Origin of the sequence: Roseibium aestuarii (assembly GCF_008477545.1) — a bacterium.
GTDB lineage: Bacteria > Pseudomonadota > Alphaproteobacteria > Rhizobiales > Stappiaceae > Roseibium > Roseibium aestuarii.
Genome location: NZ_VORA01000001.1, coordinates 742,709 through 800,379, shown reverse-complemented (window position 1 = coordinate 800,379; position 57,671 = coordinate 742,709). Strand labels below are relative to the sequence as shown.

The following is a 57,671-nucleotide window of genomic DNA, read 5'->3' as shown; positions in this document are numbered from 1 at the left end:
TCTGGGAAGCGGCAGCCACGATGCGCTCGGAGAGTTCGCCCAGCGCCGCGTAAGGGGTGCCGTCCGGCTGATGGTGGACATAGTGAAACTCGACGTTGGTGGCGTAGCCCGCCTCCAGCATCTCCATCTGCACGAAGGCGGCAATTGCCTCGATGTCGTCCGGGCTCAGGATGTCGAGAAAGCGGTACATGATCTGGCGCCAGGTCCAGAACGTGTCGAGGGCCTCCGCCCCGCGGCGCTCGCTCATGCCGGCCATGGCGCGCTGGAAGGCGTGGGAGTGCAGATTGGCGGGCGCGGGCAGCAGAATGCCGAGCCGCTCTGCCCCCCGGGCAGCAGGATCCTCAGCGCCGACACCCGCGCGCAGCTCTGCGATCCGGCCATCGCGGAGGGTGACCAGAACATCTTCCTGCCAGCCGTCGGGCGTCAGGGCCTGGGCGGCGAGAAGGCGATGGTCGGAGAGATGAGCCACGGTCGGAATCCTCGTTGACACGTTTTTATGTGCATGCATATTCTCATCTAACGCAATTTAATCAAGTCTGGAAATGGACGCCGTGACCTGCCGGATCTTCCGCAATGCCACCCTCGCCACGCTCGAGACCACCGGGGACGCCGCAGCCCAGGCCTATGGCCTGATCCCGCAGGCGGCCCTTGTCATCGAGGACGGCAGGATTGCCTGGCGCGGGCCGGAAGACCAGCTGCCCGCCCCCTATGCGACGCTGCCCTCAGAGGATCTGAACGGGGCGCTCGTCACCCCCGCCCCCATCGACTGCCACACCCATGTGGTCTTTGGCGGCGACCGGGCGATGGAATTCGAAATGCGCCTCAACGGCGCCTCCTATGAAGAGGTGGCGCGGGCCGGCGGCGGCATCGTCTCCACCGTGCGCGCGACACGGGCGGCGAGCGAAGAGACGCTTCTCACCCAGGCGCTGAAGCGGGTCGATGCGCTGATCGCCGAAGGGGTCACCACCCTGGAGATCAAGTCCGGCTACGGCCTCGATGTGGAGACCGAGCTCAGGATGCTCCGGGTGGCGCGCAAGATCGGCGAGCGACGCCCGATCCGCGTGCGCACCACCTTTCTCGGCGCCCATGCGGTTCCGGCCGAGTTCAAGGGCGAGGATGACCGCTATCTGGACGAGATCTGCCTGCCGACCCTGGAGCTGGCCCATGACGAAGGCCTCGTCGACGCAGTGGACGGGTTCTGCGAGGGCATCGCCTTTTCGCCCGCGCAGATGGCTCGGGTCTTCGACAAGGCTGCCGCCCTCGGCCTGCCGGTGAAGCTCCATGCGGAGCAGCTGTCCAATCTCGGCGGCGCGGCGCTGGCCGCCTCCTACAAGGCGCTGTCCGCCGATCATCTGGAATATCTCGACGAGGCTGGCGTGACGGCCATGGCAGAGGCCGGCACCGTCGCCGTGCTGCTGCCCGGGGCCTTTTACACCCTTCGGGAAACCGTCCTGCCGCCGATGGACCTGCTGCGCCGGCACGGGGTGGCCATTGCTCTCGCCACGGACTGCAATCCGGGCACGTCGCCCCTCACCAGCCTGCTGCTCACCATGAACATGGCCTGCACCCTCTTCCGCATGACGCCGGAAGAAGCGCTGGCCGGCGTGACTCGCGAGGCGGCACGGGCTCTCGGCCTCGACGATTGCGGCACGCTCTGCCTCGGTGCGCGCGCCGACCTGGCCATCTGGGACGTCGCCCATCCGGCGGAACTTTCCTATCGCATCGGCTTCAATCCCCTGACATCCCGCATCTTCGGAGGCTCCTGATGAGCGCCCTCGTCCTTCATCCCGGCCATGTGACCTTGAGCGACCTGGAGCGGATCTACCGCGAGGGTCTGGCGGTCACCGTCGACCGGGCGGCCCGTCCGGCCATCGATGCGGCGGCCGAGCGGGTGCGCATCGCCGCCATGGGCAACGAGGCGGTCTATGGGGTCAACACGGGCTTCGGCAAGCTCGCCAGCGTGAAGATAGCGCCGGGCGACACCGCCACCCTTCAGCGCAATCTCATCCTCTCCCATTGCTGCGGCGTGGGTGAGGATCTCGATCCCGCGGCCGTGCGGCTGATGATGGCGCTCAAGCTCATGTCGCTGGCGCGCGGCGCCTCCGGTGTGCGCTTCGAGGTGCTGGAACTGATCGAGGGCATGCTGGCCCGGGGCGTGACGCCCGTCATCCCGGCGCAAGGATCCGTCGGCGCCTCGGGCGATCTGGCACCCCTTGCCCACATGACCGCCGTGATGATCGGCGCGGGAGAGGCCGATCTCAACGGCGAACGGCTTCCCGGAGCCGAGGCTCTGGCCCGCGCCGGCCTGACGCCGGTCGTGCTCGGCCCCAAGGAAGGCCTGGGTCTCATCAACGGCACCCAGTTTTCGACGGCGCTGGCGCTCGTCGGCCTGTTCGAGGCCTGGCGCATGGCCGAGGCCTGTCTCGTGACCGCAAGCCTTTCCACCGATGCGATCATGGGCTCCACCGCGCCGCTACTTCCGGAAATCCACGCCCTGCGCGGCCATCGCGGCCAGATCGAGGTGGCGGCTGCCATGCGCGGCCTGATGGACGGTTCCGAGATCCGCGAGAGCCACCGGGACGGCGACAGCCGGGTGCAGGACCCCTATTGCATCCGCTGCCAGCCGCAAGTGGTGGGCGCCTGTGTCGACCTTTTGCGCATGGCGGCCCATACCCTTGAAATCGAGGCCAATGCGGCGACCGACAATCCGCTGGTGCTGACGGAAGCCGGGCGCATCGTCTCGGGCGGCAATTTCCATGCGGAGCCCGTGGCCTTCGCCGCCGACCAGATCGCACTGGCCGTGGCTGAAATCGGCTCCATCGCCCAGCGCCGGGTGGCCCTTATGGTCGACCCGACCCTCTCCTTCGATCTGCCGCCGTTCCTCGCCAAGGATCCGGGCCTGAACTCCGGCCTGATGATCGCCGAGGTGACGACCGCCGCCCTGATGAGCGAGAACAAGCATCTGGCCCATCCCTGCTCGACCGACAGCACGCCGACCTCCGCCAATCAGGAAGACCACGTTTCCATGGCCGCCCATGGGGCGCGCCGCCTCACGCGGATGACCGCCAATCTGGCGAATATCCTCGGGGTCGAGCTGCTCTGCGGCGCGCTTGGCGTCGAGTGCCGCGCGCCCTTGCAGACCAGCCCTGCCCTGCAGATCGCGCTGAGCGAGCTGCGCAAGGTGGTGCCGACCCTGAACGAGGACCGCTACATGGCCCCAGACCTGAAGATCGCCGCCGAGCTGATCGCCAGCCGAACCGTCGTGGCCGCCGTCTCCGCCAGCCCGCTCATCTCCCTGGAGGGTTCCCCTCCGCAACGGTGAGGCAAGGCGCATCGCGCCGCCTGCCCCGTTTCCCTGACCGAATACGAACCCAAGATCCAAGTGAACAGGAAGTCTCCCATGGTCGACCGCCGTCACAATGCCCGCGACGTCTTCCCGCCCACCGGCACCGAACTCAACGCCAAGTCCTGGCTGACCGAAGCGCCCTTGCGCATGCTGATGAACAACCTTCATCCGGATGTGGCCGAAAACCCGCATGAACTGGTCGTCTATGGCGGCATCGGCCGCGCGGCCCGCACCTGGGAAGACTTCGACCGCATCGTCGCCGCCCTCAAGGATCTCGACGAGACCGAGACGCTGCTGGTCCAGTCGGGCAAGCCGGTCGGCGTCTTCCGCACCCACAAGGACGCCCCGCGCGTCCTGATCGCCAATTCCAACCTGGTGCCGAACTGGGCCACCTGGGACCATTTCAACGAACTCGACAAGAAGGGTCTGGCCATGTACGGCCAGATGACCGCGGGCTCGTGGATCTACATCGGCACGCAAGGGATCGTGCAGGGCACCTACGAGACCTTCGCCGAGGCCGGACGCCAGCATTATGGCGGCGATCTGACGGGCAAGTGGATCCTGACCGGCGGTCTCGGCGGCATGGGCGGCGCCCAGCCTCTCGCCGCCGTCATGGCCGGTGCCTGCTGTCTGGCCGTGGAATGCGACGAGACCCGCATCGATTTCCGCCTGCGCACCCGCTACGTGGATGAAAAGGCAACCTCGCTGGACGAGGCGCTGGAACTGATCGACCGCTGGACGAAGGCGGGAGAGGCCAAGTCCGTGGGTCTGCTCGGCAATGCGGCCGACATCTTCCCCGAGCTGGTCCGCCGCATGAAGGCTGGCGGCCCCCGCCCGGACATCGTCACCGACCAGACCTCGGCCCACGATCCGATCAACGGTTACCTGCCCAAGGGCTGGTCTGTCGCCGAGTGGCGCGAGAAGCGCGAGAGCGACCCCAAGGCGGTGGAAAAGGCGGCGCGTGCCTCCATGCGCGAGCATGTGGAAGCCATGGTCGCCTTCTGGGACGCCGCCGTTCCGACCCTCGACTATGGCAACAACATCCGTCAGGTGGCCAAGGATGAGGGGCTGGAAAACGCCTTCGCCTTCCCGGGCTTCGTGCCGGCCTATATCCGCCCGCTCTTCTGCAAGGGCATCGGCCCGTTCCGCTGGTGCGCGCTCTCCGGCGACCCGGAGGACATCTACAAGACCGACCAGAAGGTGAAGGAGCTGATCCCGGACGATCCGCATCTGCACAACTGGCTGGACATGGCCCGTGACCGCATCGCCTTCCAGGGCCTGCCGGCGCGCATCTGCTGGGTGGGTCTCGGCCAGCGCCATCGCCTCGGCCTCGCCTTCAACGAGATGGTGCGCAACGGGGAACTCAAGGCACCGATCGTCATCGGCCGTGATCACCTGGATTCCGGCTCGGTCGCCTCGCCAAACCGGGAAACCGAGGCCATGATGGACGGCTCGGACGCCGTCTCGGACTGGCCGCTGCTCAACGCCCTGCTCAACACCGCTTCGGGCGCCACCTGGGTGTCGCTCCACCACGGCGGCGGGGTCGGCATGGGCTACTCGCAACATTCGGGCATGGTGATCTGTTGCGATGGAACAGAGGCAGCGGACGAACGTCTCGCCCGGGTCTTGTGGAACGACCCTGCAACAGGCGTGATGCGCCATGCAGATGCGGGCTATGAGATCGCGATCACTTGCGCTAAAGAGCAGGGACTGAACCTGCCAGCTATCCTGAAAAAATAAATTATAACAATAACTAATACTCCCTTCCGAACAGTTGGTACCAACAGGAGAAGATACATGAAGAAGCAAATCCTCGGCGTCGCCGCCGCACTCGGCGTCAGCTTCGGTCTCGCCGGCTTCGCGCAGGCCGACATGCTTTCCGACATCAAGGCCAAGGGCAAGATCGTCGCCGCAACCGAGATGCATTACGCACCGTTCGACATCCTGAAGGACGGCGAATACCAGGGCATCTGCCACGATCTCTTTGTGGAAGTGGCCAAGGAACTGGGCGTGGAAGCCGAATTCCTCGACCTGCCCTGGCAGTCCATCCTGCCGGGCCTGGAAGCCGGCAAGTTCGACTTCGTCAACGCCCCGGTGACCATCACCGCCGAGCGCATGAGCCGCTACAACTTCACCCTGCCGATCGGCAACGCCACCGTTGCACTGGCCAAGAAGGCCGGCGACGACAGCATCGCCAAGCCGGAAGACATCGCAGGCAAGGCCGTGGGCTCCCAGAAGGGCTCTGCCCAGCTCGAACAGCTGAAGGCCTTCTCCGCATCGCTCGCCACCCCGGCGGACGTGCGTGAATACGTCAACATCGACGAAGCCCTGGCCGATCTCGCAGCCGGCCGCATCCAGGCCGTTGCCAACTCCGCTCCGCTGATGGGCTATGCCGCCGTGCAGCGTCCGGGCCTTTTCGAAATGGTCATGCCGCCCTTCGGCGAGCCGAAGTACTTCGGTTGGGTTGCTCCGGGTGGCGAAGACGCCAAGACCCTGATTGCCGCCATCAACGATGCTCTGATCAAGATGCACGAAGACGGCCGTCTGCAGGCAATCAACGAAAAGTGGCTCGGTTCCAACCCAGACCTGCCGACCACGATGCCGGACGTGAAGTAAGCTGATATCCTCGCACCCGGTCGCATGCGGTCGGGTGCGGGCCTTACCTTCAACCCGGGAAGACAGGACGCTCCGGTTTGAACTTCTCCTTCGATGTCATCTGGCACAATCTGCCCTACATGCTGGCGGCTGCCCGCTGGACCCTGCTGATCTCGGTCGGCGGCATGGCGATCAGTCTGGTCTGGGGCGTGTTTCTGTGCGCCGCCCGCATCTCGCGCGGGCCGTTCCTCTCCCGGATCGCGGCGCTCTACATCTCCTTCTTCCGGGGCGTGCCGCTGCTGGTGCAGCTGCTGATCTTCTACTACATGCTGCCGCATGTGGGTCTTGACCTGCCGGCCGTTGCCGCGGCGATCCTGGCGGTCGGCATGTGTTCGGCTGCCTATACTGCGGAGATCCTGCGCGGCGCGCTGCAGACGATCCCCCGGGGCCAGACGGAAGCCGCCCTTGCGCTCGGCATCCCGACCCTGTCGCTGTGGCGGCGCATTCTGGTGCCCCAGGCCATCCGCATCGGCCTGCCCTCCCTCACCAACGAGCTGATCCTGCTGGTGAAGGTGTCGTCGCTCGCCTCCGTCGTCGGCATCGGCGAGCTGACCCGCATCTCCCAGAACATCACCGGCGAGACCTATCGGCCGCTGGAGATCTATGTGGCGGCCGCCGCGATCTATTTCCTCATCAACGTGATCCTCTCGGCCCTTGGCCGACTGGCCGAGAACCGGTTACTGGTGGGCTGAGACCATGGAACTTGACCTCTTCGTCCGCTATGGCCCCGCCCTGCTGTCCGGTTTCGGCGTCACCATCCTGTGCTGGATCGTCGGGTCGCTGGGCGGGCTCGTCCTCGGCTTTGCCCTGGCCTGCCTCTATCGCTTCGGCCCCCGGCCCCTGCGCTGGCTCATCCAGGCCTATGTGGAGGTGATCCGCGGCACGCCTTTCATGATCCAGCTCTTCATCCTCTATTTCGGCGGCCCGCATTTCGGGCTTCTGCTGACGCCGGTGCAGGCGGGGATCGCCAGCTTCATCATCTATGGCAGCCCCTATTTCGCGGAGATCTTCCGCTCCGGCTTCAACGCCATTCCGAAGGGGCAGATCGAGGCCGCGCGCTGCGTGGGCCTGAGCGAGGGGCGGATCCTGTTCCGCATCATCCTGCCGCAGATGCTGGTGCCGACGACAGCGCCGCTGACCAACTTCTTCATCATCCTCACCAAGGAAACGGCGATCCTGTCGGTGGTGACCGTGCCCGAGCTGCTCTACGAAACGCAGACCATGGCCTCGGAAACCTTCACCTTCGTCGAACCCTTCCTGGTGCTTTCCCTCTTCTACTGGCTGATGGTGATCGGCACGAGCTGGCTCGGCGACAAGGTGGAGCGGCGGGTGACCCGCCATCTGCGCCGCGCCTGAGCCCCTGCCTTCCCTGCCCTTCCGAGACCGGACCCACGACGAGCGAGACCTGACCCATGGGTGACATCACGACCGAGCAGCCGATCATCGAGATCCGGAACCTGAGCAAGCATTTCGACGACTTCGAGGCCCTGCGCGACATCACCCTCGACGTGCATCGCTCCGAGGTGCTGTGCCTCATCGGCCCGTCGGGCTCGGGCAAGAGCACGTTGCTTCGCTGCATCAACTTCCTGGAAGCGTATGACGGTGGCGAGGTGCGGCTGGAGGGCGAGCTGATCGGCTGGAAGTCCGCCGGTGCCCCGCCACGCAAGCCCCTGTCGGGCGAGGCCCTGCGCCGCCAGCGCCAGCACATCGGCATGGTGTTCCAGCAGTTCAACCTGTGGCCACACCTGACCGCGCTGGAAAATGTCGCCGAGGCGCTGATCCACGTGAAGGGCCTGCCCAAAGCGGAAGCGATGACCAAGGCGCGGGCGGCCCTTGCCAAGGTCAACCTCTCCGACAAGGAGGCGAACTTCCCGGCCAATCTCTCCGGCGGCCAGCAGCAGCGCGTGGCAATCGCCCGGGCCATTGCCATGGAGCCGAGCGTCATGCTCTTCGACGAGCCCACCTCCGCCCTCGACCCGGAGCTGGTCGGCGAGGTTCTGGGCGTCATGAAGCAGATGGCGGCCGAAGGCATGACCATGGTGGTGGTGACCCACGAGATGGGCTTTGCCGCCCATGTGGCGGACCGGGTCGCCTTCCTGGAAGGCGGTCGACTGGTGACCTGCGCACCGCCCGCCGACATCTTCGGCCGCGAGCCGGATGACCCCCGCGTGAATGCCTTCCTGAAGACCTACCGCGAGCGCAACGTGGTGTAAGCCCATCGGGCTTCAGGCTGAACGGGTGGACAAGACCACGTCGGCGGCCCATCTAAGGGGCTCGTCACGCTCTGCCTTCCCCTGCCTTGCCTAAAGGTCCCATGCGCCTTCACGCCATCAGCGATCTGCATCTGTCCGCCGAGGAGAACCGGGCTGCCCTTCTCCGGCTTCCCGATCACGGCGCGGACTGGCTGATCGTCGCGGGTGATCTGGCCGAGCGCTTCGATCACATGCGCTTCGGCTTCGAGGAACTGGCGAAGCGCTTTGACCGGGTGATCTGGGTGCCGGGCAATCACGAGCTCTGGTCGATCCGCCGCAAGGAGGAGCCCGATCCCCTGCGCGGGGTCGCCCGCTATGATGCGCTGGTTGAACTGGCGCGGGAGTTCCAGGTGGTGACACCGGAAGACTCGTTCCCGCTCTGGCCTGGAGCCACTCACGGCAATGACGGGGCCGCACCGCTGCTCATCGCCCCGCTCTTCCTGCTCTATGACTTCAGCTTCCGCCCGGAGTATCTGGCGCGCCGCGATGTCTCCCGCTGGGCGCGCGAACATCGCACGGCCTGCGGCGACGACTTCTACCTCAAGGCCGATCCGCATCCGGACCGGGAAAGCTGGTGCGCGCACAGGCTTGAGATGACCCGCGAGCGTCTGGCGCGGCGGCTGGAGGGCCTGCCCGAGACGACGCGCACGGTGCTGGTGAACCATTATCCCCTGCGGCAGGATCTCATCCGCCTGCCCCGGGCACCGCGTCTTGCCCCCTGGTGCGGCACGCGGGAGACGCGGGACTGGCACCGGATCTTCCGCGCCGACGTGGTCGTCTCCGGTCATCTGCACACGCGGCGCACGGATCATCGCCATGGCACCCGCTTCGAGGAGGTCTCCCTCGGCTATCCCGCCCAATGGGACCAGGAGCGGGGCATGGCGGCCTATCTGCGCCTGATCCGCTAGCGGGCGGCTTGCTCTCAGAGCCCCAGCGTGACCTCGGAGAGCGTCACGGGTGCGGCCGGATCGACCGTCTCCCGCGCCAGGGCCAGGACGTGACCCGGACCGGGGAGGACCTGGCGGAACTGCCACTCCGGCGCCGGATCCGTCGCGCCGTCGAGCCGCATGCGCGGCGGCAGGCTGCGGTCTCCGAGATCGAAGGAAATCCGCTTCAGCGGCTGGGCGAGCCCCTTGCCGATGGCCTTCACATAGGCTTCCTTCAGGGTCCAGAAGCGCAGGAAGCGCGGCAGATGTCCGCTTTCCGCACCGGCGAAGATCACCGCGCATTCATCCTCCGCAAAGACCCTGCGCGCGACCAGACCAATATCGGACGAGCGGTCGAAATGCTCCACGTCGATGCCGATGTCGGCGGTCTTGGTCAGGGCGGCGGCGACCATGCCGTGGGTGTGGGAGAGATTGAGCCGCAGGCGCGGGCCGCCATCGGGGGAGATCACCTCCGGCTTGCCATGGGCCTCGACCGTGAAGCGCCAGTGGTCCGTGGGCAGGCCCGTCGCCTGGCTCAGCATCAGGCGGCCAAGGGCATGGGCCGCGACATAGGTCATCCGGTCGCGGGCAAAGCGGAAGCGCCAGGCGCGCTCCAGTTCGTCTTCGCTCACCAGTGCCTCCAGACGGGACCAGACCGGATGATCGGGGAGCCCGCCTTCCGTGTCACTTGGACCTGTCTCTTCAGGGGGCGGCACCGGCATCCACCAGACTCGCGCCTCTGCAGGCCTCAGCGGCCGGAGCGCCGGCGCGGCCCCGCGCAGCAGGTCGGCGCGAAGATCAAGGAGAGGCATCGGGGACGGACAGGCATCGCTCATGGCTTCTGCCTATAGCAGGTCGCCGGCAGAAAGGGCCAGCCCTGCCCACGCCCTCCCCCATAGCGCTGCGAGCATCACAGCGCGGCGCTCAGATCTTCCGCCTCTCCGTTTCCGGGCAAGGTGCCCACGACCTGAAGTTCGCCGAAGACTTCGCCGACGCCGATGAGAACCGGGTCGCCGGTTTCCTCAAGTCCGAGGCTCGCGACACCGGCAGCGAGCGCCGACAGGGGGCCGGTCCAGCGCCGCTCGCTCGCCCGGCCGACACCGGACATGATCGCGACCGGCGTGGTGGCTGCCCGCCCCTGCTCCTGAAGCCTTGCCGAAATGCGCCCGGCCATGCGGCCGCCCATATAGAAGATCACGGTCGTTGCCGGATCGGCGAGGCCGTTCCAGTCAACGCTCTCCGGCAGGTCGCCATGGCGGGAATGGGCGGTGACCAGCCGCAGGGACTGGGCGTGGTCGCGATGGGTGAGCGAGACCCCGAAGCGCTCTGCCATGGCGGCGGCGGAGGTGACGCCGCTGACGACGGACACCGGAATGCCCTCCGCCTTGAGGCGCGCAAGCTCCTCGCCGGCCCGGCCGAAGATCATCGGATCCCCCGACTTGAGCCGCACCACCGACTTGCCCTGTTTCGCCAGCCTGACCATCAGGTCGTTGATGTCCTCCTGACGGCAGCTGTCCCGGCCGCCGCGCTTGCCGACCATCATGCGGCGGGCCTCGCGGCGGGCGAGTTCCAGCACCTCGTCGGCGACCAGGTCGTCGAAGAGGATCACATCGGCCCCCTGGAGCGCCCGGACGGCCTTGAGGGTGAGATAATCCGCGCTGCCCGGGCCTGCGCCCACCAGCGTCACCTTGCCCTGATCGGCCCTGAGCCCCAGCCCCGTCCGCTCGATCAGCGCGGTAGCGCCAGAGCGGTCCTCGGGTGCGTCCTCGCCCGAGAAGGCCCAGTCAGTGAAGCGTTCCCAGAACGCTCGGCGCTGGGGGCCTGCCGCGAGACGGGCCAGCACCTGCTCGCGCAGGCGTCCGGCAAGGGCTGCCCATCCGGCCAGTGCCGGCGGGATCAGGGTCTCGATGCGGCGGCGGATGGCCTGGCCGAGGATCGGTGCGACACCATTGGTCGAGATGCCGATGACCACCGGCGAGCGGTTGACGATGGATCCGAACTGAAAATCGCAGAAGGACGGGTTGTCGATCACATTGACCGGAACCCCTGCCGCCCGCGCCGCGCAGGCGAAGGCCCGCGCCTCGCCGTCCGTTTCGGCGTCACAGATCGCAAGGGCCTTGCCGATGAGACACGCGGGATCCCAGGGGCGGGCGCGATGAACGAACCGTCCTGAGGGGCTGCCGCCGTCCAGAAGCCCCTTCATGACGGCGCCCGGATCCGGGGCATAGACGTGCACCTCCGCTCCGCTGGCGGCGAGAAGCTCTGCCTTCCAGGCCGCGGCATCGCTGTCTCCTGCGAGAGCGACCTGCTTGCCCTGAAGCGAGAAGAACACGGGCAGGACCGCGAGCGGGCCCATGCGGTCGGCCCGACGACGTGCCACGGTGCCCGTCTGTTCGCCTGAAAACACCTCAACCGGCTTGCGCGATGTCATGACGATCTCCCTGTTGATCCTGAAGGGCATTGAGCAGGCTGCTGATTTCCGAGCGGCACGAGCCGCAATTGGTGCCGGCGCGAAGGGTCTGGCCGATGGCCTCCAGCGTGACGTGCCCCTGTGTGGCGGCGCGGGCGATATCTTTCGCGCCGATCTGGAAGCAGGAGCAGACGATGGGGCCGGGATCGGGCCGGCCGGCTGCGGAACGGCCCGCGAGCAGCCCGAGACGATCGGTCAGGGACTGCGCCGGCTGAGCCAGAAGCCCGCAGGCCCATTGGCGCGAGACGGCGACGGGCTCGCGGCTCACGAAGACCGCACCGTCCAGCCGGTCCCCGGTCCAGCTGGCGTAGCGCCCGGACCCGGCGTGACGGTCCTCCACCGAGATCAGGTCCTCGCCTCCGCTGTCCTGGCCCAGCAGGCGCAGGGCCAGATCGCGCAGGGCCGGATCACACGGGGTTGATGCGCCGTCGCATGCAAATTCCAGCCGCCAGCCCTCGCGGATCGGGGCGAGCGCCCAATAGGTCAGGTCGAGATCGACCGGCTTTTCGCGCAGCACCGCGAAGCCGTAGTGCTGCATCTCGGCCCGCGTGACGGCCACGGGGGTGAACTTCAACCCGGGCTGACCGGAGACCGGATCCGTGTCGGGGGCGACCACCGCATCCACACGGGCCTTCGAGGACACCTGATCGGTCCAGTGCATGGGTACGAAGATGTTGCCCTGCGCGGCCCGCTCGGTGACAAGGGCCCGCACCAGCACCTTGCCGTGTGGGCTTTCGACGGTCACGAGATCGGCGGCTGCGATCCCAAGCAGCCCTGCGTCGTCCGGATGAAGCTCCGCATAGGGCTCGGCGATATGGGCGCTCAACCGCTCGGATTTTCCGGTGCGCGTCATGGTGTGCCACTGGTCGCGGATACGGCCCGTGTTGAGCACGAAGGGATAGCGGCGTTCCAGCTTGCGCGGGGCAGACTGGCGAACCGACACCAGGCGAGCGCGGCGATCGGGGGTGAAGAACCCGCCGTCCGCGAAGAACCGGCTCTCTCCCGCCGGCGTTCCGGCCGGCCAGGGCCACTGGAAGGGCGCCAGACCATCGAAGGCCTCGGGCGTGATCTGCGCAAGCGCGCCGATGTCGAAGTCCCGGCTGCCCTGGTTTCTTTCCATGGACAGCCGCGCGAACTCGGCGATGATGTCGGACGACCCCTGCCAGGCAAAAGCCTCACCGAATCCGAGGCGGGTCGCGACCTGAGCAAGCGCCCACCAATCGGCACGGGCCTCGCCGGGCAAGGGCAGGAAGCCTTTCTGACGGGACATGCGGCGCTCGGAGTTGGTCACCATCCCGTCCTTCTCGCCCCAGGCGGCGGCAGGCAGACGCACATGGGCGAAGGCCAGCGTATCGACGGCGGTCGACACATCGGAGACCACCACCAGCGGACAGGCGCGCAGGGCCTCGGCGACACCGTCGGCGTCGGGCAGACTGTCGACCGGGTTGGTGCCCATGATCCAGATGGCCTTGATGCGCCCGTCCCGCACGGCCCTGAACATGTCGACGGCCTTGAGGCCCGGCCGCTCCGCCATGCGCGGGCTCTGCCAGAAGCTCTGGACGAGGGCGCGGTGATCCGGGTTTTCCAGGTCCATGTGGGCCGCCAGCATGTTGGCCAAACCGCCGACCTCGCGCCCGCCCATGGCATTGGGCTGACCGGTCACGGAGAAGGGACCGCTGCCCGGCCGACCGATGCGGCCTGTCGCCAGATGGGTGTTGAGGATGGCATTGACCTTGTCCGTGCCGCAGACGGACTGGTTGACGCCCTGGCTGTAGACGGTGACGGTCTTCGGCGTGCGCGCGACCATGGAATAGAAGGTCGCCACATCCTGAGGGGCCAGACCCGTAGCCTCCGCAATCGCGCGGATGTCGCAAGAGCCAGCCGCTTCAAGGGCCTGGGCCAAACCGCTGGTGTGAAGGTTGACGTAGCGGTCGTTGAGACCGCCGCTTTCGTGCAGGAAGGCAAGCAACCCGTTGAAGAGCGCCACATCCGTATCGGGCTTGAGCTTGAGATGGAGATCCGCCAGCTCGCAGGTCGCGGTGCGGCGGGGATCGACCACCACGAGGCGCAGGTTGGGCCGGGTGCGGCGGGCGGCCTCGATGCGCTGGAAGAGCACCGGATGACACCAGGCCAGGTTGGACCCGACAAGCACGATCAGATCGGCAAGCTCCAGATCCTCGTAGGTGCCGGGAACCGTGTCGGAGCCAAAGGCACGGCGATGGCCGGCAACAGAAGACGCCATGCAGAGGCGGGAGTTGGTGTCGATGTTGGCGCTGCCGATGAAGCCCTTCATCAGCTTGTTGGCGACGTAATAGTCCTCGGTGAGAATCTGGCCGGAGACATAGAGCGCCACGCTGTCGGGCCCATGGTCGGCAATGGTGCGGGCGAAGCCTTCAGAAACTGCGTGAAGCGCTTCATCCCAGCTGGCACGCTTGCCGCCAACGCTCGGGAAAAGCAGGCGATCCTCCAGGGAGAGAGTTTCAGCCAGGGCCGATCCCTTGGAGCAGAGACGGCCAAGGTTTGCCGGATGATCCGGGTCGCCCTTCACCGTAACGGTCCCGTCCTCGAAGCGGGAGGCAAGGACACCGCAGCCGACCCCGCAATAGGGACAGGTGGTTCGCGTCGTGACACAGGATCCGGCCATGCTTGTTTTCCTTGTTTGGACGTCCTGAAGACCCTCGGGAGGCCTTCGCTGAGCTTCCATCGTTCGGGTGGACCGGCTGCCGCCGGTCCAGATCTCGTGTGCAGACAAGGCGCCTGCCAGCCAGGGTGAAATCACCAGGCGTTGTAGGACAGGAATTTTCCGCTCATGCGGATCTCGATCCGGTCGCCCTTCTCATAGGGCACCTTGTCGACGGACATGTCGAAATCGATGGCGCTCATGATGCCGTCACCGCCCTTTTCCTGGATCAGTTCCTTCAGCGTCTGGCCGTAAACGCCCATGATTTCGTAGAAACGGTAGATGCAGGGATCGGTCGGAACGGTCTGGGAGAAGATCTTGTCCGGGTATTCGGCAAGCACGATGGCGGCTTCCTGGGGCAGACCGAGATTGCGGCTCAGTGCCTCCGCCTTGTCCTTCGGCAGGGAGTTCATGCCAAGGCAGGCCGAGGTGACGAAGACCTCGCTCATGCCAATGTCCTCGGCAATGCTGGCCCAGCTGAGGCCTGCCGTGCGCTTCTTCTCGTAGATCATCTGCGTAACGTCACTCTTGCTCAGCATTTCCCTTGTCTCCCCTTCAGGTTCGAAACGGTCTCAAGTCCAATCATGCGATGCTCAGGAGGTAGATCAGCCAGACGACACACACCGCCAGACACAGGCTCACCCCTTGCCAGAACCGAACCGGGTCACGGGCAAAGACGGCCTGATGCAGGACGCCGGGCAATAGCGGGTTTGGGCGGGTGAGATCTGCCAGAAGCTCCGCCGGCTCCAGATGCCGGCGGCTCGGGTCGACGTGCACCGCCTTGCGCAGGGCCGCATCGACCCAGACCGGCACCCGGCTTTCCGGTCCGGCAGCAGGCCGATAGGCCACCCGGCTCTGGGCAGCGGGGGTCGCGGCACGCGCCATGTCCCCGCCATAGGGCAGCCGGCCGGTCAGCATCTGGTAGGCAATGATGCCGAGAGCATAGACATCGAAGGACGGATTGGCCGGCACACCGAAGAAGCCTTCCGGCGCCATGTACTGATGGGTGGCAAGCCCCGCCGCATGGGCCGGATCCAGCGGCGGTTCTCCGTCCTCGGTACCCAGGATGCGGGTGGAGCCGAAGTCGATGATCACCGCCCGCCCCTCACCCGTCACGACGATGTTCTCGGGCCGCAGGTCCTGATGCACCATCTGGCGCCGGTGCATGGCCTGGACACCGGCCGCCATGTCGCGCAGAAGCGCAAAGACCACAGCGAGATCCGGCTGGGGATGGGCCTGCATCCAGCGCGTCAGGCTCAGTCCCTCGACCCATTCGAACACGGTATAGAGCGCGGATTTCTCCCGTTCACCTGGCCCCTTCCAGGCCTTCATGACCTGCGGAGCGTCGATGCGCCGTGCAACCCATTCCTCCATCAGCAGGGCCTGAAGGAAGCCCGGGTCCCGGGTTGCGGAATCTGCCGGGACCTTGACGGCGACGGTCTCTCCGGTCTCCAGGTCGCGGGCCTTGAACACGCGGGAGCGATCGGAGCCGTGGATCTGCTCGATCAGCTCCAGCCCGTCGATCACCTGACCGGGGCGCGGATCGGCAAGGAGGGGCAAGGTGCCGGAGAGCGAGGGCACGTCGCTGCCGGAGAACTCGGGAAGCGCATCGATGCGCAGGATCTGGAGCGTCAGATTGTCATTCGCCCCGCTGGCAATGGCCCGGTCGATGGCCTCGCCGGCAAGCCGGTCGAGATCTCCGTCCACCCGCCCGGCCAGATCGGCCGCGCCGGTCGCCCCCAGATGCTCTGCCATGCCGTCGGTGGCCAGAAGAAAGACATCTCCAGCGGCCACCGGAACGGCGCAATAGTCGATGCGCAGGGTGGGCGAAATGCCGAGCGCCCGGTCGAGAACGGTTTCCCCCTCCCCCAGATGCTGGCGATGATCGCGGGTGAGGACAGCGGCCGAGCCGGCACTGACCCGGTAGAGCCGCGCGTCGCCCACATGCAGCACATGCGCCGTGCGGCCTTTCAGGACGATGGCCGTGAAGGTGCAGACGAAGCCGCGGTCGGGATCATAGCGTCCGTCGCCGGAGCGGGTGCGGCCATAGAGCCAGGCGTTGGTAGCCGAAAGCACCCGGTCACCGGCCTGGCGCACGCTCCAGCCCTCAGGGGTGGCGTAATAGTCGGTGAGAAAGCTCTTGCAGGCAGTCTCTGCTGCCTCGCGGCCGTGTGCGCTGGTCGAGATCCCGTCGCAGACCACCGCCACGACCCCCTTGGCGGCAAGAAGCCGGCCTTCGGGAATGAGTGCACCATGGAAATCCTGATTGATTTCCTTGCCGCCCCTGTGACTGTGCTGACCGATCGAGATGCGCAGCGCGCCTGACATGATCACGGATCCTGGAGTTCGGCCGGAGCCTCCGGCTGGAAAGAGCGGGTATCCGGTCGCCCGGACACCCGAGGCAGGGTTCGAGTCTTATTCCGCCGGTGCGTAGGTTCCGCCCTGGGCGGCCTTGGCGAGACCGCGCTTCGGCGAGGTCTTGTAGTGGGTGGCGTAGATCATCGCGCCGACGAAGGTCAGGCCGCCAACCAGGTTGCCGATGACGGTCGGGATCTCGTTCCAGATGAAGTAATCCATCCAGGTGAACTCTCCGCCGAGCATGATTCCGGACGGGAACAGGAACATGTTCACGATGGAATGTTCGAAGCCCATGTAGAAGAAGACCAGGATCGGCATCCACATGGCGATGACCTTGCCGGAGACGGAGGTGGACATCATGGCCGCGACCACGCCGGTGGAGACCATCCAGTTGCACATGACGGCGCGGATGAAGAGGGTCAGCATGCCGCCCATGCCCGCTGCCGCGTAGCCGAGGGTGCGGCTTTCTCCGATAGTGCCGATCTTCTGGCCGATGGCATTGGGCTCCTCGGTGAAGCCCATGGTGAAGATGATGGCCATGAAGACCGCGGTGGTCATGGCGCCGGCAAAGTTGCCCACAAAGACCAGGCCCCAGTTGCGCAGCAGGCCCTTCATGTCGCACCCCGGACGCTTGTCCAGCACGGCGAGGGGCACGAGGGTGAAGACCCCGGTCAGCAGGTCGAAGCCCAGCAGGTAGAGCATGCAGAAGCCGACGGGGAAGAGCAGCGCGCCGACGAGGGGCTGACCGGTGTTGACCGTGACCGTGACCGCGAAGGCCGCCGCCAGAGCCAGGATGGCACCCGCCATGTAGGCCCGGATGAACGTGTCCTTGGTGGACATGAAGATCTTGGATTCCCCAGCGTCGATCATTTTCGTCGCGAATTCCTGTGGTGTCACGTAAGACATCGTATTCCCCTCTCGATCATGACGGCCCCTGAGCCGGTCTGGTTCAATCACGTCCGCTCGCCGAGCGTTTCCTCCCGCGTGGATCTCTTGCGGATCCTTGCGGCTGCCATGGTTCAGCGCAGGCCGAGCAGGATGGTTTCGCCGTCCAGCTTCACCGGGAAGCAGCGGACCTGCCCCTCATCGGCCCCCTGGGCTTCGCCGGTTTCCAGGCTGATGACCCAGTTGTGCAGGGGCTCCGTGACGTAGACGTCGTGGACGATGCCCGGGCTGAGCGGCCCGCCCTTGGCGCTGGGGCTCCTGTCCTCCAGCGCGAAGACCCGGTCGCAAGCGGTGCGGAAGATCGCGATCGTGGTTTGGCCCCATCTGACGCACCGGGCGCCCTGGCGGGGAATGTCGGGGAGAGTGCCGACCGGCACCCAGTCCTGAAGAGTGAGGACGTTCATTCGGCTGCCTCCGCGGGAAGGGTCGCCAGGGGCTTGAACTCGTGCTTGTCCTTGCCGGAAACACGCTCCGACCACGGGTCCACCTGGGCAAATTTCTGGGAAAAGACGAAACGGTCGAAATAGGCCTGACGCTTCTCCGCGTCGTCCATGATCTGGCGGCGCACCTCGTCGTAGCCGATGCGCCTGGCCCACTTGTAGATACGCTCCAGATAGTGGCCCTGCTCGCGGTACATCTGGATGAGCGCGGTGATGTAGACGAGCGCCTCCTCTTCGGTCTTCACATGGCCGAGCACTTCCGTGCCCTTGATGTCGAGACCTGCTGCCCCGGCAAAATGGATCTCGAAGCCACTGTCGACGCAGATCACCCCCACATCCTTGCAGGTCGCCTCTGCGCAGTTGCGCGGGCAGCCGGAGACGGCGAGCTTGACCTTGGCCGGTGTCCAGGAGCCCCAGAGGAACTTTTCCAGCTTGATGCCGAGGCCGGTGGAATCCTGGGTGCCGAAACGGCACCAGTCGGACCCGACGCAGGTCTTCACCGTGCGCAGGCCCTTGGCATAGGCGTGCCCGGAGACGAAGCCGGCCTTGCCCAGATCGGCCCAGACGGCGGGGAGGTCTTCCTTGCGGATGCCCAGCATGTCGATGCGCTGGCCGCCGGTGACCTTGACCGAGGGGATGTTGAACTTGTCGACCACATCGGCGATGGCCCGCAGCTCGGCAGCGGAGGTCATGCCGCCCCACATGCGCGGGACGACGGAATAGGTGCCGTCCTTCTGGATGTTTGCGTGGACGCGCTCGTTGATGAAGCGGGACTGGTAGTCATCCGCATATTCATCGGGCCAGTCGGAGACGAGGTAGTAGTTCAGCGCCGGGCGGCACTTGGCACAGCCCTGGGAGGTGGTCCACTCCAGCTCCTGCATCACGGCCGGAATGGACTTGAGTTCCTTGGCCTTGATCAGCCGGCGCACGTCATCGTGGCTGTGATGGGTGCAGCCGCACATGGGCTTCACCGCGTTGGGATTGAAGGACGCCCCAAGGGTGACGGCCATGAGCTGCTCGACCAGCCCCGTGCAGGTGCCGCAGGAAGCCGAGGCCTTGGTGTGGGCGCGCACCTCGTCGAGGGTCGTCAGCCCCTTTTCCAGGATCGCCCCGGTGATCTTGCCCTTGCAAACGCCGTTGCAGCCGCAGATCTCTGCATCATCCGGCAAGGCTGCAACGGCCGCCGTAGGGTCCAGGGGTTCGCCCCCCTGATAGGCCTGACCGAAAATGAGGGTTTCCCGCATGGGGGCGATGTCGGTGCCCTTCTTCAGCATGTCGAAGAACCAGGGCCCGTCGGAGGTCTCGCCGTAGAGCACCGCGCCGACGATCTTGTTGTCCTTGAGCACCAGACGCTTGTAGACGCCGGAGGAGGCATCGCGCAGGACGATCTCCTCCCGGTCTTCGGCCTCGGCAAAGTCCCCTGCCGAATAGAGATCGACACCGGTGACCTTGAGCTTCGTCGCCGTGACCGAGCCCTTGTACTCGGCCGCACCGCCGAGCAGGTTCTCGGCAATCACCTTCGCCATTTCATAGAGAGGAGCCACGAGCCCGTAGCACTGGCCGCCATGCTCGACGCATTCGCCCAGCGCAAAGACGTCCGGGTCACTGGTGCGCATGTCGTCGCCCACCAGGATGCCCCGGTTGGTCTCGATACCGACACTCCTGGCCAGCTCTGCCGAGGGACGGATGCCGACGGCCATGACGACGATGGACGCATCGATCACCGTGCCGTCGTCGAGCTTGATGCCGGCGACCTTGCCCGTGCCGTCATCGAGGATCTCGTGGCTGTTGGCCTTGGTGCGCACATCGATGCCACGACGCTTGAACTCGGCCTCCAGGAGGAAGCCGGCAGACGGATCGAGCTGCCGCTCCATCAGGGTCGGCATGAGATGAAGGACCGTCACCTCCATGCCCTGCATCTTGAGACCGGCTGCGGCTTCCAGGCCCAGCAGCCCACCGCCGATGACGATGGCACGCCCGCCTCGGGCTGCGGCTTCGAGCATCCTCTCCACGTCGTCGAGATCGCGGTAGGTCAGGACGCCGTCCAGATCCTTGCCCGGCAACGGGATGATGAAGGGGGACGAACCGGTGGCGATGACCAGCTTGTCGTAGGATACGGTGATGCCGGTCTCCGACGTGACGGTTTTCGCCGCCCGGTCGATCCCGGTCACCTTCGCGCCCTTGTGCAGGGTGACGCCGTGCTCGGCATACCAGCCGTCGCCGTGGGTGATGATGTCCTCATAGGTCTTTTCACCGGAGAGCACCGGCGACAGCATGAGGCGGTTGTAGTTCACCCGCGGTTCGGCGTTGAAGATGGTGACGTCATAGGCGTCGGCGTTCATCTCGAAGAGATGCTCGAGCATGCGCCCCGGGGCCATGCCGTTGCCGACCACAACGAGTTTCTGTCTGGTCATTGAACCCTCTCCCCTCTTAAGGACTATTCGGCGGCCTGCATGTCGGCCTTGGTGGCGGCTTTCTGGCGGGCCATGCGGGCCGCGCGTTTTTCCTGAATGGATGTGAGCTGTTCCGGGCTCGGGTCGGCGCCGCCCTCATAGGCTTCCAGGAAGTCCAGAAGCTCCTCGCGGTAGGCGTAATAGTCGGCGTGGGCGAGCAGGCTCTTGCGCGACCGCGGGCGCGGCAGATCCACTTCCATGATGTTGCCGATGCGGGCGTTGGGGCCGTTCGACATCATCACCACCCGGTCAGCCAGCAGGATCGCCTCGTCCACGTCATGGGTGACGCAGACGGCGGTGACCTGCGTGCGCTTCCATACGTCCATCAGCACGTCCTGCAATTCCCAGCGGGTCAGGCTGTCGAGCATGCCGAAGGGCTCGTCGAGCAGCAGCAGCTTGGGCGACAGGGCAAAGGCCCGGGCGATGCCGACGCGCTGCTTCATGCCGTTGGACAGGTCCGAGGCGGGACGGGTCATGGCGTCCGCCAGCCCCACCTTGGCCAGGTAATATTCGATGATGTCCCGCTTCTCGCTGGCGGAGGCATCGGGATAGACCTTGTCGACGCCCAGCTCGACATTCTGATAGGCGGTGAGCCAGGGCATCAGGCTCGGGGCCTGGAACACCACGGCACGATCGGGACCTGCCTTGGTGACATGGGTGCCGTCGAGAATGACGGCGCCCTCGGTGATGCCGTTTAGGCCCGCCACCATGGACAGAACGGTCGACTTGCCGCAGCCGGAGTGGCCGATCAGCGTGACGAACTCCCCCTTCTTCATCTTCAGGTCGAAGCCGTCGACCACGGTGAGCGGTCCCTTCGGCGTGGGATAGACCTTCTTCACCTGCGAAAACTCGAGGTACCGGTCTTCGGTCACCGTCTGCGCAGCCCGGGCATAGGCGGCCGGCAGCTTGTCGAGGCGCTGGGTGATCGGCACCAGATCGGGCAGGACGATGTCGCGCTCCAGATCCGCATTGGCCTCGGCGCCGACGGTCATCAGGTATTCGGTGATCTCGCCGCGCAGGCGAATGAAGTCGTCGTCATGGTTGAGTTCACCCCGGTCGCGCGGCCGGGCAAACTCGACCTTGAACTCCGGACCAAGCGTCGCGGGCGTGCCGGGCTTCAGCGGAATGATCCGGTCGGCCAGCAGGATCGCCTCGTCCACGTCATTGGTGATGAGGAGGATGGTCTTCTTTTCCTGCTCGCAGATGGCCGCGAATTCATCCTGCAGCTTGGCGCGGGTCAGGGCGTCGAGCGCGGACAGGGGCTCGTCGAGAAGCAGGAGCTCGGGCCGCATAGCAAGCGCCCGGGCCACGGCCACGCGCTGCCGCATGCCGCCGGAAAGTTCGGCCGGCTTGCGGTCGCGGGCATGGGCCAGCCCCACCATGGCGATGTAGTGATCGGCGATCTCGCGGCGTTCGGCCGCCGGCTTCTTCTTAAAGACCTGATCCACAGCGAGCGAGACATTGCCGAAGACGGTGAGCCAGGGCATCAGCGAATAGGACTGGAAGACGACGCCACGTTCCGGGCTCGGTCCGTCGATCTCCTTGTTCTTGAAGATGATCCCGCCCGCATCCGGCTCGATCAGGCCGGCCAGCAGGGAGACCAACGTCGTCTTGCCCGAGCCGGAGAAGCCGAGAATGGCGATGAACTCGCCCTCCTCGATCTTCAGGTTGATGTCGCCCAGCACCGGCGTGCGGGTCGCGCCCTCGCCATAGGCCTTCGACAGGTTGGAAATCTCAACGAAGCTCATCTGGTTGCCCTCCCCTTACCGGTTGGCCGAGAAGGTGAAGGCGCGCTGCAGGGCAAACATCAGGCGGTCCAGGGCAAAGCCGATGATGCCGATGGTGAAGACAGCGACCATGATCTTGGCGAGAGACTGGGAGGAGCCGTTCTGGAACTCGTCCCAGACGAATTTGCCCAGGCCCGGATTCTGCGCCAGCATTTCGGCGGCGATCAGCACCATCCAGCCCACGCCCAGCGAGAGGCGCAGCCCGGTGAAGATCAGCGGCAGGGAGGAAGGCAACACCAGCTTGGTGACGGTCTTCCAGGTCGGGAGCTGGAGCACGCGACCGACGTTCATCAGGTCCTTGTCGACCGAGGCGACACCGAGCGCCGTGTTGATCAGGGTCGGCCACATGGAGCAGAGCGTCACGGTGACGGCGGAAATCAGCAGCGACTTGGAGAGCCACTCATAGGCATCCGCGTAAGTGGCGGAGACGATCATGGTGACGATCGGAAGCCAGGCGAGCGGCGACACCGGCTTGAAGATCTGGATCAGCGGGTTGATCGCGCCGTTGAAGGTCCGCGACAGGCCGGAGGCAATGCCGAGCGGCACGGCGATGAGCGTGGCGATCAGGAAGCCGAGGCCCACGGTGATCAGGGAGGTCCCGATCTGGTCGATGTAGGTCGGCTTGCCGGTGTAGCTGCGCCACTTGACCTTGTCGGCCTTGCCTTCTGCTTCCAGCTTGGCGTTGCGCTCGTCCTGGCGGGCATAGAAGTCGCTCGCCTTTTCCCGCTCGCGCACATGATCTTCCCAGAGGTTCAGCGCCTGGGACCAGACGGCGGCCGGGCCGGGCACGGCGCCCAGCGAAGTCTGGACCTGGGGGGCGAGAACGCCCCAGAGGACGAGAAAGGCACCGATGCCGATCAGGGGCACCAGCAGCACCCGCTTCAGCTCGCCGAGCTGTTCGTGAAGGCTGTCACCGGCGGCAATCTTCAGCAGAGGCGTCACCCAGGACAGGCCCAGCGCATCGAGCCAGCCGGAGGCCTTGTTGATTTTGGTGAAGAGGCGTTCCTTGCGGGCCTGACGGGCAAGCTGGGATACCTCGGTGGTCTCGACATTGGCCATCTGGGGAGATCCTTCGTGACGGATGGAGCGTGGGGTCGGTGTGTACTGAGGGGTGGCAAGCGGCGGGAAGGAGGCCCGCCGCTTGCCGGGAGACATGACCTGATGGGGGTCAGCCTCCGACCACCTCGGTTCCCTCGACCACCTGGTTGCCCTTCAGACCGATGGGCAGGCTGTCGATGTAGGCATTGGGCTGCTTGCCGTCGTAGGGGATGCCGTCGATGATGTCGGCAGCCGGGGTCGGCGCACGGTAGCCGTCGCTTTCCCAGGGGAAGTCCGCCTCGTCGACCATGCCTTCCTCGACCAGCAGCTTGGCGGCCTGGAGGTAGATGTCCGGGCGGTAGACGGACTTGGCGACCTCGTCATACCAGCTGTCGGGCTTGGCCTCGCCGATCTGGCCCCAGCGGCGCATCTGGGTCAGGTACCAGACCGCGTCGGAATAGAAGGGATAGGTCGCGTTGTAGCGGTAGAATACGTTGAAGTCCGGGACCTCGCGCTTGTCGCCCTTCTCGTATTCGAAGGTGCCGGTCATGGAGTTGGCGATGACTTCCTTGTCGGCGCCCACATATTCCGGACGCGAGAGGATCTCGACCGCTTCCATGCGGTTGGCATTGTCGTTCTCGTCCAGCCACTTGGCCGCACGGATCAGGGCCTTGGTGATGGCCAGCGTGGTGTTCGGGTTGGCGTCGGTGAATTCCTTCGTCAGGCCGAAGACCTTTTCCGGGTTGTTCTTCCAGATCTCGAAGTCGGTGATCACCGGCACGCCGATGCCCTTGAAGACGGCCTGCTGGTTCCACGGCTCGCCGACGCAATAGCCATAGATGGTGCCCGCTTCGAGGGTTGCCGGCATCTGCGGCGGCGGGGTGACGGAGAGCAGCGCGTCGGCCTGGATCTGGCCGGACACATCCGTCTGGGAATAGAAGCCCGGCTTGATGCCGCCGGCGGCGAGCCAGTAGCGCAGCTCGTAGTTATGGGTGGAGACGGGGAAGACCATGCCCATGTTGAAGGGCTTGCCCTCGGCCTTGAACTTGTCGACCACCGGCTTCAGGGCATCCGCCTTGATCGGGTGGACCGGCTTGCCGTCGGCCTGCATCTCCAGGTTCGGCTTCATCAGCTCGAAGATCTCGTTGGACACGGTGATGCCGTTACCGTTCAGATCCATGGAGAAGGGGGTGACGATGTGGGCCTTGGTGCCGAAGCCGATGGTGGCGGCCAGTGGCTGACCGGCCAGCATGTGAGCGCCGTCAAGTTCGCCGGTAATCACCCGGTCGAGGAGCACCTTCCAGTTGGCCTGGGGCTCCAGGGTGACGAAGAGGCCTTCATCCTCGAAGTAGCCCTTTTCATAGGCCACGGCGAGCGGCGCCATGTCGGTGAGCTTGATGAAGCCGAACTTCAGTTCGTCCTTCTCCACGTCGAGCATGTCGGCCAGGGCGCCGTGCACCGATCCGCCGAAGCCGGCCAGAAGGCCGAGCGAGAAGGCGGCTGCGCCCAGAAGGCGAGTAAGTCTCGTCTGTTCCATCACTTGCTGATCCCTCATTCTCATCAAGTCTGCCGAACCCTGGCCAGCCCGCCCGCCCCTTCGGAGATCGCACCTCCGGCGGGAGAACGGGTCGGGTCTGTTGCGGGACGACCAACGGTGAAAAACAAAAAAGCCGCCGACGGGACAGGCACGCGGGAGGTGCGCATCTGTCTCATCGGCGGCTTTGCCGTGTCGCCCCGCTTCGGGCGCCAATTTTCTCTGGAAGGCCTTCTTTGGCTCTCTGCCCCTAACAATGCACGGAGCGTGCCAACTCTTCAAAAATCACGAACCCAAGGAATAACAAGGAATTAACTCATTCCATCTGGATAAGGGATTTTGCGGATCCGCCTTTTTTCTGCGCCCAATTCGTTGGCAGCTGACCAATTATTGCGCATGCGAAGAGATCTGCCGCAGCCGCGAAGAGCTTCAGGACCGGATGGCAAATCCGTTGACGTAGTCCTGCACATGCGCCTCGTCGAAGGGGACGCCGTCGAAGAAGCGGGAGCCCGGATCGGCACTGCGCAGCGCCGGCGGCGCAATCCCGAGGGCGGCAGCATAGATGTCGGGCGAATAGATCGCGCGCACCAGCGGCAGATGCGCCGGCACGAAACCGGTCTGCCCCCAGCGGACCATCTGGGAATAGAACCAGAGCCCGTGACGCGGATCCGGGCAATGGGCCTCGTGACCCGATACCCGGAAGACATCCGCCTCAACCTCGGGCCCCTCGCGTCCGAGGGACAGGCGTCCCCTCAAGGCGGGCAGACAGGCTGCCGGAGTACAGTCGAGGAACTCGGGGCCGGCAAGAAGCCCGGCCAGATCCTCCAGATTGGCCGGATCGGCGCACCAGTCGGCCGCCTGCATGAGGGCACGGATGAGCCGGTGCAGCACATCCGGATTGCGCTCGGCCCAGCTGTCGGTGACGCCAAGCACCTTCTCCGGGCTCGCCCGCCAGATCGCCTCCTTGAAGGTGACGATGCGGCCGCGCCCACCGATCACGGACAGGGTGTTCCAAGGCTCGCCGACGCAATAGCCGTCGATCTGGTGCATGGTCAGGGCATCGGGCATGAGCGGCGGCGGCAGGATAGAGATCTCCACATCCCGGTCCGGGTGAATGCCCACGCCCGCCAGCCAGTAGCGCAGCTCATAGGCATGGCCGGAGAAGGGATGCACGACGCCGAACCGCAAGGGCGGCCGCCCCGCATCCGCGCGCTTGCGCACCAACCGGGCCAGCGCCAGGCCGGTCGCGCCCGGCTCGCCAGCCTCATCGGCACCTTCGGCCTGCATGTCTGCCCAGAGCGCACTGGACACGGTGATCGCGTTGCCGCCCAACCCCAGGAACATCGCGGCCTTCATCGGAACGGCCAGCGTGGTAATCTTGAGCGAGGCCGCAATGGGCATGGGGCCCAGCATGTGCGCGACGTCGAAATGACCGACCGCGATCCGGTCGCGAATATTGGCCCAGGAGGTTTCGCGGATCAGGCGCAGATCGATGTTCTGATCCTCGGCAAAGCCGCGCGTGGCGGCGACGACCAGAAGCGCGCTGTCGAGAAGCGGGATGAACCCGGCGACGACGCTGTCGATGGACCCCTGCCCCATGGTGTCAGTCTCCAAGCAGGCCGCTGGCGATGACAAGGCTCTGGGCAACCTCGATGATCTTGCGGCTCTGGTTCATGGCGGTCTTTCGCAGGAGGCGATAGGCCTCGTCCTCCGAAATGCCGCGGGTTTTCATCAGGATGCCCTTGGCGCGGTCGATGGTCTTGCGCTCGGCCAGCTCGTTGCGCGCCTCTTCCAGTTCGGCGGTGAGGCGCGAATAGGCGCGGAACCGGCTGATCGCCATGTCGAGGATGGGCTTCACCCGTTCCTTCTTCAGGCCATCGACCACATAGGCCGAGACCCCGGCTTCCACTGCCGCCTCGATGGAACCCGCATCGGACTGGTCCACGAACATGGCGATGGGGCGCTGAACGGCGCGGGTCACCTGGAACATGTGCTCCAGCCGGTCGCGGTTGGGGTTTTCCAGATCGATGACGATGACGTCCGGGTCGATCTCGGCGATGCGCCGCACCAGACCGTCCATCTCATGCACCAGAATGACCCGGAAATGCCCGGCATCGCGCAATCCCTGCTCGATGATGGAGGCGCGGATCTGATTGTCGTCGATGACGAGAATGGAAAGGGCGGGCGTCATGCCGTCATTCTAGCCAAGCCCGATATTTGTGCAACGCACCAAATGCGGCGGCGATCAGATTTTTGACAGGTTGGGAGAGCGCGCGCGGAGCCCGCCCCTGACACAGTGGCAAGACATCATCTCCGCAATCAAGCCTTTCATTTCGCGCAAGGTTTTGGTTTGCTGCGGGAAACGGGGATGCACGGGAGGTGCGCCAATCCCCGACCACACGGGAGGAACGCCGCATGGCGAAAATTGCAATTGTCGGGTCCGGCTTCATTGGCCGGGCCTGGGCCATCACCTTTGCACGCGGAGGCTATGACGTGGCCCTGTGGGATCCGGTCGAGGGAGCGGCCGAGGCCGCGATCACCTATATCGGCGACGTGCTGGGGGATCTGGAGGCCAATGACCTGCTCAATGGCCACGCACCTGCCGCGATCCTGGCGCGACTGACCCCGTGCGCCACCCTGGCGCAGGTGCTGGACGGGGCGTCCTATGCCCAGGAAAACGCACCCGAACGGCTCAAGCTGAAGCAGGCCCTGTGGTCGGAGATGGACGCCGCGGCCTCCCCCGGCACGATCCTGGCAAGCTCGACCTCGGCCCTGCTTCCCTCGCGCTTCACCGAACATCTTGAAGGGCGCGGGCGCTGTCTGGTCGCCCATCCGATCAACCCGCCCTATCTCATCCGCGCCGTCGAGGTCGTCCCCTCCCCCTGGACAAGCCCGGAGGCCATGGAGCGCACCGGCGCCCTGATGCGCGAGGTCGGTCAGCTGCCCATCATGATGACCGGCGAGATCGACGGCTTCATCATGAACCGGTTGCAGGGCGCCCTGCTGGAAGAGGCCTTCCGGCTGGTGGCGGGCGGCCATGCCTCGGCTGAGGACGTGGACATCGGCATCCGCGAGGGTCTGGCGGCCCGCTGGGCCTTCATGGGCCCCTTCGAGACCATCGACCTCAATGCTCCGGGCGGCGTGCGCGACTATGCACAGCGCTATCAGGGCATGTTCGCCAACATGTCCTCCCAGATGCTGGCCCGGGTCGACTGGGATGGCCCGGTCATGGACCGGGTGGAGGCGGACCGACGCGCCCGCCTGCCCGAAAGCGGTCTCGTCGACCGGCAGAAGTGGCGCGACCGGCGCCTCATGGCCCTTGCCGCCCACAAGCGCGCCCAGGAAAAGGAACTTGGCGAATGACCTCCCCGTCCGATCTCAAGGGCAAGGTGATCATCACCTGCGCCATCACCGGCTCCATCCACACGCCATCCATGTCGCCGCATCTGCCGGTCACACCGGATCAGATCATCGCGGAGGCCATCGGCGCGGCGGAAGCCGGGGCCGCGATCCTGCATCTCCATGCCCGTGATCCTGAAACCGGCAAGCCGGACCAGAGCCCGGAAGGGTTCCAGCGGATCCTGCCGCGCATCAAGCAGGGCACGAACGCGGCGCTCAACCTGACCACCGGCGGCAGCCCCTTCATGAGCGTGGAGGAGCGGGTGCGCCCGGCAGCCCAGCTGAAGCCGGAAGTCGCGAGCCTCAACATGGGATCGATGAATTTCGGCCTCTATCCCATGCTCGACAAGTTCAAGACGTTCCAGCACGACTGGGAGCGTCCCTATCTGGAAGGCTCGCGGGATCTGGTGTTCCGCAACTCCTTCAAGGACATCGAATATGTGCTGACGACCTGCGCGGAGAACGGCACCCGGTTCGAATTCGAGTGCTACGACATTTCCCATCTCTACAATCTGGCGCATTTCGTCCAGCGCGGTCTGGTCAAGCCGCCCTTCTTCATCCAGTCGGTCTTCGGCCTGCTGGGCGGCATCGGCGCCCATCCGGAAGACGTGCAGCACATGAAGCGCACCGCCGACCGGCTGTTCGGATCCGACTATCGCTGGTCGGTGCTGGGGGCGGGGTCCAACCAGCTCAAGGTCGCCGCCCAGGCGGCCGCACTCGGCGGGAACGTGCGTGTCGGCCTGGAAGACAGCCTGTGGGCCGGCAAGGGCAAGCTCGCCACCTCCAACGCCGAACAGGTCGCCATGGTGCGCAAGATCATCGAGGGCCTTGGCCTGTCGGTCGCAACACCCGACGAGGCCCGCGCCCTGCTCGACCTGAAGGGGGGCGACAAGGTCAATTTCTAGGGATCGGGCGCTCTCGTCCGGAACCCTCCTCCCGGGTGGTCCGTTGGTCGAAGGACCCACGGCATCACCCAGGAGGCTGACCCATGACCAAGGACCACGGACCGTCCATCAAGGACGACAAGCTCTACGAAGACCTGCGCGACGAAGGCATGAGCAAGGAAAAGGCCGCCCGCATCTCCAATGCCAAGGCGGGTGGCGACGAGCCTTCGAAGAAAGGTGGCGAAGCGAAGCCCTACGAGGAATGGACCCGCAAGGAGCTCTATGACCGGGCCCGCGAGCTGGAGATCCCTCATCGCTCGGAAATGGACAAGCGGCAGCTGATCGAGGCCCTGCGGAATCACTGATCGCGGGGCTTGGTGCCCGTCATGCGCGGGCGTGTCCCGGGCATTCTGTCCGTGGGACTGGGGTGCGAAGAAAGGCTGGATTCTCGGCACAAGGCCGAGAATGACCATCGCCGGGCATGTTGCTGAGAGCCAAGGCCTCGGACGATCCCTACTCAGCCAGCATTTCGTGCCCCTCCCTCCGTCATGCGCGGGCGTGTCGCGAGCAGCATTTTGTCCGTGGGGCCTAGACCCCATGAGGCTGGATTCTCGGCACAGGGCCGAGAATGACAGCGTGGGGGCGTTCTGCGCACAGCGAGGGCCCTTGCGATCTCCGTGCAGGCTGAACAGCATACTCCCCCCAACGTCATGCTCGGGCTCGTCCCGAGCATCCAGTGCTGGAGCCTCAGAGCCAGCGTTGGCGAGCGCCTCGGCACGAGGCCGAGAATGGCAAGAGACATGAAAAGAGGGCGCGGACCGATGGTCCGCGCCCCCTTGCATTTCGTCAGATCCGTGGCGCCGCGCTCAGGCGGCGTTGCGGCGATGCTCGCCTTCTTCCACTTCCTCGATGATCTTGGACACGAAGGCGTCCAGATCCTCGGGCGAGCGGGAGGTGATGATGCCGTTGTCGCAGACGACTTCCGCATCGCGCCAATGGGCACCTGCATTCTCCACGTCGGTCTTGATCGACTTGTAGGAGGTTGCCTCTCGGCCCTTCAGGGCACCGGCTTCCACCAGCAGCCACGGGGCATGACAGATGGCTGCAACGGTCTTGCCGCCATGGACGAAGGCCTTGACCAGCGCGAGCGCGTCGTCATTGACGCGCAGCACGTCCGGGTTGATCTGGCCACCCGGGAGGACCAGCGCATCATAGTCCTGTGCCGCGACCTTGGTCAGCGCCAAATCGGCCTTAACGGTGCCGCCCCAGTTCTTGTCGTCCCAACCCTTGATGTCCTCGCCATCCGGCGTGGCCACATGAACGGTGGCGCCGGCCTCTTTCAGCTTGTTCAGCGGAACTTCCAGCTCCGACTGCTCGAAGCCGTTGGTGGACATGATAAGGATGCGTGCTTCAGTGATCTTGGGCATGTCGCCTCTCCTTTTATTTCGGGAACAGATGGGACGAAAACACGAGCGGCACCCGGTCGTTCCACCTGAAATCGGGCCATTTCTGGGGCTTTTCGGGGAACGGACTGCCTCATTCCCGCGTTGCCCTGCCAGGAACCCGCCACCCGCACAGCCCCCTGACGGACGGAGCCCCATGGCCAATTCGACCTCCGACACCCTCGCCCGAGATGCGAACCGCCCCCGGATCGGCACGGCAGCGCCCACGCCCGAGCGTGGATCAGGAGACGACGTCGCGACGGCCGACTGGCGCGGCCAGCGTGGACGGGGACGGCGGGCGCGCTCCATCACCCAGATCCCGTCCCGGGGCTGGCTCGATATCCTGCTGCGTGTCCGCGACAAGCTTCAGGACGACAACATCGGGCTGATCGCCGCCGGTTCGACCTTCTTCATCATTCTCTCTCTCGTGCCCGCGCTCGGCGCCTTGGTGTCGCTCTACGGTCTGCTCACCGATCCGATGACGCTCGGCGACCAGCTTGACCGGTTCGAGCTCTACGTGCCTGCCGGAGCCATGGAGATCATCCGCGGCGAACTCACCCGGCTGGTGACGCGCACCGACCAGACGCTTGGGGTTTCCTTCGTCATTTCGCTGGTTGCCGCGCTCTGGTCCGCCAACAAGGGGGTTGCGGCGCTGTTTCAGGCCATGAATGTCGCCTACAAGGAAGCCGAGACGCGGAACTTCCTCGTGGTGAAAGGCCTGACGCTGGCCTTCACCCTGTCGATCCTGATCTTCGGCCTGATCGTCCTCAACAGCGCCGTCACCCTGCCCCTCGTCTTCGGTGCTCTGGGGCTCGACGGCCTCTATGCCCTGATTGCAGGCATTTCCGTGCCCTTGCTGCTTCTGGGCGGCTCAGTCTTCGGCATCGGCGCGCTCTATCGCTGGGGCCCCAGCCGGCGCGGCGCGAAATGGCGCTGGATCACGCCGGGCGCGCTCTTTGCCGCCGTCGCCATGATCGCGGTTGCCGCAGGCTTTGCCTTCTACCTCTCCCGTTTCGGCGACTATGGCGCGACCTATGGCTCGCTCGGTGCTGTCATCGGCCTGATGATGTGGATCTATCTCTCCACCTATGTGGTGCTGCTCGGAGCCGAGCTGAACGCGGAAATCGAACACCAGACGGCGCTCGATTCCACCATCGGGCCCGACAGGCCCATGGGCGAGCGGGATGCAACTGTCGCCGACACGGTGGGCGAGACCCGAAGCCTCGGCCTGCGCAAGGCCTATCTGAAGGTGAGAAGCCTGCTGGCGCCGACCGGACTGGTGCCGGGCGACGGGCGTTAGTCATCCCCCCCTGCTCCTGTCCCCGCAAAAGACAAGACCCCCGACCGGAGGCATCCGGCCGGGGGTCTTTGTATTCGTCTCGGGCTACGGAGAGGCCGGTCAGGCCGCTGCCACCTGCTCGAGGAAGCTGGCGATCTCGCGCTTCAGCTCGTCGCTGCGGGCGCCCAGTTCCTCGGCGGCCGACAGGACAGAGCCGGAGGCCTGCTGCGTTTCCTCCACCGCATCGGACAGGGCATGCATGTTGGATTGGACCTCGCGGGTGCCTTCCGAAGCACGCTGCACGTTGCCGGAGATCTCGGTGGTTGCCGCGCCCTGCTGGGAGACGGCTGCCGCAATGGCCTGGGTGTAGCCGTCCACCTGTTCCATGATCGAGGAGATCGAGGAGATGGCGTCCACCGCCTCAGTGGTCGAGCCCTGGATGGTGGCGATCTGGGAGGAAATCTCCTCGGTCGCCTTGGAGGTCTGGTTGGCCAGTTCCTTCACTTCCGCCGCAACGACGGCGAAGCCCTTGCCTGCATCCCCGGCGCGTGCAGCCTCGATGGTGGCGTTCAGCGCCAGAAGGTTGGTCTGTTCGGCAATGGCCTGGATCAGGGTGACGACCTCGCCGATCTTGCCGGCTGCTTCCGCCAGAACGGTGACCTTGCCATTGGTCTCGCGCACCGCCTGGGTGGCGGAGGAGACAATCTCCGTGGTGCGCGACACCTGGGAGCTGATCTCGCCGATGGAGGCGGAGAGCTCCTCGGCCGCACCGGCGACATTCTCCACGTTCATGGAAGCTTCCTCGCTGGCGCGGTTGGTGTTGGCGGCCTGCGTGGCCGAACGACCGGCGATGTCGCCCAGCGACCGGGCGGTGCCGTCCATTTCCTGCGCGGTCGTATCCAGCGCGCCGAAGAGGGTCTGAACGCTCTCGCGGAAGCCGGAGATGAGCGTGTCGACCGCAGACTGGCGGGCAGTCTGACGCTGGTTCTCCTCAGCACTCTGCGCCTCCAGACGGCGACGCTCGATGGCATTGTCGCGGAAGACGCGGACCGTGCGGCTCATGTCGCCGATCTCGTCCTTTTGTTCGGTCGAGGGGATCTCGAGGTCGGTGTCACCGGCAGCCAGACGGGCCATCACGTCGGTCAGCGCCCGGGTCGGACGCACGATCACCAGAGACAGCACCATGGCGATCAGGACGCCGAAGGCAATCGAGATGACCACGGCGGTGCCGATCAGCGTCAGCGTCAGTTCGGACTTGCTGGCAGCCTCGGCCGCCTGGCTCTGGGTCAGACCCGTGATGCCTTCACGCACGGCGCTGTCGAGTTCGTTCAGGGCCGTGGTCGCGGCCTGCATGGCGCCATAGGCGGCGTTCAGGTTGGCGAACTCGGTGCGGAAGTGCTCAACCTCGGCAAGGATGGCTTCCGTCGGACCCTTCACTGCCGGGAAGGCCGAGGAATCTGCCAGAAGGGTGCTGGCGATGCTGGAGAGAATGTCCAGCTCGGTGTTCACGTCCTCGATTCTGGTGCCGGCCAGACCGGCGAAGAGGGACATGGTCTTGGCTTCAAGCGCCAGCGCTTCCTTGACAAAGCGGTCTGCGTTCACGGCGACCAGCTCCACAACGGTCACCTGAGAGGTGGCCTTGGCGGCGACCTGTCCGGCTTCGCTGGAGGCGGCGAAGGCCTGACGGCGCAGGGCATGGCTTGCGGCGGTGATTTCCTGCAGCAGCTTGGTGGCGGCCACCCGGGCACGCACCTTGTCGATGTTGCTGGTGGCGGTGGAGGACTGGTTGATGAAGCCGACCAGCTGGCCGCCCATCTCCACCATGGCCTGAACCTTTTCCGGCTCGACGCCTTCGATCTTCAGCTTGCCGACCTTGCCGGCAGAAGCCTGAAGGCTGGCGGCAGACGCGTCCATCTTGCCGAACAGCTCCTTGGCCTTGTCGGCCGCGTCGGCATCGAAGGAATTCTCGAGCTGCTTCAGGGTGGCAAGACCCTCGTCGAGGACCAGGGTCTCTTCCTGGATCTCGGCAATCAGCTGAAGAACCTTGTCCGCCCGGTTGCGCAGGCCGCCGGCGGCCTTGGCTTCGGCAGAGGCACTGCGGCGCAGGGTCTGCATCTGATCGGCGATGGAATTGGCGAGGGACTGCAGGCTGCTGGACGAGGTCAGCAGGCGGGAGAGGGCTTCCTGCTGAACGCCGGTGCTGGCGACCACATCGGCAAAGCGGGCCTTGAGGGCTTCGACCTGCTCGGTGGCCGTGACGACGCTGGCCTTGGCCGCACTCCCCTCGGGCAGTGCTGCATTGAGACTGGCCAGGGAGGCGCTCAGGTCGGCCATGCCCGTTTCAGCGGCGCTGGCGGCGTCTTCCGTCTTCAGCTTGAGATAGGCTTCCCGTTCTGCGGCGACCTGCTGAAGGGCGGCCACCACCTCCGTTGCCGACGCGCCATTCTGGGACTGGGTCCGCAGGTCCAGGATCGAAAGCGTGGCAAAGCCGCCGAGGGCGGCGGTCAGCAGCACAAGGGCAGCGCATCCTCCCCCGAGTTTCCAGGTCAGGCGCACGTTCCCAAGGGGTCTGAGCAGACGGTTCACTGAATTCCTCCCACATGTCATTTGTCAGGAGGATGACGGATCAGTTTGAAAAATTGGTTTATCTCGCAATACCGCAATGCGGCATGAAAAGAGACAGATGGAAGCCACTGTTTCTTCTCATGATTATTGACTCCATATGAAACAGAAAAGCCCCCGAACCGGCCGGTACGGGGGCTTTGGTCTTTTGCCTGGGCGGATCCGCATGGATCCGGAGCCGGTTTCAGGCGCTGGCGACGCGGGCGAGGAAGCCCTCGACCTCGTTGCGCAGGGCATGACCGCGCTCGCCCAGATGACCGGCCGCGGAGAGAACCGTGCCGGAGGCCTGCTGGGTCTCTTCCACCGCGCGGGACAGGGATTCCATGTTCGCCTGAACCGCCCGGGTGCCTTCCGAGGCCCGCAGCACGTTGGTGGAGATTTCCTCGGTGGCGGCGCCCTGCTGGGTGACAGCCGAGGCAATGGCCTGGGTGTAGCTGTTGACCTCGTTCATGGTCTCGGAGATGGCGGCGATCGCATTCACCGCCTCGCTGGTCGAGCCCTGGATCGCGGAGATCTGGGTGCTGATCTCTTCGGTCGCCCGCGAGGTCTGGTTGGCCAGTTCCTTCACTTCCGCCGCCACGACGGCGAAGCCCTTGCCGGCGTCACCCGCACGGGCGGCCTCGATGGTGGCGTTCAGCGCCAGAAGGTTGGTCTGTTCTGCAATCGCCTGGATCAGGGTCACGACCTCACCGATCTTGCCGGCGGCTTCGGCCAGATGCTGGACCTTGCCGTTGGTGTCCTGAACCGAGCTGGTGGCACGAGAGACGATGGAGGAGGTGCGCTCGACCTGGGAACTGATCTCGCTGATGGAGGCGGAGAGCTCCTCGGCGGCGCCGGCAACGTTCTCCACGTTCATGGACGCCTGCAGGCTGGCTTCGGCGGTATTGCTCGCCTGTTCGGAGCTGCTGGCCGCCAGGGTGCTGAGGGCAGAGGCCGTGCCGTCCATTTCGCGGGCGGTGGCATCGAGGCTGGAGAGGACGGCCTGCACGTTGTCGCGGAACTCGACGATCATGGCGTCGATGTCGCGCTGGCGGCGTACCTGGTTCTGCTGTCGCTCCTCGTCGAGCTCCTCCAGACGGATGCGTTCCAGCGCATTGTCCCGGAAGACCTGAACGGTGCGGCTCATGGCGCCGATCTCGTCCTTCTGGTCGGTGTGGGGGATTTCCACATCGGTGTCGCCATCGGCCAGACGCCCCATGACCATGGTCAGGGCGCGGGTCGGACGGGTGATGACCAGGGACAGGACGGTGGCGAGCAGGACGCCGAAGGCAATGGCGATGACCAGGGTGCTGCCGATGCCGATGAGGGCCATGTCGGCGGCCCGCGACGAGGCGGCGAGCTGGGCGGCCACCACCTGGGAAATGTTGTCGCGCACTTCCTGGGAATACATGGTCAGGCTGAAGACGGCGCCTTCGAAGGCATCTGCGGCTGCGCTCAGCTTTTCGAAGTCCCCCTCGAAGGTCTCGATGCTGGCCTGGATCGCCTGGGTCGCGTCCGTCACCTTCGGGAAGACCGCAGCGCCCGTGGCAAGTTTCTCGCCCAGATCGCGGATCGTGACCAGATGATCCTCGACGGCCATCAGCTCGTTCTGGCCCATCTTGTTGAGGAAGTTCAGGGTGCTGGCCTGAAGGGCATAGGTTTCGCGCACCAGCGCATCGGCCTGACCGGCGACCTGGCGCACCCGGGTGGCCTGCTCGATGGCAGCTTCCGCCTTGGCGCGGGAGGTTTCCACGGCCTTGGCCACATCCACGTTCAGCTCGTCGGCGGCCTTGGCGAGATAGGTCGTGCGGGTGCCGACGGCCGAGCGGTATTTCTGCTGCTTCACGGCCGAGGAGGCCTTTTCCATGTCGTCCAGATTGCCGGTCAGCTTGGAGGCATCGGTCTTCATCTGCTCCAGCTTCTTCGGGTCGATGCCCTCGATCTTTACGCCGGCAATCACCTCGGACGACCGGATCAGCGCATCCGCATGGGCACGGGCCTGGGCAATCAGTTCGGCGGCCTTGCTGGCGGCATCGTCACCGGTTGCCATGGATGCCAGACGGTAGCGCTGGAGCGTGTCGGCCATGCCGTCGGACTCGCGCTTGATGTCGGCAAGAGAAGCATAGAAGGCACTGGCCTGGGCGCGGGTGGAGGCCGCTTCGGCAGCCACCGCATTGGCCTCTTCAGCCATGGCAGCCATGAGCGCGGACACCTGGAGACCGGCCTTCTCGAGCTCGGCTGTGGTGACTTCCATCTTCTGCATGCTGGTGTTCTGGCCGATCACGGCCTTCAGGACCGTATCGAATTCGCCAGAGAGGTCGGCAACAGACGCACGTGCCATCTCCGCCTTCTTGCCGCCGGCGGAGTCCGGGTCAAGCAGCCCGGCAAGGGCATCGAGCTCGCGCACCAGATCGCCGGAACGCAGGCGGATGGTGTCGGCCATGGCCAGTTCCTTGCTCAGCAGGAACGCTTCCCGCTGGGCCGCAACTTCCTGAAGCGAGGCCATCACGGTGGAGGCCTGCGAGGTCACCTGATTCTGGTCACGCAGCTCGAGAATGGACAGCGTGCCGACCGCGCCGATCGTTCCGGCGAGGACGATCATGGTGGCAAAGCCGCCGCCAACCTTCCAAGAGAACCCAAGATTTCCAAGAGGCTTGAGGAACGATTTCACGTTGCGATCTCCAGATACGAAATTTCTTACAATGTGAGACGTGCCAATAAACAAAGGATGAAAAACCGTAGATTTACCCGGACCTTTTCGCAGTGCAGCGCGCGCCGGTTCACGGTCTTCAACAGGAAAGGCCCCGGCGGTGACACCGGAGCCTTTCGTCAGTCTTGATCAGGGGCAGATCAGGCGGCCGCGACGCCCTGGAGGAAGCGCTCGATCTCTTCTCGCAGACTGTCGCTGCGCTCGCTGAGGTGACCGGCAGCCCCAAGCACGGCGCGGGAGGCATCGCGGGTCCGGTCAACGGTTCCGCTCAGGTTCGTCATGTTGTCTTGAACACCATGGGTGCCGAGTGCGGCCTGATGAACGTTGCCGGAGATCTCCTCCGTCGCCGCATTCTGCTGGACCACGGCGGTGGCAATCGCCTGCGTATAGGCGTCGACCTGCTCCATGGTGGAGACGATGGAGGTGATGGCGCCCACGGCATCATCGGTCGAACCCTGGATCGTGGCGATCTGCTGGCTGATCTCCTCGGTCGCCCGGGAAGTCTGCATGGCCAGTTCCTTCACTTCCGAGGCCACGACCGCGAAGCCGCGCCCCGCCTCACCGGCCCGTGCGGCCTCGATGGTGGCGTTGAGGGCGAGAAGGTTGGTCTGGGCCGCGATGGCCTGGATGAGGGTGACGACCTCCCCGATCTTGCTGGCGGCGTCGGCCAGGGCATGCATCTTGCCGCTGGTGTCGCGCACGGCGGTGCTGGCGGTGGACACGATTTCCGAGGTGCGGCCGACCTGCGCGCCGATCTCGGCGATGGAGGCGGAGAGTTCCTCGGCTGCGCCCGCCACGTTGTTTACGCTGGTGGAGGCCGCCTCGCTCATGCGCGCCGTGTCGCTGGCCTGCTCGGCCGACAGGGCGGCAATCTCGGTGAGGCTGTTGGCGGTGCTGTTCATGTCGAGTGCCGTCGCCCCCAGCTGGGACAGAAGATCCTGCGAGGACACGCGGAAGCCGGCAATCATCTCGTCCATGCGCGTCTGACGCTCGCTCTGGGCATCCTGATCCAGACGGGCCTGCGCTTCCAGCTGGACGCGCTCGGCCGCGTTGGTCTTGAACACCTGCAGGGCCCGGCTCATGTCGCCGATCTCGTCACGCTGACCGGAGAGCGGAATGTCGACCTCCAGATCCCCTTCGGCAAGACGGCCCATGACGCCCGTGAGCTGACGGGTCGGGGTGGTAATGACCCGGTGCATGACCCAGGCAAGTGCGAGACCCACCGCAAGGCTGACCAGAACGGCCCCGGCGATCAGCAGGAAGGCAAAGTGAGCGCCTTCAGCGGTCTGGCGCGCCTGGGCAGACGTCATGGCGGTGATGCGTCGGCGCACGTTTTCCTGCAGGCTGTCGAGCGACTTGCGCTCGCTGTCCAGCAGAGCCTTGCTGTCGAGCAGCGCCCTGACTTCGGAGTCATAGAGAAGCGCGCCCTCGCCGATCGCGGCGACCGCGCCGTTGATGGCCGGCATGCTGCCCGCATCGTTCTTCAGAGCGGCAACGGTCGTTGCCAGCTCGGACAGAGAGCCCTCCACGAGATCCCGGGGAATGTGCTTCAGTCCTGCGAAATTGCCGATGGTGTTGCTGCGCGCCTGCAGGGTCGCCATCTGGAAAGCCGTGGTGTGATCGGCAAGCGACTGGGTCTGGACGAGTTCGGCCCGCACCTTCTGGGAGGCATCACGAGCCTTCTCGACAACCTGAAGGATCGTCGTGCGAATGCGCTGGGATTGCTGGGCAAGGCCATCGACCCGCTTCAGGATGCCCTGGGCCAGCTTGGAACGCTCGACCGGATTGGAAAGGTCGGCGAGCTTGGCGACCTCGCTCTCCACCGCCATGGCGGAAAACTTCATGTCGGCCAGCATGGAGGCATTCACGCCCTTCACTGTCAGCGCACTGGCCTGGGTCACCTGATCGACCAGAGCCTTGGCGAAGGCCGAGGCCTGAGCTGGATCCTGGGTCTCACGCGGGGCGGACTTGGCCCCGGGCGCCATGCTGGCAAAGGACACCGGATTGGCCATCACGTTGGCCAGAGCCTTGAACTGCCCTTCCAGGCCATCCATGCTCTTCTGCAGGTCGATGAGGATGCGCTCCAGCTTGCCCGCGCTCGACTGCTGGGCATCGGCGTCAGCGACGGCGGCTTGAGCTGCAGTGCGCACCTTGTTCACCTGATCGACAATGGCCCGGGTGTTCTCCTCCAAACCGGTCATGGCGCCGAGAAGCGACTTCATGCGGCGGTTCTGATCCGTCACGGCGGAGACGATCGTGCTGAAACCCTGCTGCAGGCCGTTGACGGCCTCGAGCGACCCCTTCACTTCCGCATCCGCATCGCTGCCTGGCGCGACAATCGCCTGCAGGTCGGTCAGCCGGGTCTGAAGATCCTTCAGACTGCGATCGACCAGGTCCGCCTTGGCGAGGGAGGTGTCACCGAGATAGTCCTGCTGCTGAGATGCACTCTTCTGCAGCTGGGCCATGACGTCGGTGGCAAGGGCCGAGACATTCGACTGGGCCTGCAGCTGGAAGATGGAAAAGACACCAATGGCCCCGACGCCTGCGGTGAGCAGGGCCGCCAGTCCATAGCTGCCGCTGACCTTGAATACGAAACGCATATTCCGGAGGGGAGAAACTCTTAAACGCATGACAAGCCTCATGAATTTTTTTCGAGTAGGCGGTCTCTCCCCTAAACAACTCATGAACGCATAAGTATAAATAACGATGATAATTTAGGCAGTAAAAACCCTCATGATTCCAATCCATTACAAGGGTGCTGATGCCAAAGAAGGCACTTGCGCGCATTGCCGAACAAGGACTCTCCAGGGTTGCACCGCTGCCTTCGTGAGCGCTGCCAAACCTGACGTTAGGGTATTATTGCCGCCATTTCATCTTGCATGGAGGCCCGCTGACGCGTTAAGAACAAATCAAGAACATTGAAGGAGAGTCGTGCCTCACCAGAGCGAGCAGCCCCCTGGTTCGGCAGCGCCCGGCCTGCCCCGGCCCGGCTCACCCGGCACGCGCAGAGACTTTGACAAGGACCACGAGATGGCAGACATCGGCACCCTGGCTGAGACCCAGCCCTCCTCAGCGCCCGCCCCCGGCAATGGCGCGCTTGGCAATGGCGCGCGTGGCAACGGCGCGTCGGGCAACGGCGCGTCTGGCACGCCCACCCGGTTCGGCACCGTGGGCTCCGCCGGATTGACGCGCCTGCCCCCGGATGGGCGCATGAACATTCGCGAGGACGATCTGGAGGAACTTCTCACCTATCTGCAAAAGGTGCGCGCCAAGGCCCGGACCGTGCAGGCCCATGCGCCGGCAGGCAGCTATCTGGCGGATGTGCTGGAACGCACCCTCGACGGCCTCACCAGCGAGATCGGTCAGCTTCGCCATCTTCTGGGCTTGCGTGACAGTCTGCCGGCGGAAGCCTTCCAGCGTCCGGTCGCACACCGGCGCATGCGCCCGGCCTCCTGAGATACCCGGCAAGGGTTCAGGCAGCGGCCTCGTCGCCCGGGGCCGTCTGCCAGCCCAGATCCGTGAGGGTGACGATGCGGTTGCCGCGCAGGTCGGTGGCGCAGACAAGGAACCCGCGCTCTTCCATGTGCGACAGGAGCCAGCGGGCACGCCCCGGCGAGCGGGTGCCATAGGCGGTGGCGATCTCGAGGTTGCCCGGGCACGGGGCCTTGGCAAGGGCGGCCTTGGCCAGCAGCAGATAGACGCCGCGCATGTCGTCGGGCAGTTCGGCGGCGATCAGCTCGGCCTGCTTCCACTCGCCCTCGTCGATATCGCCCTTTTCCACGCCTGCACGCGCGACGGAAAGCCGCTCGCGGAACATCTGCAGGTCCGGTGCGCCGCCCGGCAGCTTGGCAATGCGGCAGCGGACCTGGAAGTCCTGATAGAGCGAGGCGATGGGCTGGAAAGCCGCTTCCGGGTCTTCCAGGATCTCGGCGATGATGGCCTCGATCCGGTCTTCCCGGTCACTCACGTCGAAGAGGTTCTCGGGCTGCGGCACCTCCGCCTCGGCGGCATGGCGGGCGCTCGACAGGCGGCTCAGCACGTCCTCGGTGGAAACCTGCGGCTCCACATGGCGCTGGCGCATGGGCACCGCTTCGCCCGGTGCCGGCGTGAAGATGAGATCCTTGGCGTCTTCCTTCGGCTGCTCGGGCAGCGGCATCAGCTTGGGGCTGCCGCCCCGACCCATGGTTTCCACCGGTCCGATCTTCACGGGAAGCGGGCGGCGGGACATGGCCGGACCGAGGGCGATGAAATTGCCCCGGTCGAGATTGCGGAAGGCTTCGGCCTGACGGCGCTCCATGCCCAGGAGATCGGCGGCACGGGCCATGTCGATATCGAGGAAGGTCCGGCCCATCAGGAAGTTGGAGGCTTCGGCCGCCACGTTCTTGGCGAGCTTGGCCAGACGCTGGGTGGCAATGACGCCTGCCAGACCGCGCTTTCGGCCACGGCACATGAGGTTCGTCATGGCACCGAGCGACCGGCGGCGGGCTTCTTCCGTCACCTCGCCGGCGGCAGCCGGGGCAAAGAGCTGGGCTTCATCGACGATGACGAGCATCGGATACCAGAGTTCCCGGTCCGCATCGAAGAGGCCGTCGAGGAAGGTAGCGGCCGCCTTCATCTGCCGGTCGGCGTCGAGCCCTTCCAGATTGAGCACCACGGAGACCCGGTGCTGACGCACACGGGACGCGATCATCTGAAGGTCCTTTTCGGTGCCCACCGCATCGACCACCACATGACCATACTTGTCGGCCAGAGAGACGAAGTCGCCCTCCGGATCGATGATGGCCTGCTGAACCCAGGGGGCCGACTGTTCGAGCAGGCGACGCAGAAGATGCGATTTTCCGGACCCGGAATTGCCCTGCACCAGCAGGCGGGTCGCCAGCAGCTCTTCCAGATCCATCAGGGCGCGCGAACCGCCCGTCATTTCGCCGATATCGATACTAACCGTCATGCGCCGATCCGACCTCTCTCGGCAGACCGCCAGACCGTCACGGTCCGGGCAAGGTCCCAAGGGATGTCTGTTCGTGGTGTGAATGCAGTCCGTGGGGTCGCAAATGGATCACGATTCCGCCCGCAGCGCAAAGGGCAGGCCCCGGTTTGCGCCAGCTTTCCCCGCTTGCCACAGGCAGAGCCCCCTGACCAGTCCCTTTTTCGGCGCGAGAGGCGGAAAGGCGAGAAAGGCGCCGGGTCCAGACTTTGCAAGGCCGCCTCTCGACCCTACCTAACAGGACGAAGCCATTTACCGTCGGGAGGGCGATCCGGTGTCGTCCTCCCACCCTTCGAGACCTGCGGAGCCCCCCATGAAACTGAATGCCGACCTGACAGAGCGGGCCGTCGTCGACAGCACGGCGCTGGACTGGGTGCCCTCGCCTGCCGGTGGCGTCGAACGGCGGATGCTGGAGCGGGACGGGGAAGAGGTTGCCCGCGCCACGACCATCGTGCGTTTCGCCCCCGGCTCCGCCTTTCCGGCGCACAGCCATGCGCTCGGCGAGGAGTTCCTGGTGCTGGCAGGCGTCTTCTCCGACGAGACGGGCGACTTCCCGAAGGGCTATTACGTGCGCAACCCTCCCGGATCCTCCCATATCCCCGCGACCCGTCCCGGCGCGACCATTCTCGTCAAGCTGCGGCAGATGGACCCGAATGACGACGCTGTCGTGCGGGTCGATACGGGCGACGCCACGCTCTGGCAGGACACCCGCCCCGGCGAACAGATCCTGCCGCTCTTTCAGGGCGCACAGGAAACCGTGGAAATGGTGACCTGGGCAGCCGGCAGCAGCTACGGACCAGAGGTCTTCGGCGGCGGCGCGGAATATTTCGTGCTCGACGGCGCCTTTGCCGATGACGAGGGCTCCTATGGTCCCGGCACCTGGCTGCGGGTTCCGGCGGGCACCCGCCAGACGATCCGTTCGGCCGACGGCGCGCGTGTCTGGCGCAAGACCGGACATCTGGCCTGAGCCTCGCGGAGCGTCTCGGCAGGCATGAAAACTGAAAAACCCCCGGAAGCCTGCTTCCGGGGGTTTTGTCTTGTCACCAGCGTCTGATGGATGACCGGCGTATCGTCACTCGGCAAAGCTGCCGGAGAAGGCAATCTCGTCGAGCGGCTTGCGCGGGCTCGGCGTTTCGCGGGCCTGAAGCCCATCGGGAAGGGTCGTGGCATCTCCGCGACGGCCAAGGGCGAAGGCAACCTCCGGCTGGAACCGGGCGGGCACATTCAGCGCCGCGTGGATCTCGTCCTTCAGGATGCCGGCCATGGCATGGGCATGATAGCCGAGGGCGGTTGCCTGCAGGGCCGCGTGGGCCCAGGCAGCCCCCGCATCAAAGGAATGGCTGCCGGAAGGGCGCGTGCCGCCGTCCTTGTTGTCGATCAGCGTGTCGGAGAAGAGATAGACCAGCGCGGAGGCTTCCTTCGCCCAGTCCCGGTTGAAGGGATTGAGGAGGTTCACCAGCGTGTCCCAGTGAGCATCCCCGCGCCGGGCATAGACAAAGCGCCAGGGCTGGATGTTGAAGGCCGACGGCGCCCAGCGCGCGGCTTCCAGAATGGTCTTCAGATCGGCTTCAGGGATCTCGGAGCCGTCAAAGGCGCGCGGCGACCAGCGGTTGACGAAGAGCGGCTCGACCGGATGGGCATGGCTGCGGTGATCGCTCACCAGAAAGTCCCGGGTGGGGTGAATGGTCATCTCTTGGCGCTCCTGAAAGGGATGTGGCGGGTCCGCAGCGTGAGCTGCGATCCGTATTCCTTCGCTAGATGCGCAAGCCGGACGACCGTTTCAACCCGTGCCCTGCCCTTTTCCCGGTGTCTTCACCGTTCGAGAGCCGTGAACAGTTCCGTGACCGAAGCGCTCAGGCGACCTCGAACCAGCCGGTCATGCCAGAGGCCGCGTGGCCAAGCATGTGACAGTGGAGGAGCCACTTGCCCGGATTGTCCGCGACAAAAGCGATGCGAGCACGGTCCTCCGGCTCGAGGGTCACCGTGTCGTGCCAGTCGGCAGGATCCTGCTCCGTGCCGTTCAGCTCCAGCACCCGGAAATGGTGCCCGTGGAGATGCACCGCGTGCGGGAAGCCGGAGAGATTGGAGACATTGAGGACCACACTTTCGCCCCGCGCCACCTTGAACATCGGCGTTTCGAGTGACCCGGGCGCGCCGTTGAAGATCCAGAACTTGCCGTCGGCCATCAGGGCCTGGGGATCAAGCCCGCGCTGCATCATGATGCGCATGCCGCCCATGGCGCCACCGGCCATTTCCAGGGGCAATTCGCGGGCGTTTGCCAGATTCGGCTCGGGCAGGGCATTCGGGGCGGGCAAGGCGGGCAGATCGTCATCGGCCGCTCCGGCGGCTGCGTCGCGCGGCAGGAAGCGGGCGAAGACGAAGGGCTGTCCGGTTGTCAGCTCGAAGGGGATCGGCAGGTCGCCTTCCGGCTTGATGACGAGGTCCATGCGCTGGCCGGGGGCGAGGCGGACCGGCCCCTCCACCTTGCGCAGCGCCGGGAGGGCCTGACCGTCGAGGGCCAGAAGCTGCGCTCCGAAGCGGGAGGGTTCCAGATCCAGCACCCGGGCGGACGAGGCATTGACCAGTCGCAGCCGGTGCCAGGCACCCCGGACGACGGGAATGTCGGGCCGGCTCTGGCCGTTGACCGTCAGCCAGTTGCCCAGACGCCCCGCGTGGGAGAAATCATGCATGGAGCCGAGGCCAGCGGTGATCAGCACCCCCTCCTCGTCCAGCCGCCAGTCGCTGAGGAACAGGGTCAGGTCCCTGTCCCGGGGCACGAAGGGCGTCTCCTCCTCGACGATGAGCACGCCGGAGAGCCCGCGCGGCACCTGGTTCCAGCTCATGGTGTGGGCGTGATACCAGAAGGTGCCGGCATCGGGCACGGTAAAGGTGTAGTCGAAGCTCTCGCCCGGCTGAACCGGCGGCTGGGTCAGACCGGCAACCCCGTCCATCGCATTGTCGATGCGGATGCCGTGCCAGTGGATCGAGGTCGGCTCGTCCAGCCGGTTGGTGAAGCGGACCGAGAGCGTCTCGCCCTTGCGCAGGCGCAGTTCCGGGCCGGGAAGGCTGCCGTTGTAGAGCCACAGGTCGGAGAGCTTGCCCTCCTTGCCATAGAGTTCCGCCTGACCCTTGACCGCATCCAGCTCGATCAGACCGGGTCCGGTCGCGGCCAGCACGAGGCGAGGCAAGGCGCAACCGGCAAGCGCGCCAGCAGAAGAGGCAAGGAAGCGGCGGCGGTTCATCAGGTGTCTCCGGTGTCGAAGGGCATCGATCTTCAATCTAGCGCAAGCCGCCGACGAAAACAGGGGGCTGGATGGCGCCTGAGGCTGCGGCGCTCAGCTCCAGAGATCCCTGACGCAGCGGCCATCGCGGCCGAGCGAGGCGAAACTGTCCAGACCGTCGAAACGGGTCACGGGAATTTCGGCCACGGCCTGCGGGTCATCGGCCAGGCGCAGGTTGACCGCTATGCGCCGTTGCCCGGTCTTGCGCAGAAGGTTGGAGCGCCAGTAGCCCACGCCGCCGCAAGTGGGGCAGAAGTAAAATCCGATGACCTTTTCGCCCCAGGCATAGGCGATGGTCTCGCCCGAGGTCTCGATCTCCTCGCCCTCGTGGCCATAGGCCCACAGGACGCCGTACCGTCGGCAGACCGTGCAGTTGCAGGCTGTGGCGTCGACAGGCTCGGCCTTGAACTGCCAGCGCAGCTGGCCGCAGTGGCAGGATCCGGTGAGCATGGAGCCTCTCGTGACGGGTGACGGGTCATCAGCGTAAGACGGAATGACGGGGAGAGGCAACAGGCGCGAAGGGGAGTTTCCGCCGCCCTGTTGCCCCTCCCCTTCCAGGTCCGCCGCCTGGGTTCGGGTGCGTCGCCGTGCGACGCCAAGGGACGTGAAGCTGAAGAGGCTGCCCGCCTCAGGCAAAGTCGCCCTTGAACTGGTCGCGCAGCACGTTCTTCTGGATCTTGCCCATGGTGTTGCGCGGCAGGGTCTCGAGCACATGCACCTTCTTGGGCTGCTTGAACTTGGCGAGCTTGTCGGCGAGCGCGCCGGTGATCGCCGCCGGATCAAGGGTAACGCCAGCCTTGGGGGCGACCACTGCCACCACGCCTTCGCCGAAGTCGGGATGGGGCACGCCGACGACCGCGCTTTCCGCCACGCCCTCGATCTCGTCGATGAGGGCCTCCACCTCGGCCGGATAGACGTTGAAGCCGCCGGAGATGATCAGATCCTTGGCCCGGCCGACGATGGAGATGTAGCCGTCTTCCGACACCTGTCCCATGTCGCCGGTGATGAAGAAGCGGTCGACCCGGAATTCCTCGGCGGTCTTTTCCGGCATGCGCCAGTAGCCCTGGAAGACATTGGGGCCCTTGACCTCTATGACACCGACCTCGCCGCGTGCCACTTCGCGGCCGGTCTGGGGATCGGCGATGCGCACGGCCACGCCGGGCAGCGGGAAACCGACCGTGCCGGGGCGGCGCTCGCCGTCATAGGGGTTGGAGGTGTTCATGTTGGTCTCGGTCATGCCATAGCGCTCGAGGATGGCATGGCCGGTGCGGCCCGAGAATTCCCGGTGCACTTCCGCCGAAAGCGGCGCGGAGCCGGAAATGAACAGCCGCATGTGGGCAACCAGATCCTTCGTGAAGGCCGAAGAGGTCAGCAGGCGAATGTAGAAGGTGGGCACGCCCATCATGGTGGTTGCGCGCGGCAGCAGCTTCAGCACCGTATCGAGATCGAATTTCGGCAGGAACAGCAGGGACCCGCCGGCCATCAGCAGACAGTTGGTCGCCACGAACAGCCCGTGGGTGTGGAAGATCGGCAGGGCATGAAGCAGCACGTCGTCCGACGTGAACTTCCAGTAGTCCACCAGGGTGCGGGCATTGGAGGCGAGGTTCTCGTGGGAGAGCATGGCGCCCTTGGAACGGCCCGTGGTGCCGGAGGTGTAGAGAATGGCGGCAAGGTCGTCATCGGCGCGCGCCACATCCTCGAAGGCGCCGTCCTGCGCCTCGGCCAGATCCGTGAGGCTGCCCCGTCCGGCCGCGTCCATGGTTTGCAGGCTGGCGCCGACCTTTGACGCGGTGGCCGAAAGGGCCTCACGGGACGCCGGATCGCAGACCAGCACCTTCGGCTCGGCGTCGGTGACGAAATAGTCGATCTCGGCGGGGGTGTAGGCGGTGTTCAGCGGCAGGAAGACCCCACCCGCCCGCACGGTGGCGAGATAGAGCATCAGGGCTTCCGGCGACTTTTCCACCTGGACCGCCACCCGGTCCCCCGGCTCCACGCCCAGTCCGATGAGCGCCTGGGCGAAACGGGCCGACAGGCTCACCACGTCGCCATAGGTCAGGCGCCGGCCCTCGGCCGTCTCGAGAAAGGTCTTGCCCTCGTCCGGCATGCGGTTGCGGATTTCGGAAAACAGATGGTTGGTCATGGGTCGTCTCGCGAAAGGAAGGGGCCGCGCGGGCCTCAGGATCGGGTCTGCTTCGGATCGGGCAGCTGCCGCAGAAGCTTGCCGACCTGAGAGCTGGCCGCCACCGCACCGGTTGCGGCAAAGCTCTCGTGATTTCGTTCTATGTCTTTCAGATCATACAGATAATTGACCATGAGGCCATGGGATTGGCGCAGGCCGTTGTCCGAGAGGTCCGCATTCCAGTGAATGCGCTCCAGACGGGCGCCATTGCCGATGTGGAAGCGGGCGACCGGATCGAGCGGCCGGTTGCCGCGCGCCTTCTCCTGGGTGAGATAGTGGGCGCAGAGCGTGCTCATGGGGGCTGCCAGCGCCTCCCCTTGCGCCTCGTCGCCAAGCCAGCTGCCGGTTTCGAGCGCGGTCCGGTCGGCCGGGTCGAGCAGGCGGGCCGCAACCCCCTCCCCGTCGGCCAGGTCGCGCGTCAGCCAGCGGGCGAAGCCGGGCACAGGCGACAGGGTGACAAAGGTCTTGAGGTTCGGCAGCTCGCGCCGTAGCTCCTCCACCACCTGCTTGATCAGGAAGTTGCCGAAGGAAATGCCGCGCAGCCCGGTCTGGCAGTTGGAGATGGAGTAGAAGACGGCCGTATTGGCTTCGCGTGCGGTGATCTGGGCGCGTTCTTCGGCCAGGATCGGCCCGATGGCTCCCGGGATCTCCTGGGTCAGGGCCACTTCCACGAAGATCAGCAGGTCGTCCACCAGCGCCGGATGGAAGAAGGCATAGAGGCGCCGGTCCTCGAGACCGATGCGCCGGCGCAGGTCGCCCCAGCCCTTGATCTCGTGCACCGCCTCATACTGGATGATCTTTTCCAGGATGTTGGCCGGCGTCGCCCAGTCGATGCGGCGCATGACGAGGAAGCCCCGGTTGAACCAGGAGGAGAAGAGATGCTCGAAATCCCGGTCCACCTCGATGAGCTCGGGCGCCTCGCCGAGGCACTGGAGCAGATCGGCGCGCATGGCCACGAGACCAGAGGTCCCGCCCGGTGCCAGGTTGAGGCGGCGGATCAGCTCCTGACGGCGCGGTTCGGAGGCGGAGTGCAGCTCGCGCAGCAGCACCGGATCCTCCGGATTGTCCGCGAGCCTGCGGGCAAGCCCTGCGACCCGCGCCGTGTCGGCCCCGAAGGTCTCGTAGAGGGTGCGGAAGAAGGCCAGCCGCTCGGGCGCCTGCAGCCGCCGATAGGTCGCCAGAACCTCCTCGGCGATGGCGACACCCGAGGCCTCCCCGTGACCGGAGAGGAGTTTCTCGCACAGCGCCGACAGAGGCTCCTCCGAGGAGCGAGCGCGACGCCCCTCGATGAGGGCACGGCCCTGTTCGGTGATCGAGGTCAGAAGTTCGCCGAAGAAGCTGGTGTTCACGCTCATCCTCCCATCATCTGGTCAGGAAGCCAGGTGGCGATGCCGGGGAAGAGACAGAGCAACAGGATCCCCACCACCATGCACAGCACGTAAGGGATCGATCCGCGCAGGATTTCGGCCAGCGTGATCTTCGGAGCAATCCCGTTGATCACATATAGGTTCAAACCCACCGGCGGCGTAATCAGACCAATTTCCATGTTGATGGTCAGGATGACCGCGAACCAGTAGGGATCGAAGCCTGCCTGGGTGATGATCGGCAGCAGGATCGGCGCCGTCATCAGGATCACCGCGACCGGCGGCAGGAAGAAGCCGGCGAAGAGCAGGAACAGGTTGATGATGCCCATCAGCACCCAGCGGTTGACGTCGAGAGCCGCGATCCATTCGGCGATGGACTGGGTGATGAAGAGGGACGACAGGGTGTAGGAGAAGAGCTCCGATGCGCCGATGATCATCATGATCATCACGCTTTCCTTCAGGGTGTCGCGGAACATCAGCGTGACCTTGCTGAAGCTCCACATGCGGTAGATCACCACCACCAGCACGATACAGAAGAGCGCGCCGACGCCTGCGGCCTCGGACGGGGTCGCCACGCCACCGTAAAGCACCCAGAGGATGCCGACAACGATGAGCAGGAAAGGCAGGATCTTGGGCAGGGCGGCAAAGCGCTCGGCCCAGGTGAAGGTGCGGGCGAGGTCCAGCAGGCCGATGCCGCGGCGGCGGCAGTCATAGACCGTCCACATCATGAAGAGTGCGGTCAGCATCAGCCCCGGCAGAACGCCCGCGAGGAACAGCCGGCCGATCGAGGTCTCCGTCGCGATGCCATAGACGATCATAGTGACGGACGGCGGAATGAGGATGCCGAGCGTGCCGCCTGCAGCAATGGAGCCGGCGGCGATCTCGTTGGGATAGCCACGCTTGGTCATTTCCGGAATGCCCATCTTGCCGATGGCGGCGCATGTGGCAGGCGAGGACCCGGACAGGGCGGCAAAGATGGAGCAGGCGCCAAGATTGGAGAGCACCAGCCCGCCCGGCACCCGGTTCAGCCAGCGGTCCAGCGCCTCGTAGAGGTCCTTGCCCGCAGGCGAAGAGGCAACGGCGGCCCCCATCAGGATGAACATGGGCACGGAGACAAGGCCGAAGGAGGCCAGGCCGCCGAAGAAGGTCTCACCGAGGATGGTGAGGCTGCCGGCGCCATCGACGATGAGCAGGGCGAGCACGGAGACGAGGCCGAGGGCGAAGGCGATCGGCGTGCCGATGCCCAGCAGCGCCAGAAGGCCGAGGAGGACGAGAAGTCCGGAAATCAGAGGGGTCATTCGTGGGCTCCCCACACCTTGGCCAGTTCGGCGACATATTGCAGGGTCATCAGTCCGATCCCCAGGGGCAGCGGCAGAAGCGGGATCCAGAGCGGCAGCTTCCAGACGGTTTCGGTGGTCCAGTTGTAGCTCCAGGCCTCCTCAAAGTAGATCCAGCCGGACCAGGCGAGGAGCGCGCTGAAGAGAAGACCGGCCAGCCCGGCAAGGGACTGGAGGATCCGCCGGCCGCGCAGGCCGAAGCCCATCTGCAGCAGATCCACGTTCACATGGCCCTTTTCCATCAGCACATAGGGCGAGGCGAGGAAGGTCATGGCCACCAGGGCATAGATCACGAATTCCGTCTGCCAGACGGTCGAGGCGTTGAGCACATAGCGGATCACCACCATCTGGGTGACCACGAGAATGGCTGCGGCGAGAAGAAGAAGCGCCACGACGGCGGCAGCTCGGGACAGGGTCGAGACCCAGCGGATATAGGCGGTCATGGAATTGGCCTGGACATCAGGGACAGGCTCCCCCTCCCCGCGCCGTCACGGCGGATCTGCGGGCAAGGGTCCCTGTCCGGACAAGGAGACGGAAGATCAGGTCGAAGGGGCCCGGCCCGGCCACAGGGCCGGACCAGGCGAGGTCATCCGCTCACTCGACGGCGAGCGCCTTGTCGATCAGGGCCTGACCGTTCGGAACGGTCTCGGCAAAGGACTTGTAGGAGGTCGCCTTGGCGATCTCGAGCCAGGCGTTGTAGTCGTCGGCGGACATCTCGACGACCTTCACGCCCGCGTTGGAGAAGGCCTCCACGAGCTGGTCATCCATGCCCTTGGCTTCGCCGGCGAAATAGTCCTCGGCCACCTTGCCGGCTGCCATCAGCGCATCCTGCTGCTCCTTGGAGAGCTTGTCCCAGCTGCGCTTGGACATGAGGATCGGCTCATACATGAACCAGAGGGCGTTTTCGCCCGGCTTGGTCAGGCAGGTGGTCTGTTCGAACAGACGGTAGGACACGAAGGACCCGGACGAGGTGTTGGCGGCATCGAGCACGCCGGTCTGCAGGCCGGTGTAGATTTCCGAAGACGCCATGGACGAGATGGAACCGCCAGCCCCTACCAGCATCTGCTCGAAGGCCGGACCGGCTGCACGGGTGACCTGACCCTTCATGCTTTCCGGACCGGTGATGCACTCCTTCTTGGAGGCAAAGGCACCGGCGAGCCAGGCATCGGCCAGAACCACCACGCCCGCGTCGTTGATGACGGCCTTGATGTCATCCATGAAGGGCGACTTGTTGAGGCGCGCGGCGCGCTCGTGGTTGCGCACGAGACCCGGCATCAGGGTGGCGGAGAACTCCGGATGGCGGCCGGAGGCATAGTCGAGCGGGAAGGCCGCGATGTCGAGCTGGCCCTTGGTCATGGCGCCCCACTGGTCCTTCGCCTTGAAGAGCGACTGGCCCGGATAGACCTGGATCTTGAGATCGACGCCGGCCTTTTCCACTTCGCGGGCGAGGATCTGGACCATTTCGTCGCGCACGTCGCCCTTGCCGCCCGGCCACTGGTGCGATGCCTTGAGCACGGTTTCAGCACTTGCGCCGGTGGCGGCAAGCGCCATGAGCGGCAAGGCAAGTCCGGCGGTCACGCCCAGGCGGCGTGCCGTCTTGAAGATGTTCTGCATGTTTTCCTCCCAAGTCCGGGTCTGCCCCTCCCAGAGCGGGACCCGATACGGGTGGCGGAAGCCACCTTCCCTTCAGGCAATCATGCAGGGGATGGGGAGTCAATCATTTTTGTATACAAGAATGTTTTTCTCGCATACTTATAATCCCATGACGTCTCATGCCAACCTTTCCCCTGCCACCGCTCCAGACGTGGACACGCTCCCGCGCCGGACCGATCCGGATCTGCGGCCTCACGCGGCGCGGGCGGGCGAGCGCCAGGCGGATCGTCTGCGGCAGGCGCTGGAAGACGATATCGCGACGGGGGTCTTTCCCATCGGCACCCGGCTGGACGAGGTGAAGCTCGCGCAGCGCTTCGGGGTGTCGCGCACGCCGATCCGCGAAGCGCTCATCGAGCTGGCGGCTGCGGGGCTGGTGGAACAGAAGCCCCGGCGCGGGGCCTTCGTGCGCGAGATCGGCATTTCCAGGCTGATCGAGATGTTCGAGGTGATGGCGGATCTGGAGGCCATGTGCGGCCGGCTCGCCGCGCGCCGCATCACGCCGGACGAGGTCCTTCTTCTGGAACAGTCCCATGCGGCCTGCAAGGCAGCACACGATGCCGGTGATCCGGACGGCTACTATCGGGCCAACCAGATCTTCCACGAGACGATCTACAAGGCGAGCCACAACGGCTTCCTCGCCGAGCAGGCGCTGGCCCTGCACGGGCGGCTGGCGCCCTATCGCCGCCTGCAGCTGCGGGCGCGCAACCGGGTCAGCACCTCGCTCAAGGAGCATGACGAGATCGTCGCCGCGATCCTTGCAGGCGACGCGGAGGCGGCCGGCGAGCGCATGCGCCAGCACATCCTGATCCAGGGCGAGCGGTTCAACGATTTCGTGGCCAATCTCTCCACCCAGCGCCCTGGCGGCACGGGAGCGGCCTCCGGCCCGCGCGTGGACTGACCGGCTGCCACGCCCGCCGGCCGATCCCCCGGCTTCCGGTTGATATCGTTCACCATCGCCGAGGCCTTCCCCTAGGAGACCAGTTGCGTGAGCCGACCTTCTCGGGCAGGCTCCTTGCAACCCTGCAAAATCCCGGAGGAGAGATCTTGCGCATCCAGACCCTGGCTGAAAAAATCGCCGACGGCACGATCCACGTGATCGGCATCTGCCTCGGCATCGCAGCCCTCGTGACCTTCATCGTCGTGTTGTGGAACAACCCGGAGCCGAGCCGCATGGTCTCGGTCTTCATCTATTCCGGCTGCCTGCTGATGATGCTGGTGTGTTCCGGGCTCTACAATATCTTCGCGAAGGAAAACAAGACGGGCATCCTACGCCGGCTCGACCATGCGGCGATCTTCCTGCTGATTGCCGGAACCTACACGCCGCTTGCCTCGATGATCATCGGCGGCTGGACCGGCGGCATTCTGCTGGCCGTCATCTGGACCGGCGCCATCGCCGGTGCGCTGCTCAAGCTCTTCCACCTGAAGGGCATGGAGCGGGTGACGATCCCTCTCTGCCTGGCGCTCGGATGGGTGGTGGTCTTCGCCTTCAAGCCCCTGCTCGACAACGCCTCGGACTTCGGCTTCTGGATGATCGTCAGCGGCGGCCTGCTCTACACGGCCGGCACGGTCTTCTACGCCTGGAAGCGCCTGCCCTTCCAGAACGCCATCTGGCACGGCTTCGTGCTCTCGGCAGCAATCTGCCACTTCGCGGCGGTGCTCCACGACGTGGCGCTGGCGCCGATCACCTCGAGCTGATCCGCCCGCTCACGTCGCCGTTCCGATACAAGAACGCCGAGGCCCTGAAACAGGAGCCTCGGCGTTTTCATGTCCAGCAGACCCTCAAGATCCGCGCGGCTTCCGATCAGGCCTTGGTTTCGGCACCGAGAACGGTGACCTTGGTGCGCAGCGGCACGCGTTCGAACAGGTCGATCACGTCCTGATGCCACATGCGGATGCAGCCCGAAGACGCATTGGTGCCGATGGAGGACGGCTCCGGCGTGCCGTGAATGCGGAAGAGCGTGTCCGTGTTGCCCTGCCACAGATCCATGGCGCGGGCGCCCAGCGGGTTCTTCAGGCCGGGCTCCATGCCCTCTTCCCAATACTGTCGCAGGGACGGCTTGCGCGCGATCATCTCCTGCGGAGGACGCCAGAGCGGATGCACGCGCTTCACACGGATCTCCGCATCGCCCGCCCAGGCGAACCCCGCCTTGCCGACGCCCACGCCGTAACGCAGGGCCTTCTTCGGGCTGAGGATCCAGTAGAGGAAGCGATTGTAGGGATCAACGACAATGGAGCCGGGCCGCGCGCCGGTCGGCTTGCTGTCATAGTCGACGATCTGGCGCCAGTACTGGCGGTCGGTGGCCTTGTAGTTGATGGCCGGCCAGGTGAAGTCGCCATCGGGCAGAGCCGCATAGGCCAGGTCGTAATCGAAGGTTTCGTCCGGCAGCGGCGGCTGGCTGGGCAGCCCCACGGAATAGCAGCCCGTCAGGGCGAGAGCCGAAACGCCGACCGCCGTGCGGCCTGCTGCCCTCAAGAAGGCGCGGCGATCGACGCCCGCATCCCGTCCCGAGGTCAGGAATTCTCTGTCTTCACTCACGAAAAACCTCGCTTTGGCACTGGCAGTGCCTGTCCGGCGGCAGACCGGCCGGGCCGAACCACCGCGCTGGTGCCAAGGAATGAGACAAGCGCTTCATGCGCGCAAGGGGCTGGGACAAAGATTCCCGCACCTGTCATTCCACCGCAACATCACCCCACCACCGACAATCACTTGCAGGCACCCGGCAAATCGGATTTCGTGCGCGAAGGGCACCTCCCGGCGGCCGGTCCCGGCGTCCCCTGCGCCGCAGCCGCCCGCAGAAAGCCCCCTTCTTCCGTTCCCGATGACCATGCAGAGCCCGATGCCCCCTTCTCCCGCCCAAAGCCTCATTCCCGTTTTCGACGGACACAACGACACCCTGCTCCAGCGGGTGCGCCATCGCAGCAGCGACCTGGACCGGGACTTCTTCACTGCCTCGGAGGTCAACCACATCGACCTGCCCCGCGCACGGGACGGCGGACTCGCCGGTGGGCTCTTCGCCATGTTCGTGCCCTCGCAGATCGGCCAGGACTTCTCCAAGCCCTTCGACCCGCGGGATCCGGCCAATTACGCGCCCGTGGACCAGACGGAGGCGTTGCGCTTCACCGTGGAGATGATCGGCGAGGCCTTCCGGTTGGAGCGCCTTTCGGAAGGAGCGGTGCGTGTCTGCCGGTCGGCTGCCGAGATCCGCGAGGCCATGGCTGCGGGCGCGCTTGCCGTGTCGCTCCACATCGAAGGGGCCGAGGCCATCGACGCAGAGTTCCGCGCCCTGGAGGCCCTGCACGCACTCGGCCTGCGGTCGCTCGGCCCGGTCTGGAGCCGCCAGAACATCTTTGCCGAAGGCGTGCCGATGCGGTTCAACACCAGCCCGGATATTGGCGACGGTCTGACCGATACGGGCAAGGCACTGGTCAGGGCCTGCAACGACCTGCGCATCCTCATCGACCTGTCGCATCTGAACGAGAAGGGCTTCTGGGACGTGGCGGCCCTCAGCGACGCCCCGCTCGTGGCCAGCCACTCCAACGTCCACGCGATCTGCCCTTCGGCGCGCAACCTCACAGACCGGCAGCTCGATGCAATCGCCGAAAGCAAGGGGCTTGTCGGCCTGAATTTCCACGTCGCCTTTCTGCGTGAAGACGGCGGACACTCGCGCGCGACCCCGCTCGACGTGCTGGTGCGCCATACGGCTTATCTGGTGGAGCGGCTGGGCGAGGATCACGTGGGGCTCGGATCGGATTTCGACGGCTGCCTGCTGCCCGCCGAAATCGGCGACGTGACCGGGCTGCCGCGCCTGATCGAGGCGTTCCGGACAGCGGGATTCGGGGAGACATTGATCCGGAAGATCGCCCACGAGAACTGGCTGAGCGTGCTGGAACGAACCCAGGGAAGCTGAGACACGAAAACGTGAAGAAACGTCAACTCCGTTGATCAGCGGGCTGCATAGTCATAACCTCATGTGATCATTTCACTTTTCCGGAAAAATTGGCGCTGTGTCAAAGAATGGGCCAGTGGTGCGCCGGCCCCTGCGACTTCTCACTCCTTGGCAATTGCGGCAGTGTTGATTGGAGCCATTCTAGTCTGCGCTGCAGCTCCGGAATGGGCCTCAAACAGTCAGGACCGGAAAGCAAGTCCAAGGCGGGCCGAGGTAATGAATTTACCCGGCTCAGGTCCAGATCAGGATTTCCGGATCAGGTCCGTCCGCCAGCCCGCCGCGAAAGCGTGGCAGCGAGCGGATCACGAGCCGAACGTTCCATGAATGGTGGCGCAACGTCCACCATTCGCAAGGGTCACGGAGATCCGGGAAGTCAATCCTGGCCCCGTAGACCACAACCGACCACGGAGTTTGCACGCTCGACCCATCGACATGACGACAAGCGATCCGAGAGAAGATCAAGCAATACCAGATCCATGCGCCAGTGACCCAGGGTCTCTTTCCCCCTCGAACATCTGTTCGGGACCCGGGTTGCCTGACGTAAAGTCGCCTGTGCCAGGCCCGTGCGACATCGTGACGATGCAGCATGCAACGGTCCATGGGCCTCCTGCCTGAAGGCATCGAACCGGTGGTTCCGGGTCGTTTCACGGGATCATCCGGGTTATCCATACCGGATTCCGTAAAGGCAGACAGTTTGACTGGTCTCATGTTGATCCTCGGCTCCGTCTGGACTAGAGGCGAGCGCGCGCTCAAGAGGGGATGAACACGTGACGAAAAAGCCAGATCTGCAGGAGTTCTTCCTCGATCCGGACCTGCTGCGCCAGCCCACCAACCGCAAGACGCGCACGTCTTCCGGAAACGGGGGCAGCAAGGCCTGGGGCGTCTATCAGGCCCTCAAGCGGCGGATCATCGTCGGCCTCCTGACCTGCGACAGTGCCATTACCGAACAGTCGCTCGCCCAGGAATTCGGCTGCTCGCAAGGCACAGTTCGCGAAGCCCTGCTCACCTTGCAGGAAGATGGCCTCGTCGAACGGCAGGGCTACAAGGGCACATTCGTGACCCCTTGCCGCAAGCCGGAGATCGCGCTGCTGCTGCGCCTGCGCTACACGCTTGAAGTCGAGGGACTGACGGAAGAGGCTGTCCGGCGCTGCACGGATCTCGATCTGCTGCGTCTGCGGCGTCTGTCCGACATCTATGTCGCCGCCAAGGCCAATCGGGACTTCTACGCCTGCAGCGAGATCGACCGCAGCCTTCACCTTGCCCTTCTCTCACTCGGCGACCTGGCCGGTCTCGCCCCACTCCTCAACCGCGCGCTGCTCATCACCCAGCGCTATGTGCTGTCGCAGGTCCAGCACTACCCGCGCTGGGCCAGTCTTCCCGAGGATCCCCATGTGGAGCTGCTCGACGCCCTGGAGTCCCGGGATGCGGCCAAGACCCGGGCGCTGCTCGGCGAGCATGTGGAGCAGATCCTGCGCCTGACAATGCCCGAAGAATTCGACAAGCCGGGGCCGTTCCACGTCACCATCGGGCTGAGCTGAGTGAACCGGCCAACCTCAGGCAAACGCAAAAGGGCGGCCTCCTGGCCGCCCTTCGCGCATGCCATCACTTGAGCCGGTAATCAGGCTGACAGGCCGTTGGCCGTCATGAAGGCGGCCCGCATCAGTTCGCGGGTATAGTCCTCCTGCGGCGCCTCGAAGATGTGGCCGACGGACCCGGCCTCCACCACC

General features: G+C 65.4%; 47 protein-coding genes (2 of these 47 running past the window's edge). 18 read left to right on the top strand and 29 right to left on the bottom strand.

Annotated elements, in window-relative coordinates; translation table 11 throughout:
- Positions 1–478 carry the beginning of a formimidoylglutamate deiminase gene (locus tag FR728_RS03440; RefSeq protein WP_377175299.1) on the bottom strand. It extends 926 nt beyond the left edge of the window, so 478 of the gene's 1,404 nt are visible here — the first part of the coding sequence; its start codon is at positions 476–478; its stop codon lies beyond the left edge, outside the window.
- Positions 479–542: 64 nt separating this feature from the next.
- On the opposite strand from FR728_RS03440, the gene hutI reads away from it, so the two are divergent.
- The 8 genes from hutI (at position 543) to FR728_RS03400 (ending at position 9,161) form a co-directional block, all read left to right on the top strand.
- On the top strand, positions 543–1,766 hold the full coding sequence (gene hutI, locus FR728_RS03435; RefSeq protein WP_149891231.1) for an imidazolonepropionase: 1,224 nt from the start codon (positions 543–545) through the stop codon (positions 1,764–1,766).
- A complete protein-coding gene (gene hutH / locus FR728_RS03430) occupies positions 1,766–3,322 on the top strand; it encodes a histidine ammonia-lyase (RefSeq protein WP_149891230.1) in 1,557 nt (518 codons plus the stop codon). The genes hutI and hutH overlap by 1 nt, the downstream gene beginning before the upstream one ends.
- A 78-nt stretch (positions 3,323–3,400) precedes the next feature.
- Positions 3,401–5,086: a urocanate hydratase gene (gene hutU / locus FR728_RS03425; protein WP_149891229.1), complete on the top strand. Its 1,686-nt coding sequence runs from the start codon at positions 3,401–3,403 to the stop codon at positions 5,084–5,086.
- Between the two features lie 57 nt (positions 5,087–5,143).
- Positions 5,144–5,962: a transporter substrate-binding domain-containing protein gene (locus tag FR728_RS03420; protein WP_149891228.1), complete on the top strand. Its 819-nt coding sequence runs from the start codon at positions 5,144–5,146 to the stop codon at positions 5,960–5,962.
- Between the two features lie 77 nt (positions 5,963–6,039).
- Positions 6,040–6,693: an amino acid ABC transporter permease gene (locus FR728_RS03415; RefSeq protein ID WP_244304365.1), complete on the top strand. Its 654-nt coding sequence runs from the start codon at positions 6,040–6,042 to the stop codon at positions 6,691–6,693.
- Between the two features lie 4 nt (positions 6,694–6,697).
- On the top strand, positions 6,698–7,357 hold the full coding sequence (locus FR728_RS03410; RefSeq protein WP_149891227.1) for an amino acid ABC transporter permease: 660 nt from the start codon (positions 6,698–6,700) through the stop codon (positions 7,355–7,357).
- Between the two features lie 56 nt (positions 7,358–7,413).
- On the top strand, positions 7,414–8,214 hold the full coding sequence (locus tag FR728_RS03405) for an amino acid ABC transporter ATP-binding protein (RefSeq protein WP_149891226.1): 801 nt from the start codon (positions 7,414–7,416) through the stop codon (positions 8,212–8,214).
- A gap of 101 nt (positions 8,215–8,315) precedes the next feature.
- Complete coding sequence (locus tag FR728_RS03400; RefSeq protein ID WP_149891225.1) at positions 8,316–9,161, top strand: metallophosphoesterase family protein; 846 nt, start codon at positions 8,316–8,318, stop codon at positions 9,159–9,161.
- A gap of 14 nt (positions 9,162–9,175) precedes the next feature.
- Here FR728_RS03400 and FR728_RS03395 read toward each other — a convergent pair whose 3' ends face one another.
- The 13 genes from FR728_RS03395 to FR728_RS03335 all read right to left on the bottom strand — a co-directional run bounded on the left by FR728_RS03395 (position 9,176) and on the right by FR728_RS03335 (position 27,075).
- Positions 9,176–9,901, bottom strand: coding sequence for a 4'-phosphopantetheinyl transferase family protein (locus FR728_RS03395; RefSeq protein ID WP_149891224.1), 726 nt, complete (start codon positions 9,899–9,901; stop codon positions 9,176–9,178).
- Positions 9,902–10,089: 188 nt separating this feature from the next.
- On the bottom strand, positions 10,090–11,535 hold the full coding sequence (gene cysG, locus FR728_RS03390) for a siroheme synthase CysG (RefSeq protein ID WP_149892181.1): 1,446 nt from the start codon (positions 11,533–11,535) through the stop codon (positions 10,090–10,092).
- A 52-nt stretch (positions 11,536–11,587) separates the two neighbouring features.
- Positions 11,588–14,293: a nitrate reductase gene (locus tag FR728_RS03385; protein WP_149891223.1), complete on the bottom strand. Its 2,706-nt coding sequence runs from the start codon at positions 14,291–14,293 to the stop codon at positions 11,588–11,590.
- A 131-nt stretch (positions 14,294–14,424) separates the two neighbouring features.
- Positions 14,425–14,868 (bottom strand): cyanase, encoded by a 444-nt coding sequence (gene cynS / locus FR728_RS03380; protein WP_149891222.1) that lies wholly within the window; start codon positions 14,866–14,868, stop codon positions 14,425–14,427.
- Positions 14,869–14,911: 43 nt separating this feature from the next.
- The gene (locus FR728_RS03375) at positions 14,912–16,657 is read right to left on the bottom strand and encodes a bifunctional protein-serine/threonine kinase/phosphatase (RefSeq protein ID WP_149891221.1); all 1,746 of its coding nucleotides are present in this window, start codon (positions 16,655–16,657) and stop codon (positions 14,912–14,914) included.
- Positions 16,658–16,744: 87 nt separating this feature from the next.
- A complete protein-coding gene (locus FR728_RS03370; protein ID WP_149891220.1) occupies positions 16,745–17,593 on the bottom strand; it encodes a formate/nitrite transporter family protein in 849 nt (282 codons plus the stop codon).
- 113 nt (positions 17,594–17,706) lie between these two features.
- On the bottom strand, positions 17,707–18,036 hold the full coding sequence (nirD, locus tag FR728_RS03365) for a nitrite reductase small subunit NirD (protein WP_149891219.1): 330 nt from the start codon (positions 18,034–18,036) through the stop codon (positions 17,707–17,709).
- Positions 18,033–20,486: a nitrite reductase large subunit NirB gene (nirB, locus tag FR728_RS03360; protein ID WP_149891218.1), complete on the bottom strand. Its 2,454-nt coding sequence runs from the start codon at positions 20,484–20,486 to the stop codon at positions 18,033–18,035. Before nirB ends, nirD begins: the two co-directional genes overlap by 4 nt.
- Before the next feature lie 23 nt (positions 20,487–20,509).
- On the bottom strand, positions 20,510–22,273 hold the full coding sequence (locus FR728_RS03355) for an ABC transporter ATP-binding protein (RefSeq protein WP_149891217.1): 1,764 nt from the start codon (positions 22,271–22,273) through the stop codon (positions 20,510–20,512).
- Between the two features lie 15 nt (positions 22,274–22,288).
- On the bottom strand, positions 22,289–23,371 hold the full coding sequence (locus FR728_RS03350; RefSeq protein ID WP_149891216.1) for an ABC transporter permease: 1,083 nt from the start codon (positions 23,369–23,371) through the stop codon (positions 22,289–22,291).
- Between the two features lie 109 nt (positions 23,372–23,480).
- Positions 23,481–24,887: a CmpA/NrtA family ABC transporter substrate-binding protein gene (locus tag FR728_RS03345; protein ID WP_149891215.1), complete on the bottom strand. Its 1,407-nt coding sequence runs from the start codon at positions 24,885–24,887 to the stop codon at positions 23,481–23,483.
- A 426-nt stretch (positions 24,888–25,313) separates the two neighbouring features.
- Complete coding sequence (locus FR728_RS03340) at positions 25,314–26,483, bottom strand: CmpA/NrtA family ABC transporter substrate-binding protein (RefSeq protein WP_149891214.1); 1,170 nt, start codon at positions 26,481–26,483, stop codon at positions 25,314–25,316.
- A gap of 4 nt (positions 26,484–26,487) precedes the next feature.
- Positions 26,488–27,075 (bottom strand): ANTAR domain-containing response regulator, encoded by a 588-nt coding sequence (locus FR728_RS03335; protein WP_149891213.1) that lies wholly within the window; start codon positions 27,073–27,075, stop codon positions 26,488–26,490.
- Between the two features lie 224 nt (positions 27,076–27,299).
- Here FR728_RS03335 and FR728_RS03330 point away from each other — a divergent pair, with 224 nt between their 5' ends.
- The 3 genes from FR728_RS03330 to FR728_RS03320 all read left to right on the top strand — a co-directional run bounded on the left by FR728_RS03330 (position 27,300) and on the right by FR728_RS03320 (position 29,532).
- Complete coding sequence (locus FR728_RS03330; protein WP_149891212.1) at positions 27,300–28,247, top strand: 3-hydroxyacyl-CoA dehydrogenase; 948 nt, start codon at positions 27,300–27,302, stop codon at positions 28,245–28,247.
- The gene (kce, locus tag FR728_RS03325) at positions 28,244–29,188 is read left to right on the top strand and encodes a 3,5-dioxohexanoate:acetyl-CoA acetone transferase (RefSeq protein WP_149891211.1); all 945 of its coding nucleotides are present in this window, start codon (positions 28,244–28,246) and stop codon (positions 29,186–29,188) included. Before FR728_RS03330 ends, kce begins: the two co-directional genes overlap by 4 nt.
- Before the next feature lie 83 nt (positions 29,189–29,271).
- A complete protein-coding gene (locus FR728_RS03320; RefSeq protein ID WP_149891210.1) occupies positions 29,272–29,532 on the top strand; it encodes a DUF7218 family protein in 261 nt (86 codons plus the stop codon).
- A gap of 501 nt (positions 29,533–30,033) precedes the next feature.
- Here the strand turns inward: FR728_RS03320 and FR728_RS03315 are convergent.
- Positions 30,034–30,594, bottom strand: a complete 561-nt coding sequence (locus FR728_RS03315; RefSeq protein ID WP_149891209.1) for a type 1 glutamine amidotransferase domain-containing protein — start codon at positions 30,592–30,594, stop codon at positions 30,034–30,036.
- Positions 30,595–30,766: 172 nt separating this feature from the next.
- Between FR728_RS03315 and FR728_RS03310 the strand changes: the two genes are divergently transcribed.
- On the top strand, positions 30,767–31,909 hold the full coding sequence (locus FR728_RS03310; protein WP_149891208.1) for a YihY/virulence factor BrkB family protein: 1,143 nt from the start codon (positions 30,767–30,769) through the stop codon (positions 31,907–31,909).
- 99 nt (positions 31,910–32,008) lie between these two features.
- On the opposite strand, the gene FR728_RS03305 is transcribed toward FR728_RS03310, so the two are convergent.
- The 3 genes from FR728_RS03305 to FR728_RS03295 all read right to left on the bottom strand — a co-directional run bounded on the left by FR728_RS03305 (position 32,009) and on the right by FR728_RS03295 (position 39,799).
- On the bottom strand, positions 32,009–34,474 hold the full coding sequence (locus FR728_RS03305; protein WP_149891207.1) for a methyl-accepting chemotaxis protein: 2,466 nt from the start codon (positions 34,472–34,474) through the stop codon (positions 32,009–32,011).
- A gap of 220 nt (positions 34,475–34,694) precedes the next feature.
- Positions 34,695–37,160, bottom strand: a complete 2,466-nt coding sequence (locus tag FR728_RS03300; RefSeq protein WP_149891206.1) for a methyl-accepting chemotaxis protein — start codon at positions 37,158–37,160, stop codon at positions 34,695–34,697.
- 179 nt (positions 37,161–37,339) lie between these two features.
- The gene (locus FR728_RS03295) at positions 37,340–39,799 is read right to left on the bottom strand and encodes a methyl-accepting chemotaxis protein (RefSeq protein WP_188318772.1); all 2,460 of its coding nucleotides are present in this window, start codon (positions 39,797–39,799) and stop codon (positions 37,340–37,342) included.
- A 430-nt stretch (positions 39,800–40,229) separates the two neighbouring features.
- Between FR728_RS03295 and FR728_RS03290 the strand changes: the two genes are divergently transcribed.
- A complete protein-coding gene (locus FR728_RS03290) occupies positions 40,230–40,655 on the top strand; it encodes a hypothetical protein (protein WP_149891204.1) in 426 nt (141 codons plus the stop codon).
- A gap of 16 nt (positions 40,656–40,671) precedes the next feature.
- Here FR728_RS03290 and FR728_RS03285 read toward each other — a convergent pair whose 3' ends face one another.
- Complete coding sequence (locus FR728_RS03285; RefSeq protein ID WP_149891203.1) at positions 40,672–42,147, bottom strand: helicase HerA domain-containing protein; 1,476 nt, start codon at positions 42,145–42,147, stop codon at positions 40,672–40,674.
- A 349-nt stretch (positions 42,148–42,496) separates the two neighbouring features.
- On the opposite strand from FR728_RS03285, the gene FR728_RS03280 reads away from it, so the two are divergent.
- Positions 42,497–43,150, top strand: a complete 654-nt coding sequence (locus FR728_RS03280) for a cupin domain-containing protein (RefSeq protein WP_149891202.1) — start codon at positions 42,497–42,499, stop codon at positions 43,148–43,150.
- Positions 43,151–43,255: 105 nt separating this feature from the next.
- Here the strand turns inward: FR728_RS03280 and FR728_RS03275 are convergent, their stop codons facing one another.
- From FR728_RS03275 to dctP, 8 genes are all read right to left on the bottom strand, one after another.
- A complete protein-coding gene (locus tag FR728_RS03275; protein WP_149891201.1) occupies positions 43,256–43,873 on the bottom strand; it encodes a nitroreductase family protein in 618 nt (205 codons plus the stop codon).
- Positions 43,874–44,036: 163 nt separating this feature from the next.
- On the bottom strand, positions 44,037–45,425 hold the full coding sequence (locus FR728_RS03270) for a multicopper oxidase family protein (protein WP_208998634.1): 1,389 nt from the start codon (positions 45,423–45,425) through the stop codon (positions 44,037–44,039).
- 93 nt (positions 45,426–45,518) lie between these two features.
- Positions 45,519–45,914 (bottom strand): GFA family protein, encoded by a 396-nt coding sequence (locus FR728_RS03265; RefSeq protein ID WP_149891200.1) that lies wholly within the window; start codon positions 45,912–45,914, stop codon positions 45,519–45,521.
- Positions 45,915–46,092: 178 nt separating this feature from the next.
- On the bottom strand, positions 46,093–47,604 hold the full coding sequence (locus FR728_RS03260; RefSeq protein ID WP_149891199.1) for a malonate--CoA ligase: 1,512 nt from the start codon (positions 47,602–47,604) through the stop codon (positions 46,093–46,095).
- A 35-nt stretch (positions 47,605–47,639) separates the two neighbouring features.
- A complete protein-coding gene (locus FR728_RS03255) occupies positions 47,640–48,998 on the bottom strand; it encodes a malonyl-CoA decarboxylase (RefSeq protein ID WP_149891198.1) in 1,359 nt (452 codons plus the stop codon).
- On the bottom strand, positions 48,995–50,305 hold the full coding sequence (locus FR728_RS03250; protein WP_149891197.1) for a TRAP transporter large permease: 1,311 nt from the start codon (positions 50,303–50,305) through the stop codon (positions 48,995–48,997). The genes FR728_RS03255 and FR728_RS03250 overlap by 4 nt, the downstream gene beginning before the upstream one ends.
- Positions 50,302–50,787, bottom strand: a complete 486-nt coding sequence (locus tag FR728_RS03245) for a TRAP transporter small permease subunit (protein ID WP_149891196.1) — start codon at positions 50,785–50,787, stop codon at positions 50,302–50,304. The genes FR728_RS03250 and FR728_RS03245 overlap by 4 nt, the downstream gene beginning before the upstream one ends.
- A 151-nt stretch (positions 50,788–50,938) precedes the next feature.
- Positions 50,939–51,895 carry a TRAP transporter substrate-binding protein DctP gene (dctP, locus tag FR728_RS03240; protein ID WP_208998714.1) on the bottom strand — a complete coding sequence of 319 codons (957 nt, stop codon included), beginning with the start codon at positions 51,893–51,895 and terminating at the stop codon, positions 50,939–50,941.
- A 211-nt stretch (positions 51,896–52,106) separates the two neighbouring features.
- Between dctP and FR728_RS03235 the strand changes: the two genes are divergently transcribed.
- On the top strand, positions 52,107–52,895 hold the full coding sequence (locus tag FR728_RS03235; RefSeq protein WP_149891194.1) for a GntR family transcriptional regulator: 789 nt from the start codon (positions 52,107–52,109) through the stop codon (positions 52,893–52,895).
- Between the two features lie 146 nt (positions 52,896–53,041).
- On the top strand, positions 53,042–53,692 hold the full coding sequence (gene trhA, locus FR728_RS03230) for a PAQR family membrane homeostasis protein TrhA (protein ID WP_149891193.1): 651 nt from the start codon (positions 53,042–53,044) through the stop codon (positions 53,690–53,692).
- Between the two features lie 106 nt (positions 53,693–53,798).
- Here trhA and FR728_RS03225 read toward each other — a convergent pair whose 3' ends face one another.
- Positions 53,799–54,533 carry a L,D-transpeptidase gene (locus tag FR728_RS03225; RefSeq protein WP_244304363.1) on the bottom strand — a complete coding sequence of 245 codons (735 nt, stop codon included), beginning with the start codon at positions 54,531–54,533 and terminating at the stop codon, positions 53,799–53,801.
- A 301-nt stretch (positions 54,534–54,834) separates the two neighbouring features.
- Between FR728_RS03225 and FR728_RS03220 the strand changes: the two genes are divergently transcribed.
- Together FR728_RS03220 and FR728_RS03215 are read left to right on the top strand one after the other, a co-directional pair.
- Positions 54,835–55,905, top strand: coding sequence for a dipeptidase (locus FR728_RS03220; protein ID WP_149891192.1), 1,071 nt, complete (start codon positions 54,835–54,837; stop codon positions 55,903–55,905).
- Between the two features lie 806 nt (positions 55,906–56,711).
- The gene (locus tag FR728_RS03215) at positions 56,712–57,482 is read left to right on the top strand and encodes a GntR family transcriptional regulator (RefSeq protein WP_149891191.1); all 771 of its coding nucleotides are present in this window, start codon (positions 56,712–56,714) and stop codon (positions 57,480–57,482) included.
- 80 nt (positions 57,483–57,562) lie between these two features.
- On the opposite strand, the gene FR728_RS03210 is transcribed toward FR728_RS03215, so the two are convergent.
- Positions 57,563–57,671, bottom strand: partial view of an ABC transporter ATP-binding protein gene (locus FR728_RS03210; RefSeq protein WP_149891190.1) — the final stretch only. The gene runs 1,529 nt beyond the window's last position; the window shows 109 of its 1,638 coding nt (coding positions 1,530–1,638); the start codon falls outside the window, past its right edge; it ends in the stop codon at positions 57,563–57,565.

What these genes read in the sequence shown, in the direction of transcription:
- hutI (WP_149891231.1), top strand. Translation starts at nt 543, where the DNA reads ATGGACGCCGTGACCTGCCGGATCTTCCGCAATGCCACCCTCGCCACG.
- hutH (WP_149891230.1), top strand. Translation starts at nt 1,766, where the DNA reads ATGAGCGCCCTCGTCCTTCATCCCGGCCATGTGACCTTGAGCGACCTG.
- hutU (WP_149891229.1), top strand. Translation starts at nt 3,401, where the DNA reads ATGGTCGACCGCCGTCACAATGCCCGCGACGTCTTCCCGCCCACCGGC.
- FR728_RS03420 (WP_149891228.1), top strand. Translation starts at nt 5,144, where the DNA reads ATGAAGAAGCAAATCCTCGGCGTCGCCGCCGCACTCGGCGTCAGCTTC.
- FR728_RS03410 (WP_149891227.1), top strand. Translation starts at nt 6,698, where the DNA reads ATGGAACTTGACCTCTTCGTCCGCTATGGCCCCGCCCTGCTGTCCGGT.
- FR728_RS03405 (WP_149891226.1), top strand. Translation starts at nt 7,414, where the DNA reads ATGGGTGACATCACGACCGAGCAGCCGATCATCGAGATCCGGAACCTG.
- FR728_RS03400 (WP_149891225.1), top strand. Translation starts at nt 8,316, where the DNA reads ATGCGCCTTCACGCCATCAGCGATCTGCATCTGTCCGCCGAGGAGAAC.
- FR728_RS03395 (WP_149891224.1), bottom strand. Translation starts at nt 9,901, where the DNA reads ATGCCGGTGCCGCCCCCTGAAGAGACAGGTCCAAGTGACACGGAAGGC.
- cysG (WP_149892181.1), bottom strand. Translation starts at nt 11,535, where the DNA reads ATGGGCCCGCTCGCGGTCCTGCCCGTGTTCTTCTCGCTTCAGGGCAAG.
- FR728_RS03385 (WP_149891223.1), bottom strand. Translation starts at nt 14,293, where the DNA reads ATGGCCGGATCCTGTGTCACGACGCGAACCACCTGTCCCTATTGCGGG.
- cynS (WP_149891222.1), bottom strand. Translation starts at nt 14,868, where the DNA reads ATGCTGAGCAAGAGTGACGTTACGCAGATGATCTACGAGAAGAAGCGC.
- FR728_RS03375 (WP_149891221.1), bottom strand. Translation starts at nt 16,657, where the DNA reads ATGTCAGGCGCGCTGCGCATCTCGATCGGTCAGCACAGTCACAGGGGC.
- FR728_RS03370 (WP_149891220.1), bottom strand. Translation starts at nt 17,593, where the DNA reads ATGTCTTACGTGACACCACAGGAATTCGCGACGAAAATGATCGACGCT.
- nirD (WP_149891219.1), bottom strand. Translation starts at nt 18,036, where the DNA reads ATGAACGTCCTCACTCTTCAGGACTGGGTGCCGGTCGGCACTCTCCCC.
- nirB (WP_149891218.1), bottom strand. Translation starts at nt 20,486, where the DNA reads ATGACCAGACAGAAACTCGTTGTGGTCGGCAACGGCATGGCCCCGGGG.
- FR728_RS03355 (WP_149891217.1), bottom strand. Translation starts at nt 22,273, where the DNA reads ATGAGCTTCGTTGAGATTTCCAACCTGTCGAAGGCCTATGGCGAGGGC.
- FR728_RS03350 (WP_149891216.1), bottom strand. Translation starts at nt 23,371, where the DNA reads ATGGCCAATGTCGAGACCACCGAGGTATCCCAGCTTGCCCGTCAGGCC.
- FR728_RS03345 (WP_149891215.1), bottom strand. Translation starts at nt 24,887, where the DNA reads ATGGAACAGACGAGACTTACTCGCCTTCTGGGCGCAGCCGCCTTCTCG.
- FR728_RS03340 (WP_149891214.1), bottom strand. Translation starts at nt 26,483, where the DNA reads ATGGGGCAGGGGTCCATCGACAGCGTCGTCGCCGGGTTCATCCCGCTT.
- FR728_RS03335 (WP_149891213.1), bottom strand. Translation starts at nt 27,075, where the DNA reads ATGACGCCCGCCCTTTCCATTCTCGTCATCGACGACAATCAGATCCGC.
- FR728_RS03330 (WP_149891212.1), top strand. Translation starts at nt 27,300, where the DNA reads ATGGCGAAAATTGCAATTGTCGGGTCCGGCTTCATTGGCCGGGCCTGG.
- kce (WP_149891211.1), top strand. Translation starts at nt 28,244, where the DNA reads ATGACCTCCCCGTCCGATCTCAAGGGCAAGGTGATCATCACCTGCGCC.
- FR728_RS03320 (WP_149891210.1), top strand. Translation starts at nt 29,272, where the DNA reads ATGACCAAGGACCACGGACCGTCCATCAAGGACGACAAGCTCTACGAA.
- FR728_RS03315 (WP_149891209.1), bottom strand. Translation starts at nt 30,594, where the DNA reads ATGCCCAAGATCACTGAAGCACGCATCCTTATCATGTCCACCAACGGC.
- FR728_RS03310 (WP_149891208.1), top strand. Translation starts at nt 30,767, where the DNA reads ATGGCCAATTCGACCTCCGACACCCTCGCCCGAGATGCGAACCGCCCC.
- FR728_RS03295 (WP_188318772.1), bottom strand. Translation starts at nt 39,799, where the DNA reads ATGCGTTTCGTATTCAAGGTCAGCGGCAGCTATGGACTGGCGGCCCTG.
- FR728_RS03290 (WP_149891204.1), top strand. Translation starts at nt 40,230, where the DNA reads ATGGCAGACATCGGCACCCTGGCTGAGACCCAGCCCTCCTCAGCGCCC.
- FR728_RS03285 (WP_149891203.1), bottom strand. Translation starts at nt 42,147, where the DNA reads ATGACGGTTAGTATCGATATCGGCGAAATGACGGGCGGTTCGCGCGCC.
- FR728_RS03280 (WP_149891202.1), top strand. Translation starts at nt 42,497, where the DNA reads ATGAAACTGAATGCCGACCTGACAGAGCGGGCCGTCGTCGACAGCACG.
- FR728_RS03275 (WP_149891201.1), bottom strand. Translation starts at nt 43,873, where the DNA reads ATGACCATTCACCCCACCCGGGACTTTCTGGTGAGCGATCACCGCAGC.
- FR728_RS03270 (WP_208998634.1), bottom strand. Translation starts at nt 45,425, where the DNA reads ATGAACCGCCGCCGCTTCCTTGCCTCTTCTGCTGGCGCGCTTGCCGGT.
- FR728_RS03265 (WP_149891200.1), bottom strand. Translation starts at nt 45,914, where the DNA reads ATGCTCACCGGATCCTGCCACTGCGGCCAGCTGCGCTGGCAGTTCAAG.
- FR728_RS03260 (WP_149891199.1), bottom strand. Translation starts at nt 47,604, where the DNA reads ATGACCAACCATCTGTTTTCCGAAATCCGCAACCGCATGCCGGACGAG.
- FR728_RS03255 (WP_149891198.1), bottom strand. Translation starts at nt 48,998, where the DNA reads ATGAGCGTGAACACCAGCTTCTTCGGCGAACTTCTGACCTCGATCACC.
- FR728_RS03250 (WP_149891197.1), bottom strand. Translation starts at nt 50,305, where the DNA reads ATGACCCCTCTGATTTCCGGACTTCTCGTCCTCCTCGGCCTTCTGGCG.
- FR728_RS03245 (WP_149891196.1), bottom strand. Translation starts at nt 50,787, where the DNA reads ATGACCGCCTATATCCGCTGGGTCTCGACCCTGTCCCGAGCTGCCGCC.
- dctP (WP_208998714.1), bottom strand. Translation starts at nt 51,895, where the DNA reads ATGGCGCTTGCCGCCACCGGCGCAAGTGCTGAAACCGTGCTCAAGGCA.
- FR728_RS03235 (WP_149891194.1), top strand. Translation starts at nt 52,107, where the DNA reads ATGACGTCTCATGCCAACCTTTCCCCTGCCACCGCTCCAGACGTGGAC.
- FR728_RS03220 (WP_149891192.1), top strand. Translation starts at nt 54,835, where the DNA reads ATGCCCCCTTCTCCCGCCCAAAGCCTCATTCCCGTTTTCGACGGACAC.